General features: G+C 51.2%; 44 protein-coding genes and 2 tRNA genes. 14 read left to right on the top strand and 32 right to left on the bottom strand.

The features are described 5' to 3' along the window. The first annotated feature begins 187 nt into the window (after positions 1-187). Positions 188-1,165: a cation diffusion facilitator family transporter gene (locus EZJ44_RS07785; protein WP_131282056.1), complete on the top strand. Its 978-nt coding sequence runs from the start codon at positions 188-190 to the stop codon at positions 1,163-1,165. A gap of 8 nt (positions 1,166-1,173) precedes the next feature. Here EZJ44_RS07785 and EZJ44_RS07780 read toward each other — a convergent pair whose 3' ends face one another. From EZJ44_RS07780 to EZJ44_RS07740, 9 genes are all read right to left on the bottom strand, one after another. Continuing rightward, the gene (locus EZJ44_RS07780; protein ID WP_131282053.1) at positions 1,174-2,298 is read right to left on the bottom strand and encodes an amidohydrolase family protein; all 1,125 of its coding nucleotides are present in this window, start codon (positions 2,296-2,298) and stop codon (positions 1,174-1,176) included. After that, the gene (ffh, locus tag EZJ44_RS07775; protein WP_131282050.1) at positions 2,295-3,851 is read right to left on the bottom strand and encodes a signal recognition particle protein; all 1,557 of its coding nucleotides are present in this window, start codon (positions 3,849-3,851) and stop codon (positions 2,295-2,297) included. The genes EZJ44_RS07780 and ffh overlap by 4 nt, the downstream gene beginning before the upstream one ends. An 83-nt stretch (positions 3,852-3,934) precedes the next feature. Further along, positions 3,935-5,077: a signal recognition particle-docking protein FtsY gene (ftsY, locus tag EZJ44_RS07770; RefSeq protein WP_131282047.1), complete on the bottom strand. Its 1,143-nt coding sequence runs from the start codon at positions 5,075-5,077 to the stop codon at positions 3,935-3,937. 119 nt (positions 5,078-5,196) lie between these two features. After that, complete coding sequence (locus tag EZJ44_RS07765; RefSeq protein ID WP_131282044.1) at positions 5,197-5,574, bottom strand: hypothetical protein; 378 nt, start codon at positions 5,572-5,574, stop codon at positions 5,197-5,199. A gap of 93 nt (positions 5,575-5,667) precedes the next feature. Continuing rightward, positions 5,668-9,174 (bottom strand): chromosome segregation protein SMC, encoded by a 3,507-nt coding sequence (gene smc, locus EZJ44_RS07760; RefSeq protein WP_241658643.1) that lies wholly within the window; start codon positions 9,172-9,174, stop codon positions 5,668-5,670. A 63-nt stretch (positions 9,175-9,237) separates the two neighbouring features. Beyond that, positions 9,238-9,648, bottom strand: a complete 411-nt coding sequence (gene ndk / locus EZJ44_RS07755) for a nucleoside-diphosphate kinase (protein WP_131282039.1) — start codon at positions 9,646-9,648, stop codon at positions 9,238-9,240. A gap of 86 nt (positions 9,649-9,734) precedes the next feature. Beyond that, positions 9,735-11,273, bottom strand: a complete 1,539-nt coding sequence (locus EZJ44_RS07750) for a bifunctional folylpolyglutamate synthase/dihydrofolate synthase (protein ID WP_131282037.1) — start codon at positions 11,271-11,273, stop codon at positions 9,735-9,737. Positions 11,274-11,281: 8 nt separating this feature from the next. Further along, complete coding sequence (gene ileS, locus EZJ44_RS07745) at positions 11,282-14,503, bottom strand: isoleucine--tRNA ligase (protein WP_131282035.1); 3,222 nt, start codon at positions 14,501-14,503, stop codon at positions 11,282-11,284. Between the two features lie 361 nt (positions 14,504-14,864). Next, on the bottom strand, positions 14,865-15,605 hold the full coding sequence (locus tag EZJ44_RS07740; RefSeq protein ID WP_131282032.1) for an SDR family NAD(P)-dependent oxidoreductase: 741 nt from the start codon (positions 15,603-15,605) through the stop codon (positions 14,865-14,867). A gap of 169 nt (positions 15,606-15,774) precedes the next feature. On the opposite strand from EZJ44_RS07740, the gene proC reads away from it, so the two are divergent. From proC to EZJ44_RS07715, 5 genes are all read left to right on the top strand, one after another. Continuing rightward, entirely contained in the window at positions 15,775-16,596 is an 822-nt protein-coding gene (gene proC, locus EZJ44_RS07735; protein ID WP_131282029.1) for a pyrroline-5-carboxylate reductase, read from the top strand. Positions 16,597-16,767: 171 nt separating this feature from the next. Next, positions 16,768-17,883, top strand: a complete 1,116-nt coding sequence (gene ald / locus EZJ44_RS07730; protein WP_131282026.1) for an alanine dehydrogenase — start codon at positions 16,768-16,770, stop codon at positions 17,881-17,883. Positions 17,884-18,316: 433 nt separating this feature from the next. Further along, positions 18,317-19,882, top strand: a complete 1,566-nt coding sequence (locus EZJ44_RS07725) for an ATP-binding cassette domain-containing protein (RefSeq protein WP_465251204.1) — start codon at positions 18,317-18,319, stop codon at positions 19,880-19,882. Positions 19,883-19,891: 9 nt separating this feature from the next. Further along, positions 19,892-21,154, top strand: coding sequence for a sugar ABC transporter permease (locus EZJ44_RS07720; protein ID WP_206661878.1), 1,263 nt, complete (start codon positions 19,892-19,894; stop codon positions 21,152-21,154). 99 nt (positions 21,155-21,253) lie between these two features. Continuing rightward, a complete protein-coding gene (locus EZJ44_RS07715; RefSeq protein ID WP_241658642.1) occupies positions 21,254-22,363 on the top strand; it encodes a substrate-binding domain-containing protein in 1,110 nt (369 codons plus the stop codon). Between the two features lie 295 nt (positions 22,364-22,658). On the opposite strand, the gene EZJ44_RS07710 is transcribed toward EZJ44_RS07715, so the two are convergent. Genes EZJ44_RS07710 through EZJ44_RS07685 form a run of 6 tightly spaced genes read right to left on the bottom strand, consistent with a single transcriptional unit; the run spans position 22,659 to position 27,949 of the window. Next, positions 22,659-23,213, bottom strand: a complete 555-nt coding sequence (locus EZJ44_RS07710) for a VOC family protein (RefSeq protein ID WP_131282020.1) — start codon at positions 23,211-23,213, stop codon at positions 22,659-22,661. Continuing rightward, on the bottom strand, positions 23,210-24,028 hold the full coding sequence (locus tag EZJ44_RS07705; protein WP_131282018.1) for a hypothetical protein: 819 nt from the start codon (positions 24,026-24,028) through the stop codon (positions 23,210-23,212). Before EZJ44_RS07705 ends, EZJ44_RS07710 begins: the two co-directional genes overlap by 4 nt. Before the next feature lie 2 nt (positions 24,029-24,030). Beyond that, on the bottom strand, positions 24,031-25,041 hold the full coding sequence (locus EZJ44_RS07700) for a transketolase family protein (protein ID WP_131282015.1): 1,011 nt from the start codon (positions 25,039-25,041) through the stop codon (positions 24,031-24,033). A gap of 1 nt (position 25,042) precedes the next feature. Then, entirely contained in the window at positions 25,043-25,906 is an 864-nt protein-coding gene (locus tag EZJ44_RS07695; protein WP_131282013.1) for a transketolase, read from the bottom strand. Then, entirely contained in the window at positions 25,906-27,189 is a 1,284-nt protein-coding gene (locus EZJ44_RS07690; protein ID WP_131282011.1) for an aminotransferase class III-fold pyridoxal phosphate-dependent enzyme, read from the bottom strand. The genes EZJ44_RS07695 and EZJ44_RS07690 overlap by 1 nt, the downstream gene beginning before the upstream one ends. Before the next feature lie 10 nt (positions 27,190-27,199). Continuing rightward, entirely contained in the window at positions 27,200-27,949 is a 750-nt protein-coding gene (locus tag EZJ44_RS07685; protein WP_131282009.1) for a hypothetical protein, read from the bottom strand. A gap of 283 nt (positions 27,950-28,232) precedes the next feature. On the opposite strand from EZJ44_RS07685, the gene EZJ44_RS07680 reads away from it, so the two are divergent. Then, on the top strand, positions 28,233-28,661 hold the full coding sequence (locus EZJ44_RS07680; RefSeq protein ID WP_131282007.1) for an iron chaperone: 429 nt from the start codon (positions 28,233-28,235) through the stop codon (positions 28,659-28,661). Positions 28,662-28,832: 171 nt separating this feature from the next. Here the strand turns inward: EZJ44_RS07680 and EZJ44_RS07675 are convergent, their stop codons facing one another. Next, entirely contained in the window at positions 28,833-30,893 is a 2,061-nt protein-coding gene (locus EZJ44_RS07675) for a potassium transporter Kup (protein ID WP_206661877.1), read from the bottom strand. A gap of 67 nt (positions 30,894-30,960) precedes the next feature. Next, positions 30,961-31,518, bottom strand: a complete 558-nt coding sequence (locus tag EZJ44_RS07670) for a hypothetical protein (protein WP_131282005.1) — start codon at positions 31,516-31,518, stop codon at positions 30,961-30,963. 88 nt (positions 31,519-31,606) lie between these two features. Between EZJ44_RS07670 and valS the strand changes: the two genes are divergently transcribed. Both valS and EZJ44_RS07660 read left to right on the top strand, forming a co-directional pair. Next, entirely contained in the window at positions 31,607-34,267 is a 2,661-nt protein-coding gene (gene valS, locus EZJ44_RS07665; RefSeq protein WP_131282002.1) for a valine--tRNA ligase, read from the top strand. Between the two features lie 74 nt (positions 34,268-34,341). Next, positions 34,342-36,177 (top strand): AMP-dependent synthetase/ligase, encoded by a 1,836-nt coding sequence (locus tag EZJ44_RS07660; protein WP_131282000.1) that lies wholly within the window; start codon positions 34,342-34,344, stop codon positions 36,175-36,177. Between the two features lie 65 nt (positions 36,178-36,242). On the opposite strand, the gene EZJ44_RS07655 is transcribed toward EZJ44_RS07660, so the two are convergent. The 7 genes from EZJ44_RS07655 to EZJ44_RS07630 form a co-directional block, all read right to left on the bottom strand. Next, positions 36,243-36,536, bottom strand: a complete 294-nt coding sequence (locus EZJ44_RS07655) for a chorismate mutase (RefSeq protein ID WP_131281998.1) — start codon at positions 36,534-36,536, stop codon at positions 36,243-36,245. A 7-nt stretch (positions 36,537-36,543) separates the two neighbouring features. Then, complete coding sequence (gene clpX / locus EZJ44_RS07650) at positions 36,544-37,851, bottom strand: ATP-dependent Clp protease ATP-binding subunit ClpX (protein WP_131281995.1); 1,308 nt, start codon at positions 37,849-37,851, stop codon at positions 36,544-36,546. Between the two features lie 275 nt (positions 37,852-38,126). Further along, on the bottom strand, positions 38,127-38,765 hold the full coding sequence (locus EZJ44_RS07645) for an ATP-dependent Clp protease proteolytic subunit (protein WP_131282093.1): 639 nt from the start codon (positions 38,763-38,765) through the stop codon (positions 38,127-38,129). Between the two features lie 92 nt (positions 38,766-38,857). After that, positions 38,858-39,505 carry an ATP-dependent Clp protease proteolytic subunit gene (locus EZJ44_RS07640; protein WP_131281993.1) on the bottom strand — a complete coding sequence of 216 codons (648 nt, stop codon included), beginning with the start codon at positions 39,503-39,505 and terminating at the stop codon, positions 38,858-38,860. A gap of 227 nt (positions 39,506-39,732) precedes the next feature. Next, complete coding sequence (tig, locus tag EZJ44_RS07635; protein WP_241658641.1) at positions 39,733-41,295, bottom strand: trigger factor; 1,563 nt, start codon at positions 41,293-41,295, stop codon at positions 39,733-39,735. 34 nt (positions 41,296-41,329) lie between these two features. Next, positions 41,330-41,488: a hypothetical protein gene (locus EZJ44_RS08765; RefSeq protein WP_165496149.1), complete on the bottom strand. Its 159-nt coding sequence runs from the start codon at positions 41,486-41,488 to the stop codon at positions 41,330-41,332. A gap of 155 nt (positions 41,489-41,643) precedes the next feature. Further along, a tRNA-Pro gene (locus tag EZJ44_RS07630) sits at positions 41,644-41,717 on the bottom strand. 160 nt (positions 41,718-41,877) lie between these two features. Here EZJ44_RS07630 and EZJ44_RS07625 point away from each other — a divergent pair. Then, a tRNA-Gly gene (locus tag EZJ44_RS07625) sits at positions 41,878-41,948 on the top strand. A 625-nt stretch (positions 41,949-42,573) separates the two neighbouring features. Here EZJ44_RS07625 and EZJ44_RS07620 read toward each other — a convergent pair. The 7 genes from EZJ44_RS07620 to rpmF all read right to left on the bottom strand — a co-directional run bounded on the left by EZJ44_RS07620 (position 42,574) and on the right by rpmF (position 52,112). After that, positions 42,574-43,545, bottom strand: coding sequence for a metal ABC transporter permease (locus EZJ44_RS07620; protein WP_131281991.1), 972 nt, complete (start codon positions 43,543-43,545; stop codon positions 42,574-42,576). After that, complete coding sequence (locus tag EZJ44_RS07615) at positions 43,545-44,480, bottom strand: metal ABC transporter permease (protein WP_131281989.1); 936 nt, start codon at positions 44,478-44,480, stop codon at positions 43,545-43,547. The genes EZJ44_RS07620 and EZJ44_RS07615 overlap by 1 nt, the downstream gene beginning before the upstream one ends. 6 nt (positions 44,481-44,486) lie before the next feature. Further along, positions 44,487-45,245 (bottom strand): metal ABC transporter ATP-binding protein, encoded by a 759-nt coding sequence (locus EZJ44_RS07610; RefSeq protein WP_131281986.1) that lies wholly within the window; start codon positions 45,243-45,245, stop codon positions 44,487-44,489. A 72-nt stretch (positions 45,246-45,317) separates the two neighbouring features. Then, entirely contained in the window at positions 45,318-46,283 is a 966-nt protein-coding gene (locus EZJ44_RS07605) for a metal ABC transporter substrate-binding protein (protein ID WP_131281983.1), read from the bottom strand. Between the two features lie 252 nt (positions 46,284-46,535). After that, on the bottom strand, positions 46,536-50,000 hold the full coding sequence (locus EZJ44_RS07600) for a bifunctional proline dehydrogenase/L-glutamate gamma-semialdehyde dehydrogenase (protein ID WP_131281980.1): 3,465 nt from the start codon (positions 49,998-50,000) through the stop codon (positions 46,536-46,538). Positions 50,001-50,143: 143 nt separating this feature from the next. Beyond that, positions 50,144-51,703, bottom strand: a complete 1,560-nt coding sequence (putP, locus tag EZJ44_RS07595) for a sodium/proline symporter PutP (protein WP_131281977.1) — start codon at positions 51,701-51,703, stop codon at positions 50,144-50,146. A gap of 247 nt (positions 51,704-51,950) precedes the next feature. Next, positions 51,951-52,112 (bottom strand): 50S ribosomal protein L32, encoded by a 162-nt coding sequence (gene rpmF, locus EZJ44_RS07590; protein ID WP_124055100.1) that lies wholly within the window; start codon positions 52,110-52,112, stop codon positions 51,951-51,953. Between the two features lie 230 nt (positions 52,113-52,342). Between rpmF and EZJ44_RS07585 the strand changes: the two genes are divergently transcribed. From EZJ44_RS07585 to epsC, 3 genes are all read left to right on the top strand, one after another. After that, the gene (locus tag EZJ44_RS07585; protein ID WP_131281973.1) at positions 52,343-52,987 is read left to right on the top strand and encodes a YigZ family protein; all 645 of its coding nucleotides are present in this window, start codon (positions 52,343-52,345) and stop codon (positions 52,985-52,987) included. A gap of 420 nt (positions 52,988-53,407) precedes the next feature. After that, a complete protein-coding gene (gene cysK / locus EZJ44_RS07580) occupies positions 53,408-54,340 on the top strand; it encodes a cysteine synthase A (protein WP_131281971.1) in 933 nt (310 codons plus the stop codon). Between the two features lie 29 nt (positions 54,341-54,369). Then, the gene (gene epsC / locus EZJ44_RS07575) at positions 54,370-54,939 is read left to right on the top strand and encodes a serine O-acetyltransferase EpsC (RefSeq protein ID WP_131281969.1); all 570 of its coding nucleotides are present in this window, start codon (positions 54,370-54,372) and stop codon (positions 54,937-54,939) included. A gap of 192 nt (positions 54,940-55,131) precedes the next feature. Here epsC and EZJ44_RS07570 read toward each other — a convergent pair whose 3' ends face one another. Continuing rightward, on the bottom strand, positions 55,132-55,581 hold the full coding sequence (locus EZJ44_RS07570; RefSeq protein WP_131281967.1) for a ribose-5-phosphate isomerase: 450 nt from the start codon (positions 55,579-55,581) through the stop codon (positions 55,132-55,134). Positions 55,582-55,643: 62 nt separating this feature from the next. Between EZJ44_RS07570 and EZJ44_RS07565 the strand changes: the two genes are divergently transcribed. Further along, positions 55,644-57,647 carry a M13 family metallopeptidase gene (locus EZJ44_RS07565; RefSeq protein ID WP_131281965.1) on the top strand — a complete coding sequence of 668 codons (2,004 nt, stop codon included), beginning with the start codon at positions 55,644-55,646 and terminating at the stop codon, positions 57,645-57,647. Positions 57,648-57,671 lie beyond the last annotated feature (24 nt).

The following is a 57,671-nucleotide window of genomic DNA, read 5'->3' as shown; positions in this document are numbered from 1 at the left end:
CGCAGCGCACTTAACTCGATTCAGCACAAACGCCGCTCCCAATAGTCGCCACCCGCTCCTCTGCCATTCAGCTCATCTTCAAGGCGGCGAATACCGCGTTTTCGCCACCTTGAACTGTGGGTAAACAATCAAAACTAGTTGGCTTGCTACTTAGGTATTTCGAAACACACGAGCGCAGAATTGTAATATGAACACTGAAACCGTAAATCTCACCAAATTCGCTTGGCTATCGATTGCTGCCGCAGTCCTCACGATCTCTATGAAAGCCGCAGCATATATACTCACAGGTTCAGTGTCTTTACTTTCCGATGCAATGGAATCGGTAGTCAATTTGGTAGCGGCGATCGTAGCATTGTACGCCTTGACGCTCGCAGCAAAGCCTGCTGATTCCCACTACACCTTCGGCCGATCAAAAGCAGAATATTTCTCAGCGGCCATCGAAGGCGCAATGATATTTGGCGCAGCTGCGCTGATACTTTTCGTTTCAGTACAACGACTCCTCTCCCCCGTTTCCCTCGATAACCTCGGAATTGGTTTGGTGGTTTCTGTATTAACCACCGCGATCAACGGCCTCGTGGGATACTACATCTTAGAGTCCGGCAAGAAGCATTCCTCACCCACGCTGGTAGCGGATGGAAAACACCTCCTTACCGACGTCATCACAACGGTTGGCGTAATCTTTGGAGTATTCTTGGTCAAGATCACTGGTCTTGAAATCCTCGATCCAATCGTGGCAATTATTGTTGGTTTCAATATTATTTGGATTGGCACAGGACTCATCCGTACCTCTTTGGCGGGCTTGCTCGATGCAACATTGCCAGAAGAAGAGAATCACACTATCGTCACAATCCTCAAATCCTTCCAATCAGAAACAGTAAGCTTTCACGGCTTACAAACGCGCCAAGCAGGCCGTTTGCGATTCGTCAGAGTCGATGTACAGGTGCCTGGCGTGTGGACAGTTCGCGAAGGACACGATTTTGCCCATCAAATCGAGGCACAAATCGAAGAAAAGCTCTCCGATGTATCCGTCACGATCCATGTCGAACCGATTGAGGATCCAACTTCCTACGAGGATATTCCGCAAGGTTTCGTTCCACTCGATGGCGACGACGGATTCGTGCCGGTTGATCTTGAAACAGGCAAGCCAATCACGTTTCAACAGTGAGACACCGGTTAGCGATGATACACTATGCATCCGCCAATGAGCACATAGCTAGGCGATAAAACAGCACTGATGTCCTGTTCAGGGTCTCGGTCGTACACCACGAGATCTGCCGCAGCGCCGTCTTCCCACGAAGTTAATCCCAGCCGACGGCGTCCACCATAACTCGCTGCTTCCATAACCGCATGCGCTGGCATGCCGTTACGCACGGCATCACACAGCTCGGTCGGAAGCCCACGCTGATCGACATCTGCTGAGGTATCCGAGCCCATCAAAAATAGCGTCTGCGCTTGGCACATCATGGCCAAATGTTCACGACGACACGCATCCATGTTCAACATTCGGCGAGCATAAACTGGATATTTGCCTGCGTCACCAGCAAATTCTGGGAACCTACTGATTTGATTCACGGTTGGCGTGATGAGCACGCCTTGCTCACGCGCTCGTACGAGCTGCTCCCAGTCCATGCCCGTACCATGCTCGATTCCGTCCACGCCAGCGTCAAGTAAATCGTCGATAGTCTCATGCGCAAACGTATGAACTGTTACTTTCGTACCTAAATCATGCGCAGCTTGCACAGCAGCCTTGAGCGCTTCGCGCGGCCACAGAGGTTCAAGGTCAGAAAGACTGCCATTTTCGCGGTTGATCCAATCGCCCACAATTTTTATCCAGCCATCAGCTCGCTCGCACTGCTTACGAACTTGTTGCACAAGATCGTGGGGTTCGGTATCAATTCCGGCGTGGCGAATATAGCGTTTGAACCGCGCGATATGCTGCCCACAGTGAATAATTCGCGGCTCGCTCTCAGTGCGAATTTGACCAGCATTGCGCTGCCCGCCGCAGTCGCGTATCGCAGTTACGCCCAGAGTTACGCATGCAGCAAGACGACGGCGTATTTCGGCGTCGTCCAGAAGCTCAGTGCTATACGAAAGCCCTGGGTGCGTATGTGCGTCAAGCAAACCTGGGTAGATGAAACCGGTGATTGTCTGACTTGGTGCGCCTTCGCCGTCAACACCTAGCGAGGGTCGAGTGTGGGAAATCTTCCCATCAACCACCCAAATCTGGTCTGCGTCAAAGCCCCGCAACTGACCGCGGAGGCAGATCGCCTCAGAGCTGCCCGCACTGGACGCCGTCATCGCAAGAACTTTGCTAGCGCTTCCATGTCTACGTTCTGAGCAGGATCAGGCGCGGCACCGAAAGCGCTACCCTTGGAAGCTGCGCCAGATTTCTGTTGTGCTTCCAATTCCTGCTGACGGCGTTTTGCTGGATTACCCGAACGGCCTTTCTTATTGCCCGAAGTCTTCTTCGCGCCTTTCTTGCGCTGCTTCTTCGTATATCCGCCGCCGAAACCTGGCATGCCAGGAATATTTGGCATTCCAGGCATTCCACCGCCACGAGACATCGCTTGCATCATTTTCTTGGCTTGCTCAAAACGCTCCATCAGCGAATTAACTTCTTGAACGCTGGTTCCAGATCCCTTTGCAATGCGCAGACGCCGCGAACCGTTGAGAATCTTTGGATCGTTACGCTCTGCTTTGGTCATGGAGCGCACAATAGCAACTTGGCGATCAATATCGCGTTCATCGAGGTTATCAAGTGCATCACGGTACTGGTTCATACCCGGCAGCATGCCCATAATTTTCTTCATTGAGCCAAGCTTGCGCATCTGCTCAAGCTGCTCAATGAAATCGTCCAAGGTGAAAGCACCCTGTGCCATCTTGGCTGCCAGATCTTCCGCTTCACGCTCAGACCATGTGCGTTCGGCCTGCTCAATAAGGGTCAACAAATCGCCCATATCGAGAATACGCGAAGCCATACGATCCGCGTGGAATCGCTCGAACGCGTCAAGTTTTTCGCCTGTTGAGGCGAACAAGACGGGCTGACCAGTCACGCCACGTACAGACAATGCCGCGCCACCACGCGCGTCACCATCGAGTTTCGAGAGCACAACGCCAGTAAAGCCCACTCCGTCTCGGAAAGCGATTGAGGTGTTGACGGCATCTTGACCGATCATCGCGTCGAGAACAAAAAGTATTTCGTGTGGGTTGACGGCATCACGAATATCGCGAGCTTGCTCCATCATCTCTTCGTCGATACCAAGGCGACCAGCCGTATCGACCACGATCACATTAAAATTGTTCTCTTGGGCGTAGCGTAACGAATCGCGAGCGACCTGAACCGGATCACCGACACCGTTACCTGGCTCCGGCGCAAAAACGCTCACACCTGCCCGCTCACCCACTACTTGGAGCTGATTTACTGCATTTGGACGCTGCAAATCGGAAGCAACGAGAAGTGGCTTTTTGCCGTTTTCCCGCAGCCAACGTCCAAGCTTTCCAGCCAGAGTCGTTTTTCCAGCACCCTGCAGACCTGCAAGCATGATGATTGTTGGTCCAGAGCTCGCCCAATTCAGATCGCGACTCTCACCGCCCAAGACTTCGATTAATTCGTCATTGACGATCTTGACTACTTGCTGCGCTGGGTTGAGAGCCTGCGAAACTACTGCGCCAGTCGCTTTTTCCCGAACTGCAGCTGTAAAGGAACGCACCACAGGCAAAGCCACGTCCGCATCAAGCAACGCACGTCGAATATCGCCAATGACGCTTTCGACGTCCTGCTCGGTGAGCTTTCCATGCTTGCGCAGGTTACGAAGCGATCCAGTGATTCGATCTGAAAGAGAGTTAAACATTCCCATACCTTGGTCTGAAATCTGCAATGAACTGTGTGTAATTCTATGTCACCACAGAGCTAGAAACGAATCTATGCTCTGCTTTAGGCAAGCAAGGAATCAACAAATGATTCCGCATCAAAAGGCGCAAGATCATCTGCGCCCTCACCCAGACCGATGAACTTCACAGGCACGCCCAGTTCGCGCTGCACAGAAATAACGATTCCGCCTTTTGCGGTTCCGTCCAGTTTCGAGAGAACAATTCCCGTAATTCCGGTGACTTCGGCAAAGACTTGTGCTTGTCGCATGCCATTTTGCCCAGTAGTAGCGTCCAAAACCAAGAGCACTTCCCGGACCGGCGCGCGCTTTTCCATGACGCGCTTGATTTTGCCCAGTTCGTCCATAAGACCAGCTTTGTTTTGCAGACGTCCTGCGGTGTCGACAATCACGACGTCGGTACCCGCCTCAGCACCGACGCGCACTGCCTCAAATGCTACCGATGCCGGATCGGCACCTTCTTGATCGGAGCGCACAACTTCTACCCCGATGCGGTCTCCCCAAGTCTGGAGTTGCTCTGCAGCCGCAGCTCGGAAGGTGTCTGCTGCTCCGAGTACCACTGAGCGATCCTGTGCCACAAGCAAACGGGCAAGCTTGCCAGTGGTTGTGGTTTTACCTGTTCCGTTAACTCCCACCATCAAGATCGAAGCGGGAACCTTGTTCCCCTCACTATCAGTTTCGGGAGCAATATCCAGTTCACGAGACTTCTCTATCGACACTAAATTGATCAGCTCAGCACGGAGAACATCCTTAATTACAATAGGATCTGTGGTATTGCGGATCTTGACTTCCTGCTTGAGCTTGTCGATTAAATACGTGGTGGATTCAAGACCAACATCCGCCATGAGCAGAGTTTCTTCGATTTCTTCCCAGTCAGAGGCCGACAAATCAGAGCGGGACAACACTGCCAGTAACGCATGCCCTAGGCCACCTGAACGCGCCAATCTTGCGCGCAACCGCTCCATGCGAGATGGAACTGATTCGGGAGTTTCTACCGAAAGCGGTGGAATATCTTCAATAACCTCGGCATCTGCAATTGCCGAATCGTCAATGGACTTGCGTTCTTCCCAAGGGAGTTCTGCTTGACCAGTATTTTTCTGCGATGAACGATACTTGGCAAGCAGAACGGCACCACCGCCGCCGACTGCAAGGAGGCCAACAACAATATAAACAATCAATTCTAGAGTCACACTTCTAGTGTGTCGTCTCGTTCTTGAAAAGGCAAGAAAAGTTTAACCTACTGCCCGTTAAGCGAACAGATGAGATAAATTCACGACACCTAAAGGCACCAACTAATAAATCTACCAGCTCACTTCGCTGAGGTGTCGGATGTCGGACCGCTCGAGAACACGCGACGACCTTTGTCTATGACCTTTTCGGATCCAACGATAATCGATTGCACAGTATCAGATTCTGCGATACTCATAGCGCGTTCATTAAGTTGATCAAAACTAACGTAACCATTGCCGTCAGCTTCTTTGAAAGTGGTAAAAACGTCTCCGATTGCCGTTTCCTGAGTCTTCACTTCAAAGGAATCTAGGTCAAGATCATCGTTGCGCCAATCACTTACGGTTTCCTCAAGCATTTTGCGCGCCTGAAGATCCTTACGCCAAAACCCCAGCAGATATAGTACGAACGCAACAGATGCACATACAGCAACAAGAAATAGCACAGCAGTAATCAACACAGTACTATTTCTATCTATTTCAGCTTTTCAATTCCATCACAGTCACCACGGTGTTGCTCACAGTATGACCATTTTCAACATCTCTGCGATGCGTTATTGCGGCACAACATCTTTGAGACGCTGAGAAATCACTGTGGTAACGCCTTGTTCTTTCATTGCAACGCCATAAAGTGCATCAGCTATCTCCATGGTTCGTTTTTGGTGGGTAATCACCAGGAGCTGCGAACTTTCTTGTAGCTCAGTGAATATATCAAGCAAGCGAGATAGGTTCACGTCATCGAGGGCTGCCTCAACTTCGTCCATCACATAGAACGGCGAGGGTCGTGCCTTAAAAATCGCCACCAAAAATGCCACTGCCGTCAAGGAACGTTCACCACCTGAGAGCAAAGACAAGCGCTTAACTCGCTTACCTGGCGGACGTGCCTCAATCTCGATTCCAGTAGTGAGTACCGAGTTTGGGTCGGTAAGCACGAGACGCCCTTCACCACCTGGGAAAAGGCGAGCAAAGGTGGAAGAAAACTCGCGTTCAACGTCGACAAAAGCTGCAGTCATGACTTCATCGACCCGTGCGTCAATATCACGCACAATTTTCAGCAGATCTTCGCGCGATTTGCGCAAGTCTTGCAGCTGCTCAGTGAGATATTTTTGCCGCTCTTCTAAAGCTGCGTGTTCTTCCAGAGCAAGGGGGTTGATCTTGCCAAGTCGCGCAAGGTCCCGCTGGGCGCGTGCCAAACGTTTTTCTTGCTGGTCACGAATGAAGGGCTGTTCACCGCCGTCGGCATCAATCCAAGGTAAATGTGGGCCAAATTCATCAATGAGAGTATGCGCTTCCATACCCAAATCGTCAATCGCTTTGGCCACAATTTGCTCATACTTCAACTTCAGCTCGGCGATTACCATCTCTTTACGATGTTGGAGATCATTTAATTGCCGTTCTTCAACTTGGAGGTCATCAAGACGCCGACGCGTCGCATTCAGCTCCGAATCGCGCGCAGAACGCGATTCTTCCGCTTCAATCCGCTGTGCTGCTACCTTTTCGAGCAGTTCTTGGCTGTGTTGCAAAGCTTTCAGCGCGTGATCACCGACTTTTTGTGCAATCTTGGCAAGCTGTTGCCGGCGCAATGCTGCCCGCTCCTCTTGCGCAATACGAGCTTCTACGGCTTCGGCTGAATTTTCCAAGGCCTGCGATTTTCCCGCGATTGCCCGCAACCGTTCCTCGCGGGTACGTAGCAGGAGGCGGGCTTCGGTTTCCCCAGCCCGAGCACTCACCGTTTGATGATGAGCCTTCTCTCGTTGGGCATTAAGCTCGGCAACGCGTTTTTCAATATCGTCAGGCTCTGCTTGCCCCAATTCTTGCTGCTGACGAATTCGCTCGCACTCTTCGTTACGAGCTTCGAGCTCAACCTCAATTTTCGCGTCTCGTGCACGGTTTCGTTCTACTTCGTCCTGAGCTGATTTCAACGATTGGCGCAAAACTCCCAATTGCGCAGTAATCGCGGCCAGTTGCGAATCACGCGCGCTGAGCTGCGCTGTTACCGATTCGAATTCTTCTTTTGTTTCAGCATGCTTCATCACACACGCGTCATGGTGTGCTTGGGCAAGTTGTACGTCCTCATGTGCTTTACGGGCTTGGGCGACGGCGTCGTCGTAGGTAGCTTGGCGAGCTAGAATCGTGTTTTGTTGCACTTCTCCGCCCCAGGCATGACGCGCTGTGAGCACGTCGCCCAAAAGCGTCGCGACACGCGGCGCACCTAATTCAAGCAGACGTTTCGCCGTCACCAAATCAACGCAAAGCACAGTGCCAGCCAAGGTTCCAACTAGCGTGGCGCTAAGGCTCGACTGCGGGTCAACAACGGAAGTCGCCAAACAAGCAACGTCTTCGGAGAAACCCGATTTTGCTAAGGCATTTTCAGCCTCATGCTCAAGATCTTCAGGAGCCTCAAGCGGCTTGGTAATGAGTAATACGAGGTGACCGGCATCCGCGTCACGAGCAGCTCGGAGGGCATCAACAGCGTCGGCGATCGAATCAACCATCACACCACCTGCAACACCCGCTAAAGCAGCTTCGACTGCGGCTTCCCAACCAGCCAATATGCGCACATTGTCACGCACAAGACCCTGAATACCGGCTCGATAAACATCTTTTGCCCACGCCGTTGCATCTTGCGGCGCGAGCGATAATGCCAAGGTGTCAGCCTTAGTTTTCCACTCAATCGCGGCCGACTTTGCCTCATTCAATCGCAGACGCGCATGTTCAACGGCGTCATGAGCTTCTTGAAGCTCACGGGCGATTTCCTCATGTGCGATCGAAAGGGTGTCATCACCGTCCGTGTGGGCAACAATATCCTGCTCCAACATCGATACCTGCGAGAATGCGTCGTCTGAGCGCTTCTGAGCAGCTTGAATCGCAGCCTGAACTCGTTGCCGTTCACCCACGAGCGCTTCTACCCGTGACGTAGCCGTAGCAAGCTGACCATTGAGCCTCGCTGCATTCTCACGTCGATCTGCCAAAGTTCGATTTATGTGGAGCAACTCTGTGTCAATATCACGTTCAATCTGCTCAGCCTTTTCCCGCTTGGCAATTGCCTCGCGTAAGGAATCCTCAGCATTCCTTACTTCTTTGCCAAGCTCCTCTTCTTCGGCACGAGCTTGAGCTGCACGTTCACGAATATGCTCAGGAGATTCTCCGCGGTGTATTTGTGCCGACTGTGCACTCAAGGATCGATGCCGCTCATTAGCGAGCTGCGACAAGGACCGGAACCGTTCTACCAGCGAATTTAACTGTTGCCATTGCTCTGTCAAACCTGCAATTTGTGGACTAGCTTCGTCGGCTGCCTGTTGTAGCTGCACAATCTGTGATTTAACGGCACTGAGTTTCTCGGTTAAGTCTTGTTTTTGCTGCGTAAGGATGCCGTCGTCCATCGACTGTGCCGATAACCGTGCCTGAGCTTGGGCGAGGTCATCAGCAAGAAGCCGCGCCCGCGCGTCAAAAACATCGCGTTGGATCACTTGGGCGCGACGAGCTGTTGCTGCTTGCCGAGCCAAGGGTCCTAATTGCCTGCGCAGTTCAGTAGCCAAGTCTTCGATGCGAACGAGGTTTCCTTGCATCGATTCGAGTTTACGCAAGGCTTTTTCTTTACGACGCCGGTGTTTGAGTACCCCCGCAGCTTCCTCGATAAAGTTCCTGCGTTCCTCGGGGGTGGCAGTAAGCACTTGATCAAGACGTCCCTGGCCAATAATCACGTGCATTTCTTTGCCCATGCCGGTATCGGAGAGGAGTTCTTGAATATCGAGCAGGCGGCACGCAGTTCCATTTATGGCATATTCTGAGCCACCCGAGCGAAAAAGGGTGCGCGTGATCGTCACTTCGGAGAACTCAATGGGCAATGCACCGTCGGTATTGTCGATCGTCAAAGAGACTTCGGCACGTCCAAGCGCAGGTCTTTTTGAGGTACCAGCGAAAATAACATCCGCCATATTACCGCCGCGCAGATTCTTAGCGCCTTGCTCGCCCATCACCCACGCCAGGGCATCAACTACATTGGATTTCCCAGAGCCGTTCGGCCCCACCACGCAGTTAATCCCTGGTTCGAATCGCATGGTCGTGGATGAAGCAAAAGACTTAAATCCACGCAGAGTCAACGTCTTTAAGTGCACTGAAACTCAGAACCACACCGAAATCTCGTATTGGGCTGATTCCACTCCATCCGAGGAATGAATGAGATTGAAGATTGAATCCCCTGGCCAGGAACGACCCAAATCACCACGGATGGTACCTGGAGCTGCCTTGGTGGGATCAGTTGCGCCAGCCAGTGATCGCACGCCTTCAACCACGCGATCGCCTTCGACGATCGCTGCTACAAGTGGCGCAGACGTCATATATTCCACCACGCTTGGATAAAATGGCTTATCCACGTGCTCATGGTAGTGCTGGGCAAGCAATTCTTCGCTTGCATCCAGCATTTTCATGGCCTTGATTTCATAGCCTTTAGCCTCGATACGGTGCAGAATCTCACCAATGAGTCCACGTTGCACACCATCTGGCTTGATCAGAATGAGAGTTTGTTCAGTCATGCCCACATTCTACTCCTTTTCAAGCAATTGCTGGAAAACATATCCATAAAGAGCGCATCTGGACTACACATCCCGACGCAACGAAACTACGTCAAGCTATCTGGCTTTCGAGCACCTAACAATTCACGCGCCTGAGCAGCCAACATTATCGAACCCATCACTACGACTGTGGCAGGAGCCGTTGCTTGTGGATCCACCGTTTCGGCAATATCAGCGGCAGCAGTAATGGCATTGCCAAGATCAGGTTCAACATTTACCCGATCTTCACCGAAGATTTCGGTGGCAATTTCGGTGAGTTCGTCAATATCTGCGGCACGTGAGCCGCCAATATCGGTAAGAACAATAGCGGCAAAGGCCGGTTCAATATTCCCCAAAATACCTTCGATGTCTTTGTCCGCCATGGCAGAAAAAACCACCACCCGCGGTCCCGGAAAGTACTCGTTGAGGGCATCAACTGTTGCCAAAGCACCAGCGGGATTATGGGCCGCATCAACGATAATCGCAGGTGAACCTTTAACCACTTCAAGTCGCCCAGGAGACGTCGTCGCCATCAAAGCGTGTTCTACAACGTCGCCGTTGAGCGATCCTCCACCGAAGAAAGCTTCCACCGCGCTGAGCGCAACGGCCGCATTCTGTGCTTGGTACGAGCCGAGCATGGCGAGTGGAACATCTACGTACGTTGCGGCAGCTGTTTTAATCGTCATGAGCTGACCGCCCACGGCGCGCTCTCGCTCAACAACACCGAAATCTTTTCCGGCAAGCAAGACCCCTGCGCCATTTTCCTGCACCGAGCGAGCCACAACCTCCATAACTTCGGGAACTTGCGCGGCACACACGAGAATCTTTCCGGGCTTGAGAATGCCAAGTTTCTCTGTTGCAATAGCACTCAACGTCGATCCCAACCACTTTTCATGGTCAGTTGCAACTGGCATCAAAACCGCCACATCACCATCGATAACATTGGTAGCATCCCAACGACCACCCATGCCAACTTCGATCACAGCCACATCAATTGGTGCCATCGCAAAGGCTGAATACGCCATCACCGTAAACACCTCGAAGAATGACATCCGCGGCCCGCCTTGTGCCAGCGAACGTTCATCAATCAATTCGATAAACGGCTTCACATCTTCCCATGTGTCGATAAAATCAGCTGCCGAAATGGCACGGCCATCAATCGTCATACGCTCGCGCACTGAAGAAAGATGAGGCGAGGTGAAACGCCCTGTACGCAAGCCCCGCTCACGTAAGATCGCTTCAATCATTCGCGCAGTGGAGGTCTTTCCATTCGTGCCTGTGATATGGATCGAACGATAAGAATCTTGTGGATTACCAAGCAGATCCAGACAGTCGCGAACTCGATCTAGCGAGGGTTGGACTTTGTGTTCCGGAGCTCGTTGGGCAATCTCTTCATAGATTTCCTGAACCCGCCCCTCTAAGGCAACATCATTTGCCAATTGATACGTAGGATCAGGCTCGGCCTTAATCTCATCAATAATTGATGGATCAGGGCCCACAATTAGTCCGGAACTGAGCAAAGCTTCGAGCGCACTCGACTCAAGATCGTTTTGATTCGACTCCAGATCGTGCTCATCAGGCACAAGATTCTTATCGTTTTCAGCCATATCCATACCTAGGAAATCTTCTCCACCTGAATCTCGAGCTCATTACCGCCACCGTTTACGGTAGCTTCGAGCGAAAGCGTCTCAGACTTGATCATGTCTAAATGCGTTTCCACAGCTGCGATATGCTCTTGTGGCACCGACAATACGAGTCGAATTCGATCCGCAACGTGCAGATCCTCAGCCTTGCGCTTATCTTGAACAGCTCGGATCACATCACGTGCATAACCTTCAGCTTCAAGTTCCGGTGTAACTACCGTATCAAGCACGACGAACGCACCCGAATCAAGTACAGCCGCAACTGAGCCTTCGTCCGCCGATACCACCGTCGTCAATTCGAACTGGTGTGGTTCCAATACAACTGGCGGTTCTACATTCATCTGCACGCCGCCGTCAACGAGCGCCCACTCCCCTGCCTTCGCGGCTTTGAACAGCGCCGAGGTTTGCTTGCGCATGTGCGGAGCTAGCTCACGTGGCAGCACTGCAAGCTCTTGCGTCACCGCCAAACCCGACTCTTGCGCCGTCATGATCTTCACGGCTTTCACATTCACTTCCGAGCTGATGAGCTCAGTGAATGGCTCCAGATTTTGCTCCGTGACTACCGAAAGCGAGCGGAGCGGCTGACGAACACGCAACTTATTAGCCTTACGCAAAGCATGTGCATTCGACACCACTTCCCGAACCTCGTCCATGACGCGAACGAGCTCCTCATCAGCAATATCACCGGGGAGCTCCGGCCAATCTTCGATGTGTACTGAGCGTTTGCCCGTCAACCCACGCCAAATTTCTTCTGCAATCATCGGCGCGAGCGGAGCAATCACTCGCATCAGCGTTTCCAAAGCGGTGTAGAGCGTATCAAAGGCGCGCGTATCTTCGTTCCAGAAGCGGTCACGTTGCGTGCGCACATACCAGTTGGTGAGCAGATCCAAGTATTCGCGTACGACGCCGGTAGCGGACGGAATATCGAGGTTCACGAAGTATTCGCGCACAGTCGCAGCCAACTTGCCGGTGCGTGCCAACAAGTAACGATCCATCACGTCAAGAGAGTTAAGCGCTTCCTTATCGTTGAAATCGATAGCGCTAGCCACGTAGCCCTCACCATCTCGGCACGCTCCTGCGTAGAGAGTGAAGAAGTAGTAGCTGTTCCACACTGGCAGAATAACGTGGCGAACGGCTTCGCGGATGCCTTCCTCAGCTACCACGAGATTTCCGCCGCGTAAGACTGGCGAGCTCATCAGCATCCATCGCACAGCATCCGAACCGTACTGGTTGAACATTTCCATTGGATCGGGGTAATTACGGAGCGACTTCGAGGCCTTGCGCCCATCGTTGCCGAGAATGATGCCGTGTGAAATACAAGAAGTAAATGCAGGACGATCAAAAAGCGCTGTGGAAAGCACGTGCATCGTGTAGAACCAGCCGCGCGTTTGCCCAATGTATTCCACAATAAAATCGCCAGGGAAATGGCTGTCGAACCACTCTTCGTTCTCGAACGGATAATGCTTCTGGGCATACGGCATCGAACCAGAATCAAACCAGACGTCGAGAATATCTGGAATGCGTCGCATGGTCGATTTCCCGGTCGGATCATCGGGATTTGGGCGCGTGAGCTCGTCAATGAATGGACGATGCAGATTTGGTTGTCCATCACGGTCAAGTGGCAAGCGACCAAAATCGCGCTCTAATTCGGCAAAAGAGCCGTAGACGTCGATGCGTGGATATTCAGGATTGTCCGACTTCCACACTGGGATCGGAGTACCCCAGTAACGATTTCGGGAAATTGACCAATCGCGAGCGCCAGCCAGCCAGTTGCCGAAAATTCCGTCTTTGATGTGCTCTGGCTGCCACGTGATCTCTTGGTTGAGCTCAACCATGCGGTCACGGAACTCAGTCACTGCTACAAACCACGAGGTTACTGGCTTGTAGATGAGTGGCTTGCGGCAGCGCCAGCAATGCGGATAGGAGTGAACATAGGACTGCTCACGAACCAGAACCGCCCGCTCGTTAGCTGGACGGCGTGCCATTGATCCCGAACCATCACGCAAATCATTGATAATTGGCCGATTTGCTTCAAAAACGTGCATTCCGGCGTAATCCGACACCACGTTGTAGAATTTCGCACCCTCATCAACGGTCTCGACTACTTTAATGCCTGCACCAGCCAGCACAAACATATCGTCTTCACCATAAGGTGCGATGTGTACCAATCCGGTACCGTCGTCGGTCGAAACATAGTCTGCAACGCAAATTTGCCACGCGTTCGCACCTGGTTCCTCAGAATCACGACTGTAGTAATCGAAGATCGGATGATAGCGTTTACCAGCTAGCTCGCTACCTTTCACGGTGGCGAGTACCTTGGGTTCCTCGCCTAATTCCTTTGCGTAAGCTCCCAAACGCGCCTGGGCAATAATGACCTTCTCACCAGCCAGCGGACCTTCCGCTGGCTGCACCGTCACATAGTCGATTTCAGGGCCGACGGCGATCGCCAAGTTCGATGGCAAGGTCCACGGCGTGGTGGTCCAGATAAGTGCCAACTCGCCTGATTCCATCCGCAAGCCCACGGTAACCGTCTGGTCTTGACGATCTTGGTAGACGTCGTCGTCCATCTTCAATTCGTGGTTAGACAAAGGTGTTTCGTCATTCCAGCAGTATGGAAGCACGCGATATCCCTCGTACACGAGTCCCTTGTCCCAGAGCCGCTTAAATGCCCAGATCACCGATTCCATAAAGGTTGGATCGAGAGTCTTGTATCCGCCGTCGAAATTTACCCATCGTGCCTGGCGAGTGACGTATTCTTTCCATTCGTTGGCGTAAGTCATGACCGAGGAGCGGCAAGCATCATTGAATTTCTCGATACCGATTGTTTCGATTTCTGATTTATCGTCGATACCGAGAATCTTCTCAGCTTCTAATTCTGCAGGTAGACCATGCGTATCCCAGCCAAAGTCTCGATCGACTTTGTGACCAAGCTGAGTTTGGAAACGAGCCACGAGATCCTTGACGTATCCAGTCAGGAGATGCCCGTAATGAGGCAAACCATTGGCAAATGGAGGGCCATCGTAAAACACAAATTCATTCGAGCCTTCATTGCCCGCATCGCGATTGTCGATGGAAGCTTGGAAAGTTTTGTCCTGCTCCCAGTATGAAAGCACGGCTTCTTCGATCTGTGGAAGATTTGGCGACGCCACAACGTTGCCTTCGCGGTGAAGCGGGTAATGCTTACGCTCGCTCATTCTTATGTCTCCTAAGTGTTCGTGTACGGCGAGGACGACGCCGAGCCACGCTCGTTGCCGCGGTACCACCTCGCTTGCACTGCATAAACACAGTGCCGCTCTTGGAGACTATGACGAGTCCAACCGTCCGGTTCTACTAGGTTTTCTCATCGCTTATACGTTGGCGAACGACTCACAACGGGCTTGCACCCATCGAACTGCGCCTGTTACGCACAACGTTGCTGAGAAGACTGTTCTTCCGGAAGCTCCCCGGTGATTGCCGGATCAACGCCGTATCTACCGTGTAGTTTAGCTTGCCTTTGCGACGCAAGCTAGTTGAACGCACGTGAGGCTAAACATGCCATCATTGAACAATCTGCGATCATTTTCGAGCTACGAGCGTATTGGAGGCCTGCGCCACAGGGCGCATAATCATTGAGTCAATATTAATATGCACAGGCAGAGAAACTGCCCACCGCACCGCCTCAGCCACATCTTCAGCCACGAGCGGATGCTCCACCCCTTCATAAACCTTCTCCGCAGCTTGCGCATCGCCACGCAGGCGGTTGAGGGAAAACTCTTCAGTTTTCACCATCCCTGGCGCAATGTCGATAATACGAACCGGCTCACCAACGAGTTCAAGTCGCAATGTAGCTGGGATTTGACGTTCTGCATGCTTAGCGGCCACATAACCGCCACCGCCTGGATACGTGGCGTGCCCCGCCGTCGACGAAATAAAGACGATATCGCCACCGTTTTCCCGCATATACGGCAGAACAAGCTGGGTAACTCGCAGCGTGCCAAGCACATTGATTTCGTACATTCGCTGCCAATCGGCCACTTTTCCATCAGACACCGAATCCACACCAAGCGCACCACCTGCACAATTGACGAGCACATCAATTGGGCCAGTCTCGCTGATGAAGTCAGATATTTTCGCAATACCTTCATCGGTCGTAAAATCAGCACTTACATAGGTAGCGCCGCAACGATCGGTAAGCTCACGCAAGCGGTCCTCACGCCGTGCGGTAGCGACGACGTCGTACCCCGCCGCACACAACGAACGCACAATCGCAGCGCCAATTCCGGTAGAAGCCCCTGTTACGAGTGCCCGTTTTGCCATTTCGTTCCTTCCGCTGCGGTCAATTGTTTCGCTACTTATCATCGTAACCTCACTCTTGGCGTTTCACAGCACAAGGCTTCAATTTGAGAGAAAAATTAGTAGAGTTGAGATTAGATTGTGCAATTGCACCACTCACAAAGCAATCACAACATGCAGTACAGGAGGAATGATGCTCGGTTTCATTGGGGTTGGCTCTATGGGAGGCGCAATTTTGCGGGGCGTACTCAAAGCCGGAACGGTTAGCGCTTCGGAAGTAGTCATCACGCGCAAAGATACCGCCAAAGCTGAGCAGCTGTGCCAAGAACTTGGAGTTAGCTTCGCCCAGTCAAACCGTGACCTCGTGGAAAAAACTGGTGAGAACGGCGTCATTATTGTGGCGGTAAAGCCGTACCAAATGGCCGAAGTAATCGAAGAGATTGCACCTGTGGCAAGGAATAACGGAAGCATTCTGATGTCAGTTGCAGCTGGAACGTCTCTTGCGAGCCTCGAAACAGCGGCAGGAACAGGGCAGAAAATCGTGCGAACCATGCCAAATGTCGCTTCTTCAATTTCAGCAGGAATGACGGCGGTGTGCCCCAATTCGAATGTATCAGCCGAGGAACTGACCAAAATCGTGCAAATTTTCGAGTCCGTGGGCGAGGTCGCAACCATTGCTGAAAAAGACTTTTCAGCCTTTTCTGCGCTTGCCGGATGCTCCCCCGCCTGGACGTTTACCTACATTGATGCACTTTCACGCGGCGGAGTTGCGGCAGGATTGCGAAAGGATGAATCCTTGCGAGTTGCCGCGCAGGCAGTGCTTGGTGCAGCTCAATTAGTTCTCAATAATCTCGACGACGTGCGCCCGCAAGCCTTAGTCGATACTGTCACCTCACCCGGCGGCACTACAATCGCTGGATTGATCGCCATGGAAAAAGCGGGTTTCAGCTCTGCAGTAGTGGCTGGAGTTGAGGGAGCAATTTCACGCGATGTGGAGATTTCTCGCGGTAAGTAAAAACTGCATTTTTGCTCTTTTAGCTGGAGGAATACCATCAGTTAAATTATCGTTACTCTCGGTTTTATAAAACTTGCAGTATTAGTTTTTCAAATTTGCTTCGCAACGGCACAAAAACGTTCTATATTTGAATAGTAAGTCACCAACGGTTTCTACAAAGGAGTTGAAGACATGATCATTGGTGTACCCAAAGAAATAAAGAACAACGAATTCCGCGTTGCACTCACCCCACAAGGTGCCGATGCCCTAGTAAAGCACGGACACACCGTGTATGTGCAGGCAGGAGCAGGTGAAGGCTCGTCGATTTCCGACGACGAATACATGGCTGCTGGTGCGAAGCTTCTTCCTACTGCTGAAGAAGTATGGGCAACTGCGGATATGATCATGAAGGTCAAAGAACCAATCGAGCCTGAGTATGAACTGATGCGCGAAGGACAGGTGCTGTTCACGTATCTCCATTTGGCTGCCGATCGCCCACTCACTGAGAAGCTACTCGAAAAGAAGGTCACTTCGATTGCATACGAAACGGTTCAGACCGATAAAGGTGGCCTGCCGCTCCTTTCGCCGATGTCCGAAGTTGCCGGTCGTCTATCGGCTCAGGTGGCCGCTAATCTTCTCATGAAGTCTGAGGGAGGCCGCGGAATCCTCATGGGTGGCACAGCCGGAACTGCTCGAGCAAAGACAGTTGTACTCGGTGGTGGAACCGCTGGTTACGAAGCCGCAAAGGTTGCCGCTGGAATGGGATCACGCGTGACGGTATTCGACGTCAATATTGAACGCCTCATGTACCTAGAAGATGTAAATCGCGACGAAATCGATACTGCATACTCTACCCCGCTCGCAGTTGCCGAGGCACTTAAGGATGCCGATGTTGTGATTGGCTCGGTGCTTATTCCAGGAGCACGCGCACCGCATCTCGTAACCAATGACATGGTTGCGGGCATGAAACCAGGTTCGGTGCTTGTCGATATTGCTATCGATCAAGGTGGATGCTTCGAAGATTCACACCCAACCACGCATGCCGATCCAACCTTCACGGTACACAACTCGACCTTCTACTGCGTTGCTAATATGCCAGGCGTTATGCCACGCACTTCCACCTACGCCCTAACCAACGCCACCATGCGCTATGCGCTCCTGCTGGCAGACAAAGGCTGGAAGACCGCTCTCTCGGAACGCACTGATCTTTTACGCGGCTTGACTACTCACAACGGCGATCTGTATTGCGAAAGCGTTGCAGCTGCATTTGGTCTTGATTCCAAGAACCCATCTGAAGCAATTGCTTAACACGGTTTGATCTAATCGAGATCGCCCAATCTACTGCATCTCAATGCACGCCGGTGGCGTATTGAGAACGATGCCCCTTTCGTTCTCAATACGCCACCCTCTCTGTCCATATCCCTAGTCCTAAGTACCCAAAACATGGCTTTTTGAGAAATTTTTGTGTTATTTATTTTGAAAGAAAAATCAAACCTATTACGAAGCGCGAATGAATTTCTCTTGCATGCCGTTTCAGAGTCTCGAACATTTTCATTCATTTTCAAGGAAATTTATTTGCAATATTTTTCAAAGTTTTTGCAATCTTGCAAAAATGGTAGCTGCGCGGCCCTAAAATGCGCCCTTGTTGCAATACAAAGTCAAATTGACGACGTCTCGACCGTGTGTAAAGATAAAGCCGTTATCTGGGCAGATAACGACAAAGATGTCATTGGAGGACACAGTGAATTCGACTGCCGAGAATCCCATCATTCTAGAGATGCGCTCCATCTCGAAAGAGTTTCCGGGGGTTCGTGCACTTGACCACGTAACGTTCCAAGTTACTAAGGGAAGCATCCATTCCCTGTGTGGCGAGAACGGCGCGGGAAAGTCTACGTTGATGAAGGTACTCTCAGGCGTGTGGCCACACGGCACATACTCGGGAGATATCGTCTACGAAGGCGAAGTGTGCCAGTTTAAGAACATCCGCGACTCAGAATCACGCGGAATCGTGATTATCCACCAGGAGCTTGCACTTATTCCTGAGCTTTCTATTGCCGAAAATATCTTCCTCGGCAGTGAAATCAAGAGTGGCATGAGCATCGACTGGGTTGAGACCCGTAAACGCGCCCGCCTACTCTTGGCGGAGGTAGGTCTCGACGATGATCCAGATACACCAGTCAAAGAACTCGGTGTTGGCAAGCAGCAACTTGTTGAGATCGCCAAGGCCCTATCGAAGAACGTTAAGCTTCTCATCCTCGACGAACCAACCTCAGCCTTGAATGAAGAGGAATCTGCTCATCTGCTTGACCTCATGATTAAGCAGCGCGAGCGTGGCGTTTCGCAGATCATGATTTCGCATAAGCTTAACGAAATCGCAGCTGTTTCGGATCACATCACGGTTATTCGCGATGGTAAAACGATCGAAACTATGTCGATTCACGACGGCGATGTGGACGAAGACCGCATCATCCGTTCGATGGTGGGTCGCCCGCTCGACAACCGCTTCCCAGACCGCGATCCAAAGATTGGCGACGTCGTCTTTGAAGTGCGCAACTGGAATGTTCGCCACCCCGTGAACACAGAACGCTTCATTTGCAAAAATGAATCTTTTAACGTTCGTGCCGGTGAAGTAGTCGGACTTGCTGGTCTCATGGGCGCAGGACGCACCGAATTGGCGCGGTCGATTTTCGGACGTTCCTACGGCATTTTTGAGAGCGGTCAAATCTTTATTGATGGCAAGGAAGTGACGATCAAGTCAGTTCCACAAGCTATCGCCGCTGGTCTTGCTTATCTGCCGGAAGACCGCAAGGTTCAGGGCCTGAACCTCCTTGACGATATTAAAGGTCAAACCGTTTCGGCGAAGTACAAGAAAGCCACCCACGGCGGTGTCGCAATCGACTGGCAGCATGTTCGTGAGATAACCGAAGAATATCGCCGCGATTTGCGTATCAAGACACCATCAATTGATACCGGCGTGGCCACACTCTCCGGCGGAAATATGCAAAAAGTTGTGCTCGGTAAATGGATGTACACCGATCCACGCGTCCTTATCCTTGATGAGCCTACCCGTGGCATCGATGTTGGCGCCAAGTTCGAGATCTACACACTCATTGCAAAACTTGCTCAGGCAGGAATGGCAGTGATCGTGATTTCTTCTGAACTACCCGAGCTTCTCGGTATCACCGATCGTGTTTACACCATTTTCGAAGGTGAAATCACTGGCTCGGTTCCAACCAGCGAGGCAGATCAGGAAACTCTGATGCGCCTCATGAACCCCACGTCGTCTAAATCCAATCCAAGAAAGTAGTTACCAAAGATGATGAGTTCAATTAAACAATTGCTGGGTGGTAATCTACGCCAGCTGACCATGGTTTTGGTCCTTGTTCTGGAAGTTCTTTTCTTCAATTGGAAAACTGGCGGTACCGTTATATCGGCGCAGAACCTGCAGAACGTGATTTCTGGAAACGCCTACGTGCTGATCTTGGCTATGGGCATGGTACTCGTTATTATTGCTGGTCACATCGACCTGTCTGTCGGTTCGGTCGCCGCTGTGGTTGGAATCGTTCTTGCAATTATGACGACGGTGAACGGCATGCCGTGGTACCTCGGCTTGCTTATTGCTATCGGTTGTGGCGTTCTTGCTGGTATCTGGAACGGCTTCTGGGTGTCAATGATCGGTGTTCCAGCCTTCGTGGTAACACTTGCCGGCATGCTCTTCTTCCGTGGTTTGAATCAGTGGATTGGAAAATCCACCTCGATCCCAGTTCCAGAACAAATCAAGTTCCTCGGTTCTGGCTACATGAACTGGCTTCCACCTCTGAGCTTTGGAAACTGGATCGTCAACACTGAAACGATTATTCTCGCCGTACTCGCAACAATCGTTACCGCAATTCTCAAGCTTCGTCGTCGCGTACGCCTTACTAAGGCAGGTGCTGAGGTGAACCCAACGTGGGTATTCATCGCACAGCTTGTGTTCATTGGCGTCGCTATCATTGGTCTCGGTTGGGTCTTTGCAACTGGACGTCCAGGAACTTCTTTCCCAATTTCGGGCTTAATTGTGGTAGCACTCTTCCTCATCTACAACTTCCTTGCTCGTAATACCCCGCTCGGACGCGGCGTCTACGCCGTCGGTGGAAACCGTACCGCAGCAGCTCTCACTGGCATTTCAGTGCGTCGAATTAACTTTTTCGTTATGTTTAACTCTGCGCTCTTGGCTTCGATCGCGGCAGTTGTGTTCGTGGGGCGCTCAAACGCTTCTACGCCATTTGACGGTCAGAACTGGGAACTTGATGCTATTGCATCCGTGTTCATCGGTGGCGCTTCTGTGTGGGGCGGTATTGGAACACTCGGTGGAACCATGGTTGGCGCTATGGTTATGGCATTCTTGAACAACGGCCTCCAGCTTCTCGGCGCAGGCGCCCACGTAACCTCAATGGTCAAGGGACTTGTGCTCCTAGCAGCGGTAGCATTCGACGTTATCTCCAAGATGCAAGGTCGTCCATCAATTATTGGTACAATTACCAAATCATTCAAAAAAGACAAAGAATCGGCTGAACAGCCAAACCCTGTTCAAGCCTAGCGCCTAAGCGCACACTAAAGACTGCGGCTTCGGCCGTAGAGCGATGTCGCTCTAACCTGGGGCACCAGGACTAAACAACAAGTGAGGTAAAAAATGCGAATGATCAAAAAGATCGCTGCAATTGGTGCAGTTGCAGCCCTATCACTATCAGCTTGCTCTGGCAATGCTGGTGACAAGTCCGATAGCAAGGCAGAGAAGTCTGGCGGAACTGATATCGGCGTTTCCCTTCCACAGAAGACCTCAGAGAACTGGGTTGAAGCAGAAAACTACTTCAAGGAACTCTGTGAAGCATCGAATCTCAAGTGTGATGTGCAGTTCGCCAACGACGGCGTTCCACAGCAGCAGCAGCAGCTCGATGCAATGATCACCAACGGAGCTAAGGTTCTCATCATTGGCGCAGTTGACGGAAGCTCCCTTGGAACTCAGCTTCAGAAAGCTGCCGATGCCAAGATTCCAGTGATCGCATACGATCGTCTTCTTCTTGAGACAAAGAACATTGACTACTACGTTGCATACGACAACTTCGGTGTTGGCGTGAAGCAGGGCGAGGCACTGCTCAAGGGTCTCGAGGCCAAGAAGGCTGGCGGTCCATGGAACATCGAGCTCATCGCAGGTTCGAACGATGACTCGAACTCCGCAAAGTTCTTCGATGGCGCAATGTCTATTCTCAAGCCAGAGATTGACGCTGGCAAGGTTAAGGTCGTTTCAGGACAGATGAAGCGTGAAGAGGCTGCAACCCAGGGATGGAAGCCAGAGAACGCACAGACCCGCATGGATGCAATCCTTACCCAGCACTACCAGGGTTCGGCAGTTCCAGATGGTATCCTCTCCCCTAACGATACCCTCGCACGTGCTGCTCTTACATCAGTGCAGCAGGCAGGCAAGTCGCCACTTCCAGTTGTAACTGGTCAGGATTCCGAGCTTGAGTCGCTGAAGTGGATCATGGAAGGCAAGCAGTACTCCACCATTTCGAAGCCGACCAAGCCACTTGTTGAGAACGTTGTAGCACTTGCCAAGGAGCTTATTGCTGGCAAGAAGGACATCAAGGAACTCAACGGAATCAAGGTTGACGCCAAGCAGTACAACAACAAGGTGAAGGATGTTCCAGCATTCCTCCTTGAGCCAAAGGTTGCAACCAAGGATAACGCTGCTGAGGTTTACAAGGATGAACCAACGAAGCTAGAAGCCGTTAAGAGCGCAACCAAGTAATCTCTTAGAGATTACTTAATCGTGGGTCGCAGCGAAAGCTGCGACCCACTTTTGTGCCACCGAAACTGTACATGCATGATAGATACTTCGCAGTCACGTATCTCCACCACGACTCCACGCTGAACATTGATAATAACCACGTGTCATTCACAAGTTGATAGCACTGCTCAGCAGTAGCCAACGATATTGAGGACTCACACCGACAAACATTTTGATATACGCAAATAAAGCGCTGGGGTGGCAAGAATTTCTTCTTGCCACCCCAGCTTCATCTTTTGAAGGAGACTAAAGACGATTACATATAGTAGGAGCCAAACTGAGCTTTCTTCATGACCCTACCTACAATATTCGATGCACAACCAAGAATCAGTCGATTTGCATGATAATCGATCAATTCGATGAGGTTGCCATCGGGATCTTTCATGAAAGCCCAATGCGTACCGTTGTTGTACTGCACACCAGTGACAAACTCGACTCCCCTAGCTTCCAATTTACGCTTCCAAGCAGCGACATTGGATACCGAAATAGCAGCGTGCGAATAACCATTCTTCTGCCAATTCGTAGCTTGTCCTTCAATCTTTGGCGTGAACTCGAAAATTTCTAGCATCGCATTGCTATTCGTTCCGAGGAATCCAAGCCGAATGGACAGACCAGTTGTGCCGTAAAGACTTGCGAGTTTATTAGCGGTTTCGCCTTCGATACGTAGCTCGTTCACCAAGTGGAAATCAAACATGTCGTTGTACCACTTAACTGCCGCCTCAAAATCAGAAACGGTAACACCCACGTGATTCAGCCCGTGATTGCGGCCTCGGGTCAAGAATGACTTGACTGCTTTTAGTACGTCATTCATTTGGCGTAACCTCCCACTGTTTGCATTAGTTCTCCAAGTTCCGCGCCATACTCCGGAGCTCCTTGCATCACGATCTTTTGAGACACAGTTGCCTCAATCATGTCGTCAACATCAAGGAGGATTCCGAGCGCACTTCGCGTTGAATCGAATGCCATTGCAAAGAACGGCTTCGACCGCGTGTAAGAGCCGCGCACTGCCTTAGACCGGCCGCCTTTGACCCTGATATACGCATCAAGATCTTCGCGACCCACTACCGTAAGCTGGTACACGCGATCTGGCTGCCTATTGGCCCAGTCCCTAAACAGTGGATGTTTCGCCTTGTTCAACTGCGAAATTCCGCTTGTCAGGAGGTAGAACATGCACTTGACGAGAAGTGCTTGATCATCTGGATCCTCAGGAGGTTCAGTCGCGCCGAGCAAACTCGACATCTTGAGCAGTGATCGGACGGTAGCCACCAGCAATCCTGGATTGGAAAGAGCACCTTTCATCTTCGGCAGCTTCAATCCACCAGTAAAGAAGGTGTTGAGATCCTCTCGTGAAGCAAATTCCAGCTCCAAATTGGGAGCCAAATGTTCGCCCACCCGAACCGTCACATCACCGTCTTCGACGACGAGATGCGTCGCCATCTTTCCTGGCGTTCCGTCGTCGTTACTCTCCCCAGTGAGCGCCGAAATCTGCACTACACCGTTCTTGCCGCGAAAAGCCTTCTTGAGAGCAGGTGTTTCGGCGATGATCGGCTTGAGCACGGGAACGACTGCATTGAGGAATACGATGGTCTGGTACCGGACGTCGTCCGCAGTCTTTTCCTCAGACATAATCAGACCTCATCATCCCAATCGTCGTCTTCCTCGATCTCAATTCGCATTAGCTCGCGAGCCGTTTCGAGGATGCCGTTCTCGTCGTAGCCGTAATGCGCGAAGAGATCTTCTGGCTGTCCAATCATCGACCACTTGTCTGGAATACCGAGCTTGCGGAAGGCGAAGCCCTTTCCAGTGCTAGCGGCGATGTCAGCTACCGCTGAACCCAAGCCATGTGCGATATTGGCATCTTCAACCGTAATAACACGTCGGGTTTCTGCAACAGCCGCCTTGATCGTTTCCTCATCAAGTGGCTTGATCGAATAGAGGTCGATTACGCGCACGGAAAGTCCATCCTCAGAGCGCAGGCGCTCAGCAGCTTGGAGTGCACGCCATACCGGAGCACCTGAAGCCATGATGGTAATATCGGATCCCTCCATTAGCGTGTGTGATCCACCAATTCGGAAATCTGGAATCGGTTCGCTGTAGACCTTCTGGTCAAAGCCGCGGTTCACTCGCACATAAGCAGGGCCATTGTGCTCGTAGACCGCTTCTACTGCCTGCGCAGTAGCCATACCATCAGCTGGGCAGAGCGTAACGAGATTTGAAATCGAACGCAGGATTCCGAAATCTTCTGGGCTCTGATGGGTTGATCCCGCTTGCCCAAATGAGAGACCAGAATGCGTGGCAATTACCTTCACGTTCGCGTTGCCGTAGCAGACGTCGGTGCGAAGCTGTTCAAGAGCGCGGAGCGTTGCGAAGGAAGCGAAGGTCGATACGAAAGGTACGAATCCGCACTTCGCCATACCTGCAGCCATACCAAACATGTTCTGCTCAGCAATACCTACATTGAAGAATCGTTCTGGGAAAGCGTCAGCAAGCAGACCGATCTTCGTAGACTTCGCTAGATCGCCAGAAAAACCAACGATCTCAGGATGCTCTTTGGCGAGTTCAACAAGAGTACGTCCGTAAACTTCGGCGGTTGCCATATCCGCACCGTCGAGCATTGTGTAGGTTAGTCCTCCAGCCATCTCACTTCTCCTTAATCTTTGCTACGCGCTTTGCGTGGTATTCCTCAAGTGCCTTATGACCTTCAACAGCCTGATCGCCACCGAAGGATCCATAATGCCACTTGTAGTCACCAGCGATGGTGTCAATACCTTCACCCTTAATGGTGTTGGCAATGATCATTACTGGCTTGTCCTTAATTGCATCGGCCGCACGGAACGTTTCCACCAGCTCAGGAATGTTATGACCGTCAATGTCAAAGACTTCCCAGCCAAAAGCAGTCCATTTGTCGGCAAATGGTTCGAGCGCCATAACGTCTTCCGTCATACCATCGATCATCGCTTTGTTACGATCGACAATGCCGATGAGCCCGCCCAGCTTGAAGTGCGAAGCTGCCATTGCCGCTTCCCAAATCGAGCCTTCGTTGCACTCACCGTCACCCATGAGACAGTAGGTACGGAAGTTCCTGCCAGAGAGTCGTGAGGCTGCTGCCATTCCGACGGCGATCGAAAGGCCATGTCCCAGCGAGCCTGTTGCAATCTCAACACCAGGTACTTTCGATCCATCCGGATGCATACCGAGTGGCGAACCAGTATGGTTGAAATTCTTCAACCATTCCTTTGGAAAACATCCAAGATCGGCCAACACAGGAGCATACCCCACACCGATATGTCCTTTGGAAAGAACAAAGCGGTCGCGGTCAGGATCATCAAGTTTCGAGGAATCAAAATTCATTACCTCGTGATATAGGACGGTGAGAATATCGACTGCCGACAACGATCCACCGATATGGCCACCACCAGCCCAAACGACCGTATCGAGCGTCAGGGAACGGAGTTCATGTGCCTTATCTTCAAGACGCCGCCATATGCTTGCATCAATAGCCATTACATAACCTTTCCTAGAAGTTGCTTTACGTTCTTGCTCACAACTCGATAAGCTTCATCCGCAACATCGAGAGTGAACTGAATGTCTTCGTCGGTAAGCGATGCATTGATGAACAAATTGTGATGGCTTGAGAAGAACACTCCTCGGCGCACACATTCGCTCACGAATGCTTGATGAATAAAGTTATTCGGATCGGTCTCACCGCGGTATCCTGCTGTGCGCATGAACCACATTGCTGGCTCGCCCGAAACAACCAAATCAAAGCCATTTGCAGACGCAACCTCTTGCAAACCAGCAGTGAGCTTCTCGCCCTTTTCAGTGCAGACCTTCGCAACATCAATTTCACGCATCTTGTTGATACAAGCAAGAGCAGCTGCCATTGGCGCTGCAGAGAGCCAGTACGAACCCGTGTAGAACACCGAGGACACTGCATCCATGTATTCTTTCTTGCCCACGAGAGCGGAAATATTGTAACCGTTAGCAAGCGCCTTGCAGTAGCAGAGCAGATCAGCATCGAATCCGTAGTGAACATCCGAACCGCGCACGTCAAGACGGAAACCGCAGCGCACGTCGTCGATAATCAGAAGGATTCCTTCCTTGGTGCACAGCTCGCGAACTTTCTGCCAGTACCCATCGGGAGCGAGACGGTTGTCCTCAACGATTGGATGGTGGTAAGGAGTTGCGATGATTGCAGCAATCTGTCCACGATTCGCGTGAACTGCCTTCTTCAATGCGGAGAAATCACCGAACGGCGTGTAGATATTATTCGACACATCTGCCTCAGTGATGCCTGGATGATCAGCATGCTGGGTCCATGGTGCAACACCGTGGTAGCCGCCGTAATGCATAAGGATCTTCTCGCGGTTCGTTGCAGCTTTCGCCGTCATCACCGCGAGGCTGGTGACGTCGCCACCATTTTTTGCGAAAAACGCCCAGTCCGCACTGGAGATCGTATCGGTCAAGAGTTCTGCGAGTTCTACCATGCGTTCCGTTGGCAAAATGGTGCAGTCGCCCTTCTTATACTGTGCTGCTGCGGCCGCATTAACCTCTGGATCGTTGTATCCGAGAATATTAGGTCCGTATGCGCACATGTAGTCGATAAAGCGATTTCCATCCAGATCCCAGAAATACGAGCCTTTGGCACGCTCGAGATAAAGCGGATAATTGCTCACAGGCATGAAGCAGCCTTCAGCAGGTCCTAAGTGTCCATACACACCACCTGGAATGACCTTCGTTGCGCGTAAGAATAGTTCTGAGCTCTTTGGGTATGTGTAAGTTTCCATCGTTTTCGTCCTATCCGAGGTAGTGAGGAACAAGTCCAAGTAGCTTGTTGAAGTTGTCTAGGATTGGCACAAATCCTCCAAGTTGGATTTGATCCTTACCAACAGCTTCAAAGCTAGGAATTTCTCCACGCAAAACTCCACCAGCCACATCCAAATCCGAGAAAACCATCTTGGCACTCGGATGATTAGATAGTCCTTCAACTACCCGTAGCCTGTGATCTTTGATGCGAATGATCAATGCTGGACCACCGATTACAGCGAGTTGAAGATCACCATCGCGCATTCGGCTCGCAGCTTCTTTTCCAGCAACGTCGTGATTTGCAATTTCTGCCAATGCGTATGACGCAATATGCAAGGTAAGAATTGTATTACGACGCCGGTATTCAGGATCCTGCAGCTTCTGCGGCGTAGGCATAAGATATTCGGTCAAGATATTGGTCAGATCGGTGAACGGTCCCGTAAGGAACTTGATCCTCCGGATACCTTTCACAGGAACAGGAGCACCCGTTCCTGCGAACATTTTGTTCACCATAATCGGTGCAGGGAATGCCAAATTCATGGTATTAGGGCCAGCACCTTCAAGATGCTTGATAGTGCCGTTCTTGATTACCAGCCGCATAGTTCCTTTAGGACTGGTGAATTGAATTGTTTCATCGGCGTGTGCGATGACTTGTGCAGCTTTGTCGTCGAGCTGGACCAATGTTTCAAGCGTGCGAAGCACACCAAAAAGATTGACTCGACTTAATGTTGCATTATCCATTTAGGTCGCCTCCTCGTTGAGCTTAAAAATAATAGTACCGCCAGTTCGGATAAATTTCGTGGTTTTAGACACGTTTCTTCAAGCAATTTTTCGAACTTGAAGATTCACACAGTTCTATCAGCTGAAACGTAAAAATCCAATGTTGAACTAAACGAAATTTAGTCTAGCCGCTCCTCACAAATCGCGTTCCTATCCGGTTTTGTTCCAAGATCTTTGCACGCCAAATTACACAGATTTCTCGATAAGTTCTGCTATCTGCACGAAAAAATGAGACGATAGGCCTATGGCAACAATTGAAATGTGCGAAGGCGATAAACTCGAGGATTTCCTTGTCCCCATACTCAAGAAGATTCCCGATCCGAACAATCAAGAAACTGCACTTGCTTTGATTGAACGAATTCTTAAAACATACCCACAGTTGAAGCTGCGTATAGCGTGGAATCAACCCATGTTTACCGACCACGGCACTTTCATCATGGGAATGTCGTTTGCCAAAGCACACTTTTCTATCAGCCCTGAATATAAGGGAATGGTCACTTTTGCTTCCAAATTGGAAGAGCTCGGCATCGACCATTCTAAGATGCTGATTCGATTCCCATGGAAAGACGACGTACCGTTCGCACTGATCCAAGAAATCATCGAATTCAATATCCGCGATAAAGCCGATGTGAACACCTTCTGGCGGCACGACAAGCACGACGACGAATGCTAGGAATCGCCGATGTATAGGTGGCGTTGATTCAACGTCCAGTGTAAAAGATCCGATGTAAAACGCTTTGATGCCATAAGGCTCTATAAACAGTGGTGGGCGGCACTTCAATTGAAGTGCCGCCCACCACTAGCAACACCGATATAAGTTTTCTGTTAGTGAGGCTAAGTACTCTTATAGGTAAATAGATCCGCCGATAATTACGGTGCGATGACGTGGAAGCCGGAATGCTTCCATTCGCGAACCTGCATTTCGACTGAGGAACATGTATAACGACCTGCGCCAACGCAAATACCATGGCATCTCGTCACTCGGGCGGAAGTCCATCACCGACAGGAAGTATCGAGCGTCGTCATTGGCATAGACGAAATCAGGATCTTTACCAGAACTCCACTTGAGGTTGTGCGGAATATTTTGGTTGTCGTTAAAGCCGAGCTGAATAGTCATGCTCATAATGCCGTCTTCTGGCTCGCCTAACCGCTCAATGCTCACACGATCCACATGCCGCACGTGCGGAATGTTTCGTACCAGCACCCGAACGAACACAATCTGTTCATGAAGTGTGTGGTTGAAACGTACGTTTTCTTTGAGTGCGAGTGGTACAGTGCCTTTACTTTGGTGAAGATAAATTGCCTGACCAGGGATGCGCGGCAGATTGAGCGCTCGGATCTTCGTAAGCCATTCGTCCAGCGGCATTTCAATCTCACCGCGCACTTTGTAAACTGTGTACGATCCCCACATCCAAGTGGTCATAATAATGATAACGCTGATAGCAATAGCAATAGGCAACCAACCGCCGGTCGGAATCTTCATCACGTTAGCGGAGAAATAAAGCGTTTCGAGAATACCCACTATGGCGAGGACTGGAAGCAACCTGAACATTGACCACTTCCATACAATATGCGCATACGCACAGAACAGTGCCAAGGTGAGCATTTCTGTTCCAGTAACTGCCAAACCATAGGCGTTAGAAAGTGCTCCAGACGATCTGAAACCAAGAATCAAAGCTGCAACACCGATCATAAGCATGGTGTTAATTCCCGGAATGTAGATCTGCCCGCCTTCGGACTTCGAGGTATGCATGATGCGCATGCGCGGCACTAAACCGAGGTTCAAAGCCTGCTGAGTTACTGAGAAAGCCCCCGAAATCACTGCCTGGGAAGCAATTACGGTGGCGGTAGTCGCGAGAATGACGACGGGCCACAACAAAGATTCAGGCACGAGGTTGAAGAATGGATTCGATACAGCCGATGGCTCGTTAATCAACAAAGCACCTTGACCCAAATAGTTGATGGTCAAGCATGGAAATACGAGCAAGAGCCACGATGTAACGATAGGTTTACGTCCGAAGTGCCCCATATCCGCATAAAGCGTCTCGGCGCCAGTAATCGCTAGCACCGAAGCTCCAAGAGCCACGAATCCCATGAATGGGTGCGCAATGGCGAACATAAGTGCGTGATGCGGCGAAATTGCAGCAATAATACCAGGATGCTCAATAATATGCGGAACTCCGAGCAACGCCAGTGTAATGAACCAGCCCACCATGACCGGTCCAAAAAGCCTACCCACCTTGCCCGTTCCAAACTTTTGGATAGAGAACAAGGCAATCAGAATTACCAGCGAAATTGGCACTACGGCCTTCGTTGCCGCTGGCGATATAAGTTCCAGACCTTCCACCGCAGACATCACTGAGATCGCCGGAGTGATGATTGAGTCTCCGTAGAACAGTGATGCGCCGATAATTCCAAGGAAAGTAAAGAGGCCAAACAACCTGCGTCCCTTTGTGGCCTTGCGTAAAAGTGCCGTTAGCGCAAGGATTCCGCCTTCGCCATCGTTTCCCGCACGCATCACCAAGAACAGGTACTTGTACGTTACAACCAACGTAATTGACCAAAAGACTAGAGAAATAATTCCGTACACGCTCTCTTGATTGACAGGAATGAGTCCATGATCAAGATTAAAAACCGCGTGCATCGCATATAGAGGCGAGGTGCCAATATCACCGAAAATTACTCCGAGAGCAGCAAGCATCAAGGCTGCTTGACTCGATTTTGTGTGGTGGAGACCGTGAATATCGATTTCTCCAGTTTGCGTGGGATCAGCTACAGGTGTTTCCGACGCCGGCGTCTGCGTTGCGTCTGTGGCAACATCATTCGCTTCAAGGTCTTGGGGAAGATCTTCTGATTTCTCTTCTGCTTCTGGCTGATCGTCTAGTTCATCGAATGCATACTGCATGCCGCCAGCCTAGCACCGCCGACCAAAAATCCCTATATCGATCGCAGATTATACAGTATTATCTTCGTTACGAATCGCGGTTTAACGAAGTATTAACGGGCATATCTTCCCACATAAGTACGTCACTCAATCCGCGAATTATCGAAACGCAATATCTTTTATCCTCAGCAATAACCTGCTCATGAGCAGAAATCAGCTTACTTAACAACGCGTTCGAAGCGCCATGCATACGCTCAAATCCAGCACTTCCAAGCACTTCACGATGAGAGGTAATAATCACCCCTGGGCGTCCGCCAAAACGCGCCGCGAAACCACGTCGCAACTGTGCTGCGGCGTCGTCGGCGTTCTCAACTGGATCGAGATCCAAGCCTGCGGGTATCCCTGCCCTACTCGCAAAGCCTCCTTCGTGATCGCCATAACGAAACCACTTACCTTGCGCTTTAGCAACGATTTTCCCACACACTACCACCACATCTGTGCCGTGCATACCATAGCGTCCGTCGGGCCATTGCAAACGAGCAACAGCACGTGACACCACCGCCCCTAGATCATCGGAACTCGTTATTTGCGGCATGCCTCGAACTGGCAGGCACAGGAAGTCCTGCTCATCTAATTCCTCATTCATCACCACGATCATAACGAGCAAGGGTGAAGCACACCACCTCGGCGGGCAGCAAATTCGGAATTCTCGCCATTCGTGGGAGAATAGTACCATGACTGAAAACAACTCCGCATTGCTCGATCACACCGAGGTTCCGGAAAGGGCCGCTCTTGAAGGTCTCGAAGACCGCTGGGGCAAAACTTGGGCCGAAACTGGCACCTATTCATTCAATCGCGACACCAGCCGCGACCAAGTATTTTCGGTGGACACTCCACCTCCTACAGTTTCTGGCTCGCTCCACGTCGGCCACGTTTTTAGCTACACCCACACCGACGTAATCGCACGCTACAAGCGTATGCAGGGCATGAACGTCTTCTACCCTATGGGCTGGGACGACAACGGTCTTCCAACTGAGCGTCGCGTGCAGAACTACTACGGCGTGCGTTGCGATCCGTCGTTACCTTACGAGGAAAATTTTGTTCCTCCGCACGACGGCGGCGACGGTAAGTCGATCAAGTACGCCGATCAAGTACCGATTTCACGCCGCAACTTTATTGAGCTGTGTTGGAAACTCACAGCCGAAGACGAGAAACAGTTTGAGAATTTGTGGCGCCATCTCGGCCTGTCCGTGGACTGGGAGCAGAACTACCAAACCATCGGCGCCAAAGCACAGAAGGTTGCACAGGCAGCATTCTTGAAGAACCTCGAGCGGGGTGAAGCCTATCAAGCCCAAGCTCCTGGTCTATGGGACGTCACCTTCCAGACCGCCGTCGCCCAAGCAGAACTTGAACCACGCGACTACCCCGGCGCCTACCATGCACTCGCTTTCCACACCGCAGCGGGAGACGACGTCGTCATCGAAACGACTCGCCCAGAGCTGCTACCTGCGTGTGTTGCGCTTATCGCGCATCCAGACGACGAGCGCTACCAGCATCTTTTTGGCACAACGGTGACCTCGCCTGTATTCAACGTTGAGCTCCCAGTGTTGGCACATCCAGCAGCGGAGATGGACAAGGGCGCCGGCATCGCCATGTGCTGTACCTTTGGCGATCTCACCGACGTGCAATGGTGGCGCGAACTCTCGCTACCAATGCGCTCTGTGCTTGGAAAAGATGGCCGACTCATTCGGGAAACACCGCAGTGGATCACCGATCCTGCCGGCGTGGCAATGTATGAAGAAATGGCTGGTAAAACGACTTTCTCTGCCCGCAAGACACTCGTTGAAAAGCTTAAAGAAACGGGCGAAATGATCGGCGATGAGAAACCGACCACCCGTAAAACCAATTTCTTTGAAAAGGGCGATAAGCCACTCGAAATCGTCACCTCACGCCAGTGGTACATTCGCAACGGTGGTCAGCCACACACCGAGGCAAACGGAAATGACCTGCGCGAAAATCTCCTGTTCCGCGGCAAAGAGGTTGATTTCCACCCCGATTTCATGCGGGTTCGCTATGAGAACTGGGTACAAGGACTCAATACGGACTGGCTTATTTCTCGCCAGCGCTTCTTCGGCGTGCCGATTCCATTGTGGTACCGGATCACCGAATCTGGCGACGTAAATTACGACGACGTACTCGTGCCTACTCTCGACCAGTTGCCGGTTGATCCGTCCTCGGATTGCCCTCCTGGTTTTGAGGAAGCTCAGCGCAATGTACCGGGCGGATTCGCTGCCGAAATCGACATTATGGATACTTGGGCGACATCCTCTCTCACCCCACAAATCGCTGGTGGCTGGCTGACTGACGAAGACCTGTTCAACAAGGTGTATCCGATGGACGTGCGCCCACAGGGTCAAGATATTATTCGCACCTGGCTCTTCTCGACCATCGTGCGTGCGCATCTTGAGTTTGGTGAAGTTCCATGGAAGCATGCAGCGATTTCGGGTTGGATTCTCGATCCGGACCGCAAGAAGATGTCAAAGTCCAAGGGCAATGTTGTGACGCCGATGGGCTTGCTTGAAAAGCATGGTTCGGACGCCGTTAGATACTGGGCAGCGTCAGCTCGCCTTGGTACCGACGCGGCATTTGACGAACAGCAGATGAAGATCGGTCGTCGTCTGGCGATGAAGGTGCTCAATGCTTCGAAGTTTGCAATGCAGGCTTCTGGCGGTGGAGCTGCTGTTGATCTTGATTTAAGCGCAGTTGTGTGTGAACTTGATAAATCCCTTCTCGCCGAGCTCGCAACTGTGGTTGAACAGGCCACGGCAGCCATGGAGATTTTCGATCACACCAAGGCTCTCGAAGTAACGGAAACGTGTTTCTGGACTTTCTGCGATGATTACATTGAATTAGTCAAAGAGCGCGCCAACGACCGCGACAGCATCTACGCCCAGGCAGGCCGCGAAGCTGAGGTGCGTTCGGCTCGCGTAACTCTCAATATCGCAGTGGATACCTTCGTTCGTTTACTTGCACCCTTCCTCCCCTACGCCACCGAAGAGGTCTGGTCGTGGTACCGCACCGGCTCGGTGCACAAGGCTGTTTGGCCCACTGCGGCAGAGTTGGACGGGACAGGTGATGACGACACCGTGGTATCTGTTTTGCAGGCGGCTGGAGCTGCTCTTTCAGCGCTACGCAAGGTCAAGACCGAACAGAAGGTGAGCCAGCGCACGCCGTATGCTGCTGTAACTTTGCAAGTTCCACAAGAAGTCATCGAATCAGTGGAAGCAGCCCGCGAAGACCTCGCAAATTCAGCTCATGTTCACGGCGAGTTTACTATAACATGCGATAATACAGACGGAGATATAGTTCTCGTTTCGGCGTTTGAACTCGAATAAATCGACGTACTGCTATTTAATTGTAAATAAATAGAGGGCTTCATCGGGACGCTCGTAATACGGAGAGGACTAATATGAGTGAGTATTTGGAAGAAGAAGGCATTTCCTTTACGCCTGGAAAAATCCAAGTCACAGAGTCGATGTCTGTACCGGCATTGTTGCGGCGTCTCGGTGAAGAAACCCCCAAGCGTGTGGTGATCGAACGCAAATCTAACTTCTCAAATCAATGGATGCCTGTTACATTTGGGCAATTCATCAACGAGGTCCGGGAAGTTGCGCGTGGCTTCATCGCTTCGGGCATTAATGCCGGCGACAAAATTGCCATCATGGCACACACATCCTACGAGTGGTCGCTATTCGACTTCGCAATCCAGTTTGCAGGTGCATACGCTATCCCGATCTACGAAACTTCATCGACTGATCAAGCAAAGTGGATTATATCTAATGCAGGTATTCGCGCAGCAGTCGTTGAAAACGCCAACCTTAAAAATGTTCTTGAACCGCTACTAGGTAAGGTCAAGGGCTTCGAGACGATTTGGAGTCTCTCGGACGACGCCCAAGGCAAACTCACGCAGCTTGGAGCAAATGTCGACGACGCCGAAATCGACGCGCGTATCGACGCTGTTCGCGCCGATGACCTGTGGACGATTATCTACACCTCGGGAACAACTGGACGCCCCAAGGGAGTGGAACTTTCCCAACGCAACGTGCTCCACGTCGTCATGAACGGCTCTACTCACAGTGGACTCATTAAAATACTCTCGAGTAAAGGCTCGCGCACGGTGCTCTTCCTACCGATGGCACACGTCTTCGCGCGGTTCATTAACCTCGTGGTGTTCTTTGGTGGAAGTGTGATTGGATATATTCCAGACACGCGCAACCTCGTGTCGGATATGCAAACGTTCAAGCCCACGTTCGTTTTGGCCGTTCCGCGCGTCTTTGAAAAGATTTACAACGCCGCTGATGCCAAAGCTGGTAGTGGCATCAAACTGCGCACTTTCCGCAGTTTCGCCAAAGTTGCCATCAACTATTCCAGAGCTCTCGACACTCCAGAAGGTCCATCTAAGGCACTGTCGCTCCAGCGCCAGCTAGGCGATAAGCTCGTTTACTCCACAATCCGCGAGCTCATGGGTGGCCGCTTAAAGTACGCTATTTCTGGTGGTGCACCGCTCGGCGAGCGCCTGGGCCATTTCTTCCGTGGCATGGGTATTACCGTTTTTGAAGGCTACGGCCTAACCGAAACCAGTGCTCCGACCACAGTCAATCGTTTAGATAAGATCAAGATCGGTTCAGTTGGGGCAGCATATCCAGGCTGCTACGTAAAGGTGGCAGACGACGGCGAAATCCTCGTTAAGGGCGATCACGTTTTCAAGCGGTACTACAACAACCCCAAGGCCACTGCCGAAGCGTTTACAGACGACGGCTGGTTCCGTACGGGCGATATTGGCCGTATCGACGAAGAAGAGTACGTCTGGATTACCGGACGTAAGAAAGAGTTGATTGTGACCGCCGGTGGTAAGAACGTTGCGCCAGCTGAGCTTGAGGATCGACTCCGCGGGCATCCGCTTATTTCTCAAGTGGTCGTGGTTGGCGACAAGAAGCCATTTATTGGTGCTCTCGTCACGCTAGATGCTGAGGCTCTCCCCCAGTGGTTGAGCAACCACAACCTTGAGCCGATTCCATTCTCGCAGGCGATCAATGATCCACAAGTATTGGCTTCTATTGATCGTGCCATCAAGCGCGCGAATACCCACGTCTCACGCGCAGAATCGATTCGAAAATTCGTGATTTTGCCAAGCGACTTCACCGTGGAGAATGGATACCTCACGCCATCATTGAAGGTACGACGCAATCAAGTTCTTGAAGATTTTGCCGACACCATCGAAGAATTGTACGGCTCCAAGAATTAATTTCTCATGTGTTGTGTGGGAGGCAGGGTGCTCGCCGTGTCTCCCACACTCACGTTTAGGAATACTTAAGCGAAATTATCTGCAATATCCTCGTGATGTTGAATAACTTCAGCCACAATGAACTTGAGGAATTTTTCGGCAAAGACAGGATCAAGTCCCGCATTTTGCGCCAGATCTCGCAACTGTGCAATTTGTTGTGCTTCTCGGTTTGTATCAGATGCAGGCAAAGAATACTGCGCTTTGAGTAAGCCAACCTGCTTCGTACAACGAAACCTCTCGGCAAGAATATGCACGAGAGCTGCGTCAAGGTTGTCGATCGTCTTTCGATAAGCTTCCAGCTCAGGTGGAACTTCTACCATCTTAGCCTCACTCTTTGCTCGGATTTTGACCCACTGCTTTAGCAATTTTCCCAGATAGCACAAGGGTAGGTTCCGCCGTGCCATCAACAACATCTCTAGTAATCACAATCTTGTCTACATCGCTGCGAGATGGAATCTCAAACATGAGTTCACGCAAGATATTCTCCAAGATTGACCGCAAACCTCGTGCGCCAGTGCCACGTGCGATAGCTTCTTGCGCGATCTTTCGTAGCGCATCGGCCGTCATTTCAAGCTTCACGCCATCAAGTTCGAACATCTTTTGGTACTGCTTGAGGAGTGCATTTTTCGGCTCGGTGAGGATTCGCACCAGATCATCCTCAGTGAGTGCTTCAACTGATGCGATAATCGGCAAACGCCCCACGAGTTCAGGAATCAGACCAAACTTGTGCAAATCGTCCGGCGTAACTTCCTTGAAAACGTCTACGCCGGCGTCGGAATCGTGCAGCTGAGCTCCGAAACCGATACCACGTCGGCCAGCGCGCGTGGACACAATATCTTCCATACCCGCAAAGGCACCTGCCAAGATGAAAAGCACGTTCGACGTGTCTATCTGCAAAAATTCCTGCTGTGGATGCTTGCGTCCACCAGAAGGCGGCACCGAAGCGACTGTGCCTTCGATAATTTTCAAGAGCGCCTGCTGCACGCCTTCACCCGATACATCCCGGGTGATCGACGGGTTTTCGGACTTACGAGAGATCTTGTCGATTTCGTCAATGTAAATGATGCCCTTTTGAGCTCGTGGAATATCGTCGTCAGCTGCTTGGATCAACTTGAGCAAGATATTTTCGACGTCCTCACCCACGTAGCCGGCTTCGGTGAGTGCCGTGGCGTCAGCAATTGCGAATGGCACATTCAGCATGCGCGCCAAGGACTGGGCAAGATACGTTTTTCCTGTTCCGGTTGGCCCCATCAAAAGGATATTTGACTTCCCAATTTCGACGCCGTCTGCCTCGCCTTTCGCCGATTTAGACGAGGAATCTGAAAGTTTTTCCTGCGCACGGATGCGCTTGTAATGGTTGTAGACCGCTACTGCTAAGGTTCGCTTGGCATTTGATTGCCCAACCACGTATTCGTCAAGAAAATCGGATATTTCTTGCGGCTTTGGCAACTCAGTATTTGCAGGTAGAGCACTAGATTCTTGACCAAACTCTTCTTCGATAATCTCATTACAGAGCTCAATACACTCGTTGCAAATATACACTCCAGAGCCAGTGATGAGTTTACGCACCTGACGCTGACTCTTCTGACAAAAAGAGCACTTCAAAATATCTGCAGCGTCGGCAGTTGGTTTCATTCCTCATCACCTCTCAAAACGAGCTTCCTCACCCTATTCCACACTATAAACAGCAAATCTTCCACCGCGGCACGCCCGAATATAGGGCACGCCATATTGTGATTTGAGCACAAAGCTTCATGCTACGATTCGCAAAAATACTCTGGAGGTGTTCACTACTGTGAACACCCCCAGAGAGCACTTTGCCAAAATCACTCTATGTTACACGTATTTGCACGTTGCAAGTTTTCGATTTGCGCACACAGAATAAATCTTGGCTAGGCAACAACAGCGCCTTATGCCTTCTGATCGGCCTTGCGGGAAGTGAGTACCTGATCTACCAAACCATACTCCTTCGCCTGCTCAGCGGTAAGGATCTTATCGCGGGCGATATCCTTCTCAATCTGCTCCGCAGATGTACCAGAATGCTTCGCCAATGTATCAATAAGCCAACGATTCATGCGGTCGATTTCATCGGCAACAATCGCAATATCCGATGCTTGGCCTTGCACGCCTTCCATAGCTGGCTGGTGGATCAAGATACGTGCATTTGGAAGCGCCAATCGACGTCCTGGCGATCCCGCGGCCAACAAGATAGCCGCTGCCGACGCTGCTTGCCCTAAACAAACCGTTTGAATCTGCGGCTTGATGTATTGCATTGTGTCGTAGATAGCTGTAAGAGCAGTGAACGATCCGCCCGGGGAATTGATATACATGGTAATTGGCGACTCGGGATCAATAGATTCGAGCACGAGCAACTGTGCCATAATATCGTCGGCTGAAGCATCATCAACCTGCACACCCAAAAATACGATGCGGTCTTCAAACAACTTAGCATATGGATCTTGGCGCTTATAACCATACGGCGTACGCTCTTCGAAATTTGGAAGAATATAACGATTCATCGGCATCGCTGGCGCAATACCCCCAGGCATTGCATTCGATGCTGCAGCGTGCATAGCCTGTGCCTGCAGATGAGCCTGCGCGGAGGCATTAGGGAAGAAATTGTTCATGGTTCAAGCCTCCTTCAGTTTGTTTCTTCTTCGTGAGCTGGTACGGAACGATCAACGCCGCCGCCACCAATCACTGACGAAGAATTCGTGATGATATGGTCTGCAAAGCCGTACTCAACAGCTTCTTTTGCGGTGAACCAATGGTCGCGGTCAGAATCTTCGAGAATCTGCTCTACCGTCTTACCAGTGTGCTTAGCATTGAGCTCAGAAAGCTCTTGCTTCATCTGCAAAATCAAATCTGCATTAATGCGGATTTCAGTAGCTGTACCACCAGCGCCACCCAAAGGCTGATGCATCAGCACACGGGTGTGCGGGGTGATATACCGTTTACCTTTCGCTCCAGCTGAGAGGAGGAACTGCCCCATCGATGCAGCTAGACCCATACCTACGGTGGCCACATCAGGCTTGATGTACTCCATGGTGTCGAAAATAGCCATACCGGCGGTCACAGAGCCACCTGGAGAATTGATGTACAAGTAGATGTCTTTATCTGGATCTTCCGCAGCAAGTAGCAATAGCTGAGCACAAATCATATTGGCGTTCTCATCGCGAACCTGATCGCCGAGCCAAATAATCCGTTCTTTGAGCAAGCGATTGTAAATTGAGTCTCCCAGACCCAAACCTTGTTGGCCCTCTCCCGCAAGCTGTGGCACGTTGGTCACGTAAACTCCTTCTAAATTCAGGATTCTCACCGCGATACAAAACAAAACGGCGAAGAAAGTATTCCATATAAAAGATTAACTGGTTTTTGGCTAGATTCTTAGTTTCGTAGGCTGCTTTCGCTGATGGCGCAGGACAAACGAGGGAGGGAAGAGAAATGTGTTTCTCTTCCCTCCCTCAAGTCGAATTAACAGATCAAGGATTATCGTTTATCCGTGATCAACAATTCTCAGGCACCGAAATTGATCAATTCGTCCTTGGTGAGCTTCTTAGCTTCTGCTTCGCTCAGTTCACCGGTCGATACACGGTAAGCGATCCAATCAGCCTTCAAAGCCGACTTAGCAGGAGCTTCTCCTTCTTCAGCAGCTTCGTCAGCTGTCAGCTCTGCTTCTTCAACCTTATCTGCCTTCTTTGAAGCCTTCTTTTCGTCAGCCTTCTTGGTTACCTTGCGGGTAGCCTTCTTGTTGAATTCAGGAAGCTTCTCGTTTTCAGGAGCTTCACCCAGAACCGCAACTACATCGACTGCATTACCCTTGTCGTCCACTACCTTGGCAAGACGCATTGCGGCAATAATTGCCTTGTTACGTGCAAGCTCGCCCGCAAACGCATTGAGCTGGTTAGCCTGAGCAGCTGCCTGGATAAACTGGTTAGGATCCATTCCGTACATCTGTGCTTGCTGCAAAAGGAAGTTGAGTAGCTCATCTTGAGCAACATCGACACCGAAGCCTTCAGCGTACTCGTCAAGCAAAAGCTGTAGCTTAAGCTGCTTCTCGATCTCGGCGCGGATTTCTTTGCCGTGCTCGTCGTTCGCATCCTTGCCTTCATTCTGCAAGTGATTTGCGACTTCTTCCTCAATCACAGACTGCGGAAGTGGGAAATCAGCGAGCTTTTCGAGCTCTGCAATCAGCTTCTGCTCGGCGCCCATGAGTTGAGCATCCGCCTTCGACTTTGCGGCGTTCTCACGTAGGTCAGCCTTGAGCTCGTCGATCGTGTCAAACTCCGACGCCAGCTGTGCGAACTCGTCATCAGCTTCTGGAAGCACGGATTCCTTCACCGAATGAACGGTTACGGTCACGTTCGCTTCTTCGCCTTCGTGGTCTCCACCAGCGAGCTTGGCGGTAAATTCGACGACGTCGCCCGCCTTAGCTCCGGTCAGAGCCTTGTCTTGTCCTTCGAGCATGTTGCCGTCACCAATGCGGTACGAAACGCCGGCAACGTCGTCAACCTCTTCGTCACCGATCTTGGCAACGAGGTCGATATTGACGTAATCGCCCTTCTTGGCCTTGCGGTTCACATCGGTGAGAGTAGCGAAACGCTCCTGGAGATCAACGAGAGCTGTTGCTACGTCGTCGTCGCTAACCTCGGTGGATGGAACTTCGATCGTGATATCGGCTGGATTTGGAAGCGAAATTTCTGGACGGACATCAACTTCAACGATGAACTTGAGCTCGGTGTTGTCGCCGTTACCAGACATCTCTGGCACTTCATTGATAGAAACTTCCGGACGCGACATTGGACGCACATCGGCTTCCACAACAGCCTGCTGGTAGTACGAATCGAGGTTATCGTTGATTGCCTGCTCGATAATGTAACCCTTGCCGATATTTGCTTCAAGAACGCGGCGAGGTGCCTTACCTGGGCGGAAGCCTGGGATATTTACCTGCTTGGCGAGTGACTTCGCGGCCTTTTCGTAGGCTGGCTTGAACTCTTCGGCTGAAACGGCCACGTCCAGCTGAACGCGTGTCTCGCTGAGGTATTCGACGGAATTCTTCACAGAGATTTCTCCACTCATAAAATCTAGAGGGCAGTTTCCCACCCAGTTTTGCTCACCAACCTGCGGATTTGCATGACTTCACACAAATCGAGCCAAGGGCGGTGACGTTTCCAAGGCGCTGCTCTTCTCGAAACGAATGTGTCTCAACGTCAGCCACAAAACCAAAGCCAATATCGAGATGAATGCTATTCGTAACAAGGATTACACGCATACTGTTCCATCATAAAACAAAACCGCCAGTTTAGGCCTAATTATCCTCCATGAGAGTAAACACAAGTTTCGAGAATCCGTGGCCGCACACAGCATGAGCAGGAAAAAGAAAAGCCCGAGAAACCTATTTCTTTGATTTCTCGGGCTTTCACACCGTCGGGGTAGCGGGATTTGAACCCACGGCCTTCCGCTCCCAAAGCGGACGCGCTACCAAACTGCGCCATACCCCGTGCTCAATAAATATTAGACAATGAATTTTGTTTTGACCAATCACATGCAATTGTGTGAGCTAAACATCATCACACGGAAGTGTGACCCACCCGTCAGCACAAGCAATTTTTGTTGCGTGCGATTTCTTGCTAAACTCTTACAGTCAGCTCAGCTGGCAATGCGAGTGTAGCTTAATGGTAAAGCCTCTGCCTTCCAAGCAGATGACGCGGGTTCGATTCCCGTCACTCGCTCGAAATTAATGCAGCCAAGTTCTCTTGGCTGCATTAATTTTTTGCGCTGCTATGCGGGAATCGAACCCGTGAGGGCTTTTGTGGATCAGAAAACGCACCGCGTTTTCCCACAAAAGATGCGAAGCAGCAGTGCTGCGAGCAGGGCAGACACGCAGGCGTGGATGCGCGATTCCCGTCACTCGCTCTCTTCATATTTTCAGTGCAATACCAACGAAAAGCACACATAGCCGAGCGCAAAAAACAGGGGCAAAAACACGCCAACTTCCAACATTACTCCCCCCCCATTAGTACCCCCATGTCGGAGCTACAACAAGCCTATTTCTCCCGCCATTCGTAGGCACAGGATTAAGTAGGACAAATGCTGATCTAGCGAACAAACATGGGTGATTTTGCGTCGGTTTCCACAGCATGATTGCCCCAAAGTAAGCGTTTTTTGATTCGCCGCGCTATATAGCTCCGATACCGCAAGAATCGCCTAGGTTAGGGAAAAGTTGAGGCAAAAGTTAGGAAAACGTCAAGCAAACAAATCGCGCCGCACATCCCAATCCTCAATGTGTGGCGCGATTCTCTCGTGCAGAGCCCTTCCCTCTTCTCCGCACGAATCCTTCTCCATTCCCAGCTCGGTTCAAACCTTCATTCGCTGGCTTTCTGCGGCGAGCGCAGCATTGTCGACAGGTTCGAGGCTATGCAACACAGAAACACCCCTATCAACCACAGATTCATGGCGACGGCGTTCATACTCGCTGCGCCGGCGTCGTCGCTGCACAATCCGTACCACAAAGAACACCGCAAGGAAAACCATGCCTTCAACAGTGGCCATCATCGCCGACGTCGCCAAATCAAATTGATAGGAAATTCCGAAACCAACCATCGCCACCACGATAGATATAATTACAGTAGTCGCCACCATAGCTGCCATTGTGCGACACAATAACCTCGCCGTTGCTGCTGGCACGATCAATAGCGCCACAACCAAAACAGCGCCCGCCACCTTAAATGATGCAGTGATAGTAACAGACACTACGAACATGAGCGCATAATTGATCGCCCGCACTGGATAACCTTGCAGCTTGGCCAGCTGCGGATCAAAGGTCGTGACGATCAAAGCGCGCCACAATATCACAAAACACAATGCGTCAAATATCAGCACTCCCAGCATGACCCAAAAGTGCACCGGCCCAAAATCGACGTCGCCAATCACAAGATGCGTTATCGATGCAATATTCAAATCGCCTTCCAAAACCGCATCTTCATGCAGGTGAATCTTCGAAAATACAGTCGAAAGCATCACCACGCCCAGCGAGAACAGCGCCGGGAAGAACACGCCGATCGTCGCGTCAGCATTGACGAGGCCAGTGAGACGCAAGGTTTCAGAAGCAAATACGATGATCATTCCCATGAACGCTGCGCCTATAATGAGTCCCGGCGAATCGATTGAGCCAATGATCCACGCTGCCAAGACGATCCCTGGCAGCATACCGTGGCTCATAGCGTCTGCAAACATCGACTGTTTGCGCACCACCAAAAACACCCCAGCAACGGCGCACGTAATCGAGGTAATTATCGCCAGCATCAGTACCGAAATTGCCACACTCATCAGCGCGCTCCGATCTCTTGCGCGATTCGCCGCTGTAGTTCACGACGACGCCGCACCCGCCGTATTTTTTGCAACACCAAGGATCGTCGTGGCGAGCATACGAGCGAAAATAGCAGTGTAAATGTAAGTATCAGCACGATCACAGGCCCGGTGGGCACTGAACCAAGCGAGACTGATAGCCAGGTGCCGAGCACCGAGGATAGACCTCCTATTAGTCCTGCAATAATCGCCATTGGCAAGAGCCGATTAGCCCATTGACGAGCTGCAGCGGGCGGAATAATCGCAAAGGCCACCATCAGGATTAGACCCACTGCTTTCACTCCAAGCACAACAGCTACTACTGTAGGACCAAGCAATAATGGCGTGAGAAATTTGGGCGAAAATCCTTGCACACTCACGAATTGCGGATCGAAACAAAATGCGGAGAATTCTTTTCTGAACAGGACGACGATCACCAAACACATCGCACCCAAAACGGCAATCGTTAATACATCAGAAATCGTCAACGACGTCGCCGATCCAAGCAAAGCCGAGGAAATCCCTCCTTTACCAGGGAAGCTCCCGTGAATGATTACTCGTAGCAGCACGAGTCCTCCTCCGTAGAAGAGGGCGAGCATAACAGCCATCGTGGTGTCGTCGCCAAGAGGCGTCGTGCGCGCAATCCAATCAGAGAGCAACACCGCCACAAGAGCAGCTAAAACGGATCCAATCACGAGCACAATCAAAGAGCGTCCATCAACGCCAAATACCGCCGATGCCACGATGAACGCGCCCATCACACCGAGGGTGGAGGCATGGCCAATCACGTCTGATAGCAAAGACTGGCGTCTTACGTACAGAAAACAACCGAGCACCCCGCATACCAGCCCAATCATGAATGTGCCAATCGAGATGATTCGATAAGAGTGAGTAGAAAGAAAAGCGATCAAATCCACGAGCAGTTACCTCACCGGCGTCTTCGGCTGCATCAACAGCGGCACTTCGATGTGGTGAGCAACGCCGTAAGTTTTTTCGACTATATGTGGGTGGAACACATCGTGGATCGGCCCAGCAGCAGTTACACATTTATTGAGTAACAGCACCCAGGAGCAAAAATTCGCTAACGTGGACAGATCGTGGTGCACAAGCACGATGGTTTTTCCTTTCGCGCGCAAATCAATGAGCGCCTTGACTATTGCCTTTTCCGAGGCAACATCCACTCCGGCAAACGGTTCGTCCATCAAGATCAAATCAGGATCTGCAACGAGCGTACGTGCCAAGAAGGTGCGTTGTTTTTGGCCACCTGAAAGCTGCCCGATCTGACGACCAGCAAGGTCAGAGATACCTACTTGCGCAAGCGCCCGCTCAACAGCGCGTTTTTGTTTGGAGCGCGGGCGTCGCAGCCATCCGAGGGAGCCATAGGTTCCCATCATCACGACGTCGTAAACGGTAGCAGGAAAATCCCAGTCCACGTCGGACTGCTGCGGCATATATCCTATGCGTTTACGCACGTGGCGAAGTTGTTTCCCGAAAAACGCTGCTTCGCCCGCAAGTGTGGGAACCAAATCGAGCATAGCTCGCATGAGTGTCGATTTTCCTGCTCCATTAGGGCCAACTATCCCCATAATTTCTCCTGCAGGAAGCTCAAAGCTCACCCGATCAAGCACTAGCTCTTCTCGGTAAGCAACACACATATCAGTCACGCTCAATACCGGCGTCATCACACTTTCCTCCAAATAAAACGGCATATGCTACGGAATGTCATGCAGACGTATCTCTTCTACGCACTGCTCTTACTTGTTTCCTAGTCCCTTGGCAATCGCCTCAGTGTTGTGTTTTAGCACGCCAAGGTAGGTGTTTACTGGTTCTTTGTCTCCCAAGGAGTCAGCGAAGAGTTCTTCGTCAGATATCTTGACGTCCCATCCTTTTGACTTCACATTTTCTTGAAGTGATTTAACTGCCTGTGGATTTTGGAGATTATCTACAAAGATCGTCTTGATTTTCTTGGTGGCGATCATTTGGGCGAGATCGTTGAGTTCACTTGCAGATTTTTCAGCTTCGGACGTCACGAAATCTGTTGCGAAAATCTGGAGGTTATAACGTTTGCCAAGGTAGTTGAAGGCATCGTGACCCGTCACGAGATTTCGCTGATCGGCCGGAATACTCGATAGAACTTTTTTCGCTTGAGCGTCAGCTTCATCGATCTTCTTATTGTAGGACTTGGCATTTTGTAGGTATTGATCGGCATTCTTTGGATCGAGTTTACCTAGATGCTTGGCGACTTCTTCTACTACGAGCTGCCAGTTTTCTGGTGAGTTCCAGATGTGTGGATCGTGCAGCTCATGACCCGCGTCGTCTTTTTCGGGCCATGGAAGCAGTTTGTCTTTGGGCAATTGATCACCGACGGCGATCTGCTTCTTTCCCATTCCTTGTAGCTGTTTCGTCATCAGCGCTTCTAGGTGGAGTCCATTCCAGACGACGGCGTCGGCCGCGTTGAGCTCTTCAATGTCTTTGGTGCTGGGCTGGTAGGTATGAGGGTCGCCTCCTGGCTTGACCATGGTGTACACCTTGGCTCCCGGTGCGATATTACTAACGGCGTCTGCCAAATATCCGGTGGTGGCAAATACCCGCAAGGAGCTTTCTTTAGCACCGGAATTCATGGAATCTTTAGATTTTTCACCTGTTGAACACGCACTCACTGCAAGTGCCATAAGCGATGCTGTAATCAATGCGAGGGAACGCTTAAATTTGCGGCGCATAGATATCCTTCCGATAGTATGAGAACGGTAGTCAAGAAAAACTACTTAGGTTAGCCTATCCTTACTAACGGCTTTAGGGAATGACTTTTATCCTATTCGTCCACTTAGTGCCCTATTGCACACTATCGCTTTTGGAAATAACTATCGCTACGAAGAGGTACCGTGGCCAGTTGGTGCATCAATGCGAGTGTGGGTGGGAAAAGTATTCCCACCCACACTCGCATTCGATCAACTCATCTTCTCAGCACTTGCTCAGATAATAACCTCATCGCTCAATCGCGTTGGATTGCCAAAGCGGTGATTCGTAAAGGAAACCGCCTGCTCTTGCACAAATGGAATGAGTTCCACTCGAGCATTCAACGTTACCGGACCGCTCCACACTGCCACATCAGCAACAGATTCTGCCGGAAGTGCAGCCATCAATGCCGAGGCATCGCCACCGATCAAGCGAATTCGTGCATCCAAGCCGGCATGCTTCGCCCAATTGGTTACAGAAGCACGGAAATCGGCGTCGCTCTCCAACCGCAAAGAAACGCCTTGAGCAGCGAGGAAATCTTGGATTTGTGCCGACAAATCATCAGGTGCCGAAACTTCCAGCTTCGCCCCAACTGCCAATGCAGCGCCAACAAGGCCCGCCAGCTGCCACTGTGACTCGCCCTCACTCAGTCGAACAGTCACCGAAGCTGGCCGATAACGCAGAACATTGCGCTCGACGCCTAAATCGGACGGATCATGACCTACCCCAAACTCACGGCCGATTTCTACATCAGCAGAGTGCAACAAGATACTCAAGAAAGCTTGATCTGCACCATCATTTCCTAGCTCGTTCGCTTTGACAAGCACAGGCATGCTCAAGGTTCCATCCTGCACGCTCGCCGCGGAATCATCGCGTTTGAAGCTACCGAGACCAAAGAGGTATGAAGGGCCACCCGCTTTAGTGCCAGCACCAACGGCCGATCGCTTCCATCCTCCGAACGGCTGACGACGTACAATCGCACCGGTAATGCCACGGTTCACGTAGGCATTACCTGCCTTGACGTTCTCCAACCAGTAGTTAATCTCATCAGGATCAAGCGAATGGATACCAGCGGTGAGACCAAAATCGGTGGCATTTTGCAGCTCGACTGCTTCTTCAAGCGTCTGAGCAGTCATAATGCCTAGGATCGGACCAAAGTACTCAGTGAGATGGTATTCCGAACCTGGCTTAACACCGGCACGCACTCCTGGGCTCCACAACTTGCCAGAATCGTCAAGCTGTTGTGGTTTGATTGCCCAGCTCTCCCCCTCACCAAGCGTCGTCAAGCCACGCAAAAGCTTTCCAGCAGCTGGCATCACGAGAGGTCCCATTTGAGTTTCAAGATCCCACGGCCAGCCCACGTGCAAAGACTTCACGCCGTCAAGCAACTGCCTACGGAAGCGTTCCGACCGCGCCACAGATCCAACCAAAATAACCGTCGAACAGGCCGAACACTTCTGCCCAGCATGTCCGAATGCCGAGGTAATAACGTCCTTGACCGCAAGATCAAGATCAGCATGCGGAGTAACGATAATCGAATCTTTACCCGAGGTTTCGGCAAGCAGACCCAGATCAGGGCGCCAAGACTTGAATAACTTCGCTGTCTCGATTGAGCCTGTCAAGATCACCCGATCAACTAGCGGATGCGTAATGAGTTCCTTACCCAGCTCACGCTCAGAAAGATCTACAAACTTGAGCAGTTCGCGCGGCACACCGGCGTCCCACATAATCTGAGCCAGCACTGCGCCGGTGCGTGCAGCCTCCGAAGAAGGCTTGAACACAACACCCGATCCCGCAGCCAGAGCAGCTAATACGCCGCCAGCAGGAATCGCCATCGGGAAGTTCCACGGCGGAGTCACGACGACGACGCGCGAAGACTCGTAAATCGCTCCCGGCAGGTTATCCAACAGTTTGGCCTGCTCAGCGTAGTAGTGAGCAAAATCGACTGCCTCAGATACTTCAACGTCACCTTGATCAAGCGCTTTTCCAGCCTCTGAACCTGCAACTTCAATGAGTTCAGCTCGACGCTTTGCAAGCTCAAGACCAACGCGATGAATAATCTCAGCACGTTCAGCACCAGATTTCTGCGCCCAAGCAGCTCCCGCCTCAGCAGCTTCGCCCACAATTTTGTTCAGTGCCTCAACATCGTCAACACGAGCGTCTTTCAGCACCTTCGATCCGAGCGTCGAGTCCTTCATTCGCCTAGCAATCTCGCGTGCCCATTTCTGGTTAGCAGGCAAGGAAGGATCCGAATCTGGGGTGTTTTGGAATGTCCATTCCCCGTCTTCATTTACGAGGTTAGAACGGAGCACCTCGTCGTCTTCCGCAGTGCGATCTTGTAGACGACGCGGCCCAACGGCGTCGGAAAAAGCGTGCGACAGCGCCGCATTGAAGCGATCACGCTCGCGCGCCAGCAAGCTCTCGTCGTCGGCAATCTCGAAGATCGAGGACATAAAGTTCGCAGGTAACGCGTTCTCTTCCAGGCGTCGCACCAAGTATGCGATGGCAACATCGTATTCTTCGGGATTAACAACCGGTACATAGTAGAGCAAATGCCCCACGTCTTTAGTCATTGCCGCAGCTTGTGGAGCCGCCATACCCGAAAGCATCTCAAACTCAACGTCGTTGCCGTTCAAAATACCGCGGTCTTTGGCAAGCTCAAAGGCAAACGCAGCCGTGAACAGGTTCATTCCTGCCACGCCGATATTTACGTTCTTGATGTGCTCTGGACGCAGTGCATACTCAAGCACGCGGATGTAGTTAGCGTCGGTATGCTCTTTGCTTGGCTGCGTAACCAGCTCCCAACCGTGTACTGCTGCAGCCACACGCTCCATCGAGAGGTTTGCACCCTTGACCACACGCACCTTGATCGGAGCACCGCCGTTGGCAACACGAGCCGCTGCCCACTTCTGGAGATCCTCCATCGCTGGTAGAGCATCTGGCAGATACGCTTGAAGCACGATACCAGCGCGCAATTCATGGAATTCCGGACGCTCAAGAATTCGCTTGAATACATCGATCGTCATATGAAGATCGTGATATTCTTCCATATCCAAGTTCACAAATTTCTTAGGCGTGTAGGAATTTGCGCGCGTATAGAGCGGAAGTAGCGCTTCGACGGCGTTCTCAACAGCCTCTTCATATGCCCACGGGTTATGCGGGCCAATTACCGCCGAAACCTTCATCGATACGTAATCAACATCGTCGCGTTCGAGGAGCTTGATCGTGTCCTCCATGCGTTTTGCCGCCTCTTTGTTACCGAGCACAGCTTCGCCGAGGAGATTCATGTTCAGGCGGGCACCTTTTGCCTTGAGCCGCGCGATAGAATCCGTGAGTCCTTTTCCTTTGGCGTCAAGTACGAGATCACCCACGAGCTGCTGGAATACTTTCGTTGCAGCAGGTACAACGACGCCGGGTAGCATCGGGGCTACCACGCCGCCGAGTTTCAATGGCGCACGGAGATAGCTCGGCAAGAAGCTAGGCCCTTGCGAAGCTAATTTCGCAATAGTCTGAGCAACAACTTTCTTGTCTTCAGGGCGAATAACACCATCAACAAACTCGACGGTGAAGTCTAAACCCTTGGGATCTTGGAGCGTCTTTGCAAGAAGCAGCGCCGCACGGTCGTTCGGGTAGTTTTTCGAATCTGCGAGCCAATGCTGAGCACGAGTTTCAGCGCGGCGTCCGATTTCTTCAAAACTCATTTTGAAACATCCTTTTCGTTGAGAAATGGCTAGTTACAGCAAAATTTTGTTGTGATTTAATGAAAATAATGCTTAGCGCGCCAAATACCCCGCCCTACCCTTGCGGACAAAACGGGGCATTTGCGTTCTATGCCGAGCGTGGATCAGCGAACAATTTGCCCATCTGGATTGAGCTTCATTGCTTCGTACGCAGAACCAGCACCGTATTCGGCGTCAATCTCCGCGCCGGTAGCACGCGCGAGACGAACGGCGGCAGTAAATTCTGCGTCAACCTCAGGATCAAACTTGTAGGTCAGATTCGACACCAAGTAAGCAACGACAGTTGCAAACAAGAATCCAGGCAAGATTTCGTAGAGGCCGAAGATCTTGAACGTACCCCAGATACCAACGGTAACTGCGCCTGTAAGCATTCCAGCAAGAGCGCCTTGCCAGGTCAGCTTACGCCAGTACAGAGCCAGAAGAACGATCGGTCCAAATGCGGCGCCAAAACCAGCCCACGCGAAAGCTACGAGATTCAGAATCGAATCCGTCTTGTACCAAGCAAAAACGGCAGCTAGAACCGATACGGCAAGAACGGTCAAACGGCTAACAGTCAGACCGTAAGAGGCATCAACTCTGCGTCCTCCCTTTGCTTTGAAAATATCTTCCACCACAGCCGAGGAGGTAACCAGAAGCTGCGAGGAGATCGTAGACATAATTGCGGCAAGAATAGCGGCAAGCATGAATCCGGCAATGATTGAGGGGAACATACTCTGACCTGCAATAATAAACACAGATTCTGCTTTTTCTTTGCCGACTTTGAACAGCCCGACATTGTGCGCAGCAATACCCACCATTGCGGTACCACCAGCACCAATAACCGACAGCAACATCCATCCGATTCCGATTCGGCGAGCCTGCTTCGCCTCAGCTGGGCTGCGCAACGCCATGAATCGCACGATGATATGCGGCTGGCCGAAATATCCAAGTCCCCATGCCATTGCGGAGATAACGCCAACCACAGTTGCCCCACCAAACGGCGATACGAAGTGTGGATTTTCAGCCATGATGCCATCTGCGAGATTTCCAAAACCACCCAAGGCAATAACGCCAGCGATCGGAACGGCTACGAGCGCAGCAAGCATCATAAGACCTTGCACCATATCAGTCCACGATACTGCCAAGAATCCGCCAACGAGTGTGTAGAGCACCACCACACCAGCGACGAGCGTCATACCAAGGTGATAATCCATGCCGAATGCCGACTCAAAGAAAACGCCACCAGCCACCATGCCAGACGACACATAGAACGTGAAGAATACGAAGATAATCAGGCCTGCCACAATTCGCACAGAATTGCTCGAATCACGCAAGCGATTTCCTAAGAACGAAGGCACCGTAATAGAATTACCTGCGATTTGCGTATATGAACGCAACCGCGGAGCAACAGCTTTCCAGTTTACCCATGCACCAATCGTCAGACCCACGGCAATCCAAGCTTCCACAAGACCGCTCACATAAAGAGCGCCTGGCAAACCCATCAAAAGCCAGCCAGACATATCAGATGCGCCAGCCGATAGAGCCGCGACGGTTGGATTCAGATCTCGCCCACCGAGCATGTAATCATCGAAGTTCTTTGTGCGGGTATATGCCCAAATTCCAATGATAATCATCGCAACGAAGTAGATAATCATTGCTATTGCTTGACCAGTTACTTGATCCAAAGCAAACTCCTCTCCGAGTGTGGCACTCAATCGTGCCCTTTCTCGGAAGAATAGTACGCATAGGCCCTTAGTCACAACCAATTCTTCAAAATATCTCCATATTGAGATATTTCTAATGCGCATCAGCTTATATACTGAACACCTATTTATTGGCTTAGAGTAGCCAAAAACGAGAATTCTCTTATGTGATAGATAAAAATCTGGCCCCGCATTATGCGGAGCCAGAAAAATTTGCGGAAAAGTTTGCTCAGTCGAGCAGACCCTTCTGTGCAGCCTTTGCCAAACGGCGTGGGATTCGCACCTCGCGACCACCGAAGCGAACGGTCTGGAGCTCGGTAAGCTCAGCCTTCCACTGGGAGCGGCGAGAGCGGGTGTTGCTGCGAGACATCTTGCGCTTTGGAACTGCCATTCCAACCGCTCCTTCCTATATAAGTGGGCTTTTTCAAACCCAAAACAGACTTGAGGCTCAATAAATCTAATCAATAAATTTAACTTGAGCAGACAAACGTCTACTTTAGCCCAGTTCGCACATAATAATCTAGTTCACTGCCACACTTTGTGCTGAGGAACACCACACATTTTCTTGCGCACACAAACCGCAACTCGGCCCTCACCCGCCACACCTGACATAATAGTGTCATGTCCGCACTGCGTCTCGCTTCATACGAACCACTCTCCCACGAGATTGAAATCAAGAAATCTCGTTTCCTCACTTTCGCCAAAAGAGTTAACTGTGTGGATGATGCCCGCGAATATATTTCGCAGATCAAAGAAACTTTTCCAGACGCTCGTCACCACTGCAGTGCATTCGTAGTTTCGATTCCAGGAGCGAATGACGTTTTACATTCCTCCGATGACGGCGAACCTTCCGGAACCGCTGGACGCCCCATGCTTGATATTCTCACCGGTTTTCAGCTCACCGATACGGTTGTGGTGGTGGTTCGATATTTTGGCGGAACACTCCTCGGCACTGGCGGATTAGTTCGCGCATATTCCGATTCAGTTCGCGAATGCCTCATCGGAGCTCACACTGTTACCCAAGCACAATTACAGTGTTTCGACGTCACTCTTTCCCATGCAAGTGCTGGAAAAACGGAAGCTGAACTGCGGGCTCGCGGCTACGACGTCGTCGGAATTGACTACCACAACACGCATGTAACGCTACGCTTAGCAACCTCGAATATCGATAGCTTTATGCGAGATCTTGCCGAAATCAGCTCCGGCGAGGCTAGCGCACACAAGGCTGGAACCGTGATCCGCGAGCACCCTTCACAACCGCTATAGATCCATTCAAAAGCGACCACACCCTCCCAGGGGTCATTAAATATTCAATAATATTTAGCCCTCGGCAGACACTGTTGCGTGCCGCTAGGATCTTTGCCAGTATATTGAGCAAGAAGTTGTCGAGATTTCAATAGTGAACGGGTTTTTCCGAACGGCAACATTTCAATGGAATATTCGGTCACGCGCTTCATCGCAACGTGACTACTAGGCTGATTATCGAGCAAGGTGAAAGGGGCGAGCGATGCAAAATACCTCGTACACCCGCTCCTTGCCATGCTTTTTCTGCTTGTGTACCTGTCGCTAGAGCGTCAGGCTTTAGTTGTGCGCCATATCTGCATGCCTGTCGCTCACTGCTTATGCTGGGCCCCTTGTGTCTAAGCTCCCCATCGGAATATCAGTAACAGTAGAAAGCTATTTTCAATGACTATTTTTAATTCAATGACCGAACTTACCGGTAACACTCCACTCGTTCGTATCAACCGTCTCAGCTCACATACCAAGGCAAATATCCTCGCTAAGCTCGAATTTTACAATCCTGCCAACTCAGTAAAAGACCGAATTGGCGTAGCTATTGTAGATGCTGCCGAAGCCTCAGGTCAGCTCCAACCTGGCGGCATGATCGTGGAAGCAACCTCAGGAAATACCGGCATCGCCCTCGCGTGGGTTGGCGCAGCGCGCGGCTATAAAGTGGTTCTCACAATGCCGGCGTCGATGTCGCAAGAGCGCCGTGCCCTCCTGCGCGGCTTCGGAGCTGAGCTCGTACTCACCGAGCCCGCCAAAGGTATGCAAGGTGCGGTGGATCGCGCCAAAGAGATCGTGGCAGAAAATCCGCAAGCCATCTTAGCTTCGCAATTTGCTAACACTGCTAACCCGCTCATTCACGAGCGCACCACTGGCCCGGAAATATGGAACGATACCGATGGTCAGGTAGACATCTTCGTAGCTGGAGTTGGCACGGGAGGCACACTTACCGGAACGGGTCACTACCTGCGCGAAAAGAATCCGAATATCAAGATCGTGGCTGTTGAACCGAGCGATTCACCACTGCTCTCGCAGGGTAAAGCAGGACCACACAAGATCCAAGGTATCGGTGCGAATTTCGTTCCGGAGGTACTTGATCGCAACGTGTATGACGACGTCGTGACCGTAACGTTCGACGACGCACTCGAAACAGCCCGTCGTGCCGCACACGAAGAGGGAATCTTAGCAGGATTCTCAGGCGGCGCCGCGTTATGGGCAGCCATCCAGCTCGCTGAACGCCCAGAAAATGCGAATAAAACTATCGTGACAGTCATTCCTGATTTCGGAGAACGGTACGTTTCCACAGCACTTTTCGAAGGTCTCACGGAATAAGCGAAGCTAAACGGATATAGGCTCTAAGCATGCATATTACGTTCAAAGAACAACTCATTGAGGATCTACAAGCTGCGGTAAATCACGATCCAGCCGCACGTAGCGCCCTTGAAGTCGCCCTCGTCTACCCTGGCGTGCATGCGCTTTGGGTGCATCGGCTCGCACACCGAATGTGGGTAAAAAGCCTGCTACTGCGCCTGCCTGCCCGAGTTCTCTCCCAGATCGCCCGGGCAGTAACAGGTATTGAAATTCATCCTGCGGCTAAACTTGGCAGACGACTTTTCATTGACCACGGAATGGGTGTTGTGATCGGCGAAACTGCCGAAGTCGGTGAAGACGTGACCATTTTTCACGGCACCACTTTGGGTGGCACGTCGATGAAGAAGGGCAAACGTCATCCAACGATTGGCAATCGCGTGACGATTGGTTCAGGAGCTAAAGTTCTCGGTCCAATTACGGTGGGCGACGACGTTCAGATCGGCGCGAATGCCGTCGTCGTTAAAGATGTGCCAGCAGGCATGGTAGCCGTGGGTGTGCCGGCACAAAATCGAGCTACCAATCGCCACGAGATTAATATCGATCCGGCAATATACATCTGATAATCGGGTATTGAATAGGTATGTGGCTGAGCCAGTACATTGACTGGCTCAGCCACATACCTATTCTTGGTAATTCTTGGTTTGCTACCGCGGAGGTTGTTCTTGGGTATGCTTTGTTCGAGACCTTGCGACCTACCTCGGTAACGACCTACCGTTTACGTCGATTGAGGATTAGCGCTGACTATCTGCTACTTAGCGCTGCTTTTCAAAATCTGCAATCATGTCGATACGCGACTGATGGCGAGATTCAACATCGTAACCCGTGTTGAGGAAGATCTCGACGAGCCGAGTAGCTTCCTCAATCGTATGCTGACGTGCTCCAATCGAAATAACGTTGGCGTTATTGTGCTCACGTGCTAGCTCAGCAGTGGACTCATTCCATGCCAGTGCAGCCCGAACTCCCACAACCTTATTGGCAGCAATTTGTTCGCCGTTACCAGAACCGCCGATAACGATACCGAGGGAACCAGCGTCGGACACAACAGCTTGAGCGCACTCGAAACATACCGGAGGGTATGCATCAAGTTTGTCGTATTCGTGATAACCGTGGTCAATTACCTCATGGCCTTGCGCCGAAAGGTGCTCCACGAGATGATTTTTCAATTCAAAACCTGCATGGTCAGTTGCTATATGTACTCGCATGCTCTCAGCATAACTAACAAGCGGGGGAAGATTCGAGCGAATTCACCAGCTACAATTTATTTATGATTCAAACTGATACCGTAACCAGCGAAGTTGTCGCAAAGCTCAACCAAGATATTCGCCCTCAAGACGATCTTTATCGCCACGTGAACGGCGCTTGGCTTGAAGTTGCTGAAATCCCAGCCGACCAGGCTTCTACCGGCACTTTTATTGATCTACGAAACGCCTCTGAAGCGCGCGTCAAAGCTATTATTGATGAGCTTACTGACGGCGAAGCGAAGAGCGACGACGCACAAAAGATCGCTGATCTTTTCTCGTCGTTTATGGACGAAGCCAGAATTGAAGGGCTCGGCGCGGGTCCGTTACTTCACGATCTCGAACTGATCGCTAGCGCACAAGACAAAGCGGAGCTAGCCGTGGCAGTCGCGCGCCTAGGCGTTACCGGCGTCGATATGCCATTCGGAATTACCATTGAGGCTGATCGAAATAATCCCTCAGAGTACATCACGTGGATTTTCCAGTCCGGAATCGGTCTGCCGGACGAATCGTTCTACCGCTCCCCCGAATACGCTGAATTGCTCGAAGCATATAAAGAGTTTGTTCCTACTCTCTATTCGCTCGCTCTTGAGCATGACGACGAGCAGGCGCAATTAGCTGCTCAGCGCATCATTGATATCGAAACTAAAATTGCGTCGTCGCATTTCACCGCAGTAGAAGCACGTGATGCCGAAAAGACCAACAATGTGATGAGCATTGATGAATTTATCGCCTCAGCGCCTGGCTTTGAGTGGAATGCGGCATTCGAAGTGCTCGGCTTAACGGCAGAGAAAGCCCCTGAGCTGTTGATCTACACTCCGCGGGCACTTACCGGTTTCGCGCAAACGTGGAACGATGCCGATCTGGAAGCTCTGCGCGATTATCTACGCTGGCTCGTGATTCGCGCCCGTGCTCCTTACTTGTCTAGCGCAATCGTACAGGCAAATTTCAGTTTCTACGGACAAGTTCTCAGTGGTCAGGAAGAGATTCGCGAGCGCTGGAAGCGTGGAGTTCAACTGGTAGATGCAGTGCTTGGCGAGGCTGTTGGCAAAGAGTTCGTAGCTCGCCACTTCCCGCCAGAGTACAAAGCTCAAATGGAACAACTTGTGGATGATCTGCTCGCAGCATACAAGGAATCCATCACCGATTTGGACTGGATGACTGAGGAAACGAAAGCGAAGGCGCTCGCCAAGCTTGCCACTTTCGTAACCAAGATCGGCTACCCGGACAAATGGCGTGATTACTCTGAGCTCGTGATCACCGCCGATGATCTCGTTGGCAATATGCGCCACGCAGCGGAATTTGAGCATTGGCACCACATCGAAAAACTGGGCAAAGATGTAGATCGCGGCGAATGGCATATGTACCCGCAAACTGTGAATGCCTATTACAACCCAGTGGCGAACGAAATTGTGTTCCCAGCTGCAATTCTGCAACCACCTTTCTTTGATCCGAACGCTGACGCGGCGTGGAATTACGGTGGAATTGGCGCTGTGATCGGTCACGAAATCGGTCACGGTTTCGACGACCAAGGTTCGAAGTACGACGGCGAAGGCAAGCTGAACAATTGGTGGACGGAGCAAGACCGCGAAGAGTTTGAGAAGCGCACTAAGGCTCTAGTTGATCAGTATGAAGCTTATGTGCCTGCTCAGTTTGCACCAGATTCGCCTTTCCATGTGCAAGGAGAACTCACGCTTGGTGAGAATATTGGTGATCTCGGCGGCTTAACTATCGCTCTCAAGGCATACAATATTGCGATGAAACGTGCTGGCTTCGACTCTGCTGCCGCTGTGCCGGAAATCGAGGGCTACAACGGTATTCAACGAGTTCTGCTGGCATTTGCCCGGATTTGGCAAGAAAAGCGACGCAACGAGGCTATGGTTCAAAGCGTGGCCACCGATCCACACTCCCCTGCTGAATTCCGCTGCAATGGAGTAATCAAGAATGTGGATGCCTTTGCCGAAGAATTTGATGTTCGTGAAGGTGATGCTTTGTACTTGGCTCCCGAAGATCGAGTTCGAATCTGGTAACGACTCATTCATGCATGGCTGAGC

This window comes from Arcanobacterium bovis (assembly GCF_004331995.1).
Taxonomy (GTDB): domain Bacteria; phylum Actinomycetota; class Actinomycetes; order Actinomycetales; family Actinomycetaceae; genus Arcanobacterium_A; species Arcanobacterium_A bovis.
Note: the sequence above shows the minus strand (reverse complement) of the source record. Positions and strands in the feature narration are given on the sequence as shown.

What these genes read in the sequence shown, in the direction of transcription:
- EZJ44_RS07785 (WP_131282056.1), top strand. Translation starts at nt 188, where the DNA reads ATGAACACTGAAACCGTAAATCTCACCAAATTCGCTTGGCTATCGATT.
- EZJ44_RS07780 (WP_131282053.1), bottom strand. Translation starts at nt 2,298, where the DNA reads ATGACGGCGTCCAGTGCGGGCAGCTCTGAGGCGATCTGCCTCCGCGGT.
- ffh (WP_131282050.1), bottom strand. Translation starts at nt 3,851, where the DNA reads ATGTTTAACTCTCTTTCAGATCGAATCACTGGATCGCTTCGTAACCTG.
- smc (WP_241658643.1), bottom strand. Translation starts at nt 9,174, where the DNA reads ATGCGATTCGAACCAGGGATTAACTGCGTGGTGGGGCCGAACGGCTCT.
- ndk (WP_131282039.1), bottom strand. Translation starts at nt 9,648, where the DNA reads ATGACTGAACAAACTCTCATTCTGATCAAGCCAGATGGTGTGCAACGT.
- EZJ44_RS07750 (WP_131282037.1), bottom strand. Translation starts at nt 11,273, where the DNA reads ATGGCTGAAAACGATAAGAATCTTGTGCCTGATGAGCACGATCTGGAG.
- ileS (WP_131282035.1), bottom strand. Translation starts at nt 14,503, where the DNA reads ATGAGCGAGCGTAAGCATTACCCGCTTCACCGCGAAGGCAACGTTGTG.
- EZJ44_RS07740 (WP_131282032.1), bottom strand. Translation starts at nt 15,605, where the DNA reads ATGGCAAAACGGGCACTCGTAACAGGGGCTTCTACCGGAATTGGCGCT.
- proC (WP_131282029.1), top strand. Translation starts at nt 15,775, where the DNA reads ATGCTCGGTTTCATTGGGGTTGGCTCTATGGGAGGCGCAATTTTGCGG.
- ald (WP_131282026.1), top strand. Translation starts at nt 16,768, where the DNA reads ATGATCATTGGTGTACCCAAAGAAATAAAGAACAACGAATTCCGCGTT.
- EZJ44_RS07720 (WP_206661878.1), top strand. Translation starts at nt 19,892, where the DNA reads ATGATGAGTTCAATTAAACAATTGCTGGGTGGTAATCTACGCCAGCTG.
- EZJ44_RS07715 (WP_241658642.1), top strand. Translation starts at nt 21,254, where the DNA reads ATGATCAAAAAGATCGCTGCAATTGGTGCAGTTGCAGCCCTATCACTA.
- EZJ44_RS07710 (WP_131282020.1), bottom strand. Translation starts at nt 23,213, where the DNA reads ATGAATGACGTACTAAAAGCAGTCAAGTCATTCTTGACCCGAGGCCGC.
- EZJ44_RS07705 (WP_131282018.1), bottom strand. Translation starts at nt 24,028, where the DNA reads ATGTCTGAGGAAAAGACTGCGGACGACGTCCGGTACCAGACCATCGTA.
- EZJ44_RS07700 (WP_131282015.1), bottom strand. Translation starts at nt 25,041, where the DNA reads ATGGCTGGAGGACTAACCTACACAATGCTCGACGGTGCGGATATGGCA.
- EZJ44_RS07695 (WP_131282013.1), bottom strand. Translation starts at nt 25,906, where the DNA reads ATGGCTATTGATGCAAGCATATGGCGGCGTCTTGAAGATAAGGCACAT.
- EZJ44_RS07690 (WP_131282011.1), bottom strand. Translation starts at nt 27,189, where the DNA reads ATGGAAACTTACACATACCCAAAGAGCTCAGAACTATTCTTACGCGCA.
- EZJ44_RS07685 (WP_131282009.1), bottom strand. Translation starts at nt 27,949, where the DNA reads ATGGATAATGCAACATTAAGTCGAGTCAATCTTTTTGGTGTGCTTCGC.
- EZJ44_RS07680 (WP_131282007.1), top strand. Translation starts at nt 28,233, where the DNA reads ATGGCAACAATTGAAATGTGCGAAGGCGATAAACTCGAGGATTTCCTT.
- EZJ44_RS07675 (WP_206661877.1), bottom strand. Translation starts at nt 30,893, where the DNA reads ATGCAGTATGCATTCGATGAACTAGACGATCAGCCAGAAGCAGAAGAG.
- EZJ44_RS07670 (WP_131282005.1), bottom strand. Translation starts at nt 31,518, where the DNA reads ATGAATGAGGAATTAGATGAGCAGGACTTCCTGTGCCTGCCAGTTCGA.
- valS (WP_131282002.1), top strand. Translation starts at nt 31,607, where the DNA reads ATGACTGAAAACAACTCCGCATTGCTCGATCACACCGAGGTTCCGGAA.
- EZJ44_RS07660 (WP_131282000.1), top strand. Translation starts at nt 34,342, where the DNA reads ATGAGTGAGTATTTGGAAGAAGAAGGCATTTCCTTTACGCCTGGAAAA.
- EZJ44_RS07655 (WP_131281998.1), bottom strand. Translation starts at nt 36,536, where the DNA reads ATGGTAGAAGTTCCACCTGAGCTGGAAGCTTATCGAAAGACGATCGAC.
- clpX (WP_131281995.1), bottom strand. Translation starts at nt 37,851, where the DNA reads ATGAAACCAACTGCCGACGCTGCAGATATTTTGAAGTGCTCTTTTTGT.
- EZJ44_RS07645 (WP_131282093.1), bottom strand. Translation starts at nt 38,765, where the DNA reads ATGCCTGGGGGTATTGCGCCAGCGATGCCGATGAATCGTTATATTCTT.
- tig (WP_241658641.1), bottom strand. Translation starts at nt 41,295, where the DNA reads ATGAGTGGAGAAATCTCTGTGAAGAATTCCGTCGAATACCTCAGCGAG.
- EZJ44_RS08765 (WP_165496149.1), bottom strand. Translation starts at nt 41,488, where the DNA reads ATGCGTGTAATCCTTGTTACGAATAGCATTCATCTCGATATTGGCTTT.
- EZJ44_RS07620 (WP_131281991.1), bottom strand. Translation starts at nt 43,545, where the DNA reads ATGAGTGTGGCAATTTCGGTACTGATGCTGGCGATAATTACCTCGATT.
- EZJ44_RS07610 (WP_131281986.1), bottom strand. Translation starts at nt 45,245, where the DNA reads ATGACGCCGGTATTGAGCGTGACTGATATGTGTGTTGCTTACCGAGAA.
- EZJ44_RS07605 (WP_131281983.1), bottom strand. Translation starts at nt 46,283, where the DNA reads ATGCGCCGCAAATTTAAGCGTTCCCTCGCATTGATTACAGCATCGCTT.
- EZJ44_RS07600 (WP_131281980.1), bottom strand. Translation starts at nt 50,000, where the DNA reads ATGAGTTTTGAAGAAATCGGACGCCGCGCTGAAACTCGTGCTCAGCAT.
- rpmF (WP_124055100.1), bottom strand. Translation starts at nt 52,112, where the DNA reads ATGGCAGTTCCAAAGCGCAAGATGTCTCGCAGCAACACCCGCTCTCGC.
- EZJ44_RS07585 (WP_131281973.1), top strand. Translation starts at nt 52,343, where the DNA reads ATGTCCGCACTGCGTCTCGCTTCATACGAACCACTCTCCCACGAGATT.
- cysK (WP_131281971.1), top strand. Translation starts at nt 53,408, where the DNA reads ATGACTATTTTTAATTCAATGACCGAACTTACCGGTAACACTCCACTC.
- epsC (WP_131281969.1), top strand. Translation starts at nt 54,370, where the DNA reads ATGCATATTACGTTCAAAGAACAACTCATTGAGGATCTACAAGCTGCG.
- EZJ44_RS07570 (WP_131281967.1), bottom strand. Translation starts at nt 55,581, where the DNA reads ATGCGAGTACATATAGCAACTGACCATGCAGGTTTTGAATTGAAAAAT.
- EZJ44_RS07565 (WP_131281965.1), top strand. Translation starts at nt 55,644, where the DNA reads ATGATTCAAACTGATACCGTAACCAGCGAAGTTGTCGCAAAGCTCAAC.